This window comes from Pseudescherichia vulneris NBRC 102420, from assembly GCF_000759795.1.
In the GTDB taxonomy this organism is placed as follows: domain Bacteria; phylum Pseudomonadota; class Gammaproteobacteria; order Enterobacterales; family Enterobacteriaceae; genus Pseudescherichia; species Pseudescherichia vulneris.
This window is the reverse complement of the sequence record NZ_BBMZ01000031.1, coordinates 1-48,011: the sequence shown is the minus strand read 5'-3', so window position 1 is coordinate 48,011 and position 48,011 is coordinate 1. Positions and strand designations below refer to the sequence as shown.

Genomic DNA, 48,011 nt, shown 5'->3' with positions numbered 1-48,011 from the left:
ATTGTCGAACCGTAGGCCGGGTAAGCGTAGCGCCACCCGGCGTTTGCTCTTTACTTCGCCGGGATCGACTTCAGCAGTTCGGTCAGCAGGGTCCAGTACTGGCCCACGCTCTCGATGTGTACCTGCTCATCCGGGGAGTGCGGACCGGTGATGGTTGGCCCGATGGAGACCATATCCATATCCGGGTACGGCTTTTTGAACAGGCCGCACTCAAGACCGGCGTGGATCACCTGGATGTTCGGCGTTTTGTCGAACAGGCGCTGATAGGTTTCACGCACCAGCTGCATCACCGGCGATTTTGCATCCGGCTGCCAGCCTGGGTAGCTGCCTTTCGCCGAGGTCTGCGCGCCTGCCAGCTTGCCTAACGACTCCAGCATGCTGACCACGTACTCTTTACCGCTATCGATCAGGGAGCGGATCAGGCAGATGATCTCTGCGCTCTCGTCCTGCATGGTCACCACGCCCACGTTCAGGGAGGTTTCCACCACGCCTTTCGCCACGTCAGAGTTACGGATCACGCCGTTCGGCGTGGCGTTCAGCAGCTGAACAAACGCGTCGCGGGAAGCAGTGGTCAGCGCAGCTTTATCAGAGGCCACGCTCTCCAGCTGCACGGTCAGGTTCTTCTCTTTGATCGCCAGTTCGTTGGTCAGGATAGCCTGGTACGCTTCCGCCAGCGCCTTCAGCTGTTCAGCTTTATCTGCGGCAACGGCAACGGTGGCGAAGGCTTCACGCGGAATGGCGTTACGCAGCGTGCCGCCGTTGAAGTCCAGCAGGCGCAGATCCAGCTCGGCAGCGTGACCGGCGAGGAAGCGTGCCAGCAGCTTGTTGGCGTTGCCAAGACCGAGGTGAATATCGCCGCCGGAGTGGCCGCCTTTCAGGCCCTTCAGCGTCAGGCGGAAGGTCTCAAAGCCAGCCGGAACCGCTTCGCGGGAGAGGGCGAGGGTAGAGATAAAGTCGATGCCCCCGGCGCAGCCCATGTAGATCTCACCCTCTTCTTCAGAGTCGGTGTTGATCAGGATATCAGCCTGTAACCAGCCTGCCTGGAGACCAAACGCGCCGTCCATACCGGCTTCTTCGGTCATGGTCAGCAGCACTTCCAGCGGGCCGTGAGCCACAGCATCGTCTGCCAGCACCGCCAGCGCAGAGGCCATGCCGATACCGTTATCCGCGCCCAGGGTCGTGCCGCGGGCTTTTACCCACTCGCCATCAACGTAAGGCTGAATCGGGTCGACGGTAAAGTCGTGTACGGTGTCGTGGTTTTTCTGCGGCACCATGTCCAGGTGCGCCTGTAATACGACCGGCTTGCGGTTTTCCATGCCAGCGGTAGCAGGCTTGCGGATCAGGATGTTGCCGACCTGGTCGCGCTCGGCGTGAAAGCCTTTCTCTTTCGCCCAGCCCATAACGTGTTCAGCAAGCTGTTCTTCATGATAAGAGGGGTGCGGAATAGAGCAGATCTTGGCAAAAATATCCCACAGCGGCTGGGGGGATAGTTGAGACAGTTCAGACATAATGATTCTCCATGTCAATGGCCTGCAAAACAGAGGGGCAGGGCATAGGATTAGTGATTACAGAGCATCACGCGCGTTGCGGGTGAGAGAAATTCAGAATACCACTTTATTGCCTGTCTGAGTGTGACACGTGTAAAAAGCGCAGGGCGGGCCGCGTAACACTGGTTTTTAGTGCGTCAGATCTCTATAATCTCGCGCAACCCATTTTCCCCTGAACACATTTAAGCCGTTTTACAATAGGCTGGGACACTTCACATGAGCGAAAAATACGTCGTCACCTGGGACATGTTGCAAATTCACGCCCGCAAGCTGGCCGCGCGCCTGATGCCGTCAGAACAGTGGAAAGGCATCATTGCCGTTAGCCGTGGTGGTTTAGTTCCGGCTGCCCTGCTGGCCCGTGAGCTGGGTATTCGCCATGTTGATACCGTTTGCATCTCCAGCTACGACCACGACAACCAGCGCGAGCTGAAAGTGCTGAAGCGTGCTGAAGGCGACGGTGAAGGCTTTATCGTGATTGACGATCTGGTGGATACCGGTGGTACCGCCGTGGCTATCCGTGAGATGTACCCGAAAGCCCACTTCGTTACTATTTTCGCCAAGCCGGCCGGTCGCCCGCTGGTGAATGATTACGTGATTGATATCCCGCAGGATACCTGGATTGAGCAGCCGTGGGACATGGGCGTGGTCTTCGTACCGCCTATCTCTGGCCGCTAAGCTGCTTTTTTCCTAACTTTACGCCCGGTTATGCCGGGCGTTCTGTTATTTAGCGCCCGGCAGGTTACAATAGGTGAAGTGACGTAATCATGGAGGCTGCGCGCAATGACCCAGGCTAACCTCAGCGAAACCCTGTTTAAACCCCGATTCAAACATCCCGAAACCTCGACGCTGGTGCGCCGTTTTCAGCGGGGTAACCCTCCTGCTATGGCCTCCGCACTGGACGGGACCAACGTTCCGCACTGGTATCGGCTGATCAACCGTCTGCTGTGGGTTTGGCGCGGGGTCGATCCGCGTGAAATTCTCGACGTGCAGGCGCGGATCGTCATGAGCCAGGCCGAGCGTACCGACAGCGATCTCTATGACACGGTGGTAGGCTATCGCGGCGGCAACTGGATCTACGAGTGGGCGACCCAGGCGATGAAGTGGCAGCAGAAGGCCACTCAGACCGAGGACGATGCCCTCAGCGGCCGCCAGTGGCTTCACGCCTCTAATCTCTACAGTATTGCGGCTTACCCGCATCTGAAAGGCGATGACCTCGCCGAGCAGGCTCAGGCCCTGGCCAACCGCGCCTATGAAGAGGCTGCGCGTCGTCTGCCCGGCACGCTGCGCGAGCTAGAGTTTGCTATTCCCGGCGGCTCGCCGCTGGTGGGCTTTCTCCATATGCCAAAAGGCGACGGCCCGTTCCCCACGGTACTGGTGTGCGGCGGCCTTGATAGCCTCCAGAGCGACTACTACACCCTGTTCGAGCGCTACTTCGCGCCGAACGGCATTGCGATGCTGACGCTCGATATGCCGTCGGTCGGCTTCTCCTCAAAGTGGAAGCTGACCCAGGACTCCAGCATGCTGCATCAGCATGTGCTGAAAGCGCTGCCGGACATTCCGTGGATCGATCACACCCGCGTCGCCGCCTTTGGCTTCCGCTTTGGGGCGAACGTTGCCGTCCGGTTGGCCTACCTGGAGTCACCGCGCCTGAAAGCGGTGGCCTGCCTCGGGCCGGTGGTGCACTCGCTGCTCACCGACTCTCAGCGTCTTAGCGGGGTGCCGGAGATGTACCTCGACGTGCTGGCCAGCTGTCTCGGGATGCATGATGCCTCAGACGAGGCGCTGCGCGTAGAGCTGAACCGCTACTCGTTAAAAACGCAGGGTCTACTGGGACGCCGCTGTCCTACGCCAATGCTCTCCGGTTTCTGGAAAAACGATCCCTTCAGCCCGGAAGAGGAGTCCCGGCTTATTGCCTCTTCCTCTGCCGACGGCAAGCTGCTGGAGATCCCGTTTAAGCCGGTTTACCGCAATTTTGATAAGTCACTGCAGGAAATTACTGCTTGGGTGAAGCATAGATTGCGTTAATGCGTTACTTAATTCCATTGATTTGGTAAAACAGTTGCATCACAAAAGGAGATCGCAATGACGTTACCGAGTGGACACCCGAAAAGCAGACTGATCAAGAAGTTTATGGCGCTTGGCCCTTACATCCGCGAGGAGCAGTGCGAAGGGAACCGTTTCTTTTTTGACTGCCTTGCCGTATGCGTCAACGTGAAACCGGCCCCTGAGAAGCGTGAATTTTGGGGCTGGTGGATGATAATGGAAGCCCAGGAAAAACGCTTCACCTATACCTACCAGTTTGGCCTGTTTAATAAAGAGGGTCACTGGGAGCCGGTTGCTATTAAAGATACGGAAGTGACCGATCGTCTTGAGCATACGCTGCGCACTTTCCACGAGCGTGCCCGCGAGCTGCTGGCATCGCTGGAATTAAAGCTGGAGCCTGCCGACGACTTTAAAAATGAGCCGGTTAAACTCAGCGCCTGATTAATCAGATGCCATAAATAAAAAAGGCCCTTCACCAACATGAAGGGCCTTTTTCTTATTCAGAATTAGAACTGGTAGGTCACGCCCAGGGCAACGATATCGTCGTTGGTGGTAACCAGGCGGTTATCGTCGTCAATCTGGTTGATTTTATAATCAACGAAGGCCGACATGTTTTTGTTGAAGTAGTAGGTTGCGCCCACGTCGATATAGTTGACCAGATCTTCGTCACCAAAGCCTTCGATATCTTTGCCTTTGGTCAGGACGTAGCCCACGGACGGACGCAGACCAAAGTCGAACTGGTACTGGAGCACGGCTTCGAAGTTATCCGCCTTGTTGGCAAAGCCAGCAGAGGAGGAGATCGGGGTCATGTTGTAAGAGACACCGTAGAAGGCCGCCGCGTAGACGTTGTTGGCGTCATATTTCGCGCCAGCAGCCCAGGCTTCCGCATTCGCGCCACGACCCAGAGCCATCCGGTTCTGCGCATCGGTGCGGTCAGAGTTAGCGTATGCGCCCACAACCGAGAAGTCGCTGCCGCCGAAGTCATAGGCCAGAGAGGTACCGAAGCCGTCACCGTTCTGTTTCACGACGCTGCTGCGGCCGTTTTCGTTTTTACCCTGATACTGCAGGGTCAGATCCAGACCGTCTACCACGCCGAAGAAGTCGGTGTTGCGGTAGGTCGCCACGCCGCTGGTACGTTTGGTCATAAAGTTGTCGGTACGGGCCAGGCCGTCACCGCCGAACTCAGGGAACATATCGGTGTAGGCGGCCACGTCATACAGCACGCCCAGGTTACGACCGTAGTCCAGTGAACCGAAATCTTTGATTTTCACACCGGCAAAGGCCAGACGGGTTTTCTGTCCGGAGGTGCTTTCGTCGTTGTTACCGGCAAACTCCGCTTCCCAGCGACCGAAGCCTGTAATTTGATCGTTAATTTGTGTTTCGCCTTTAAAGCCGAAACGAACGTATGTTTTATCGCCGTCGTTGCTGTTGTCATCGCTGAAGTAGTGCATGGCTTTCACTTTGCCGTAAACGTCCAGCTTGTTGCCATTTTTATTAAAGACTTCTGCGGACTGTACAGATGCGGAAGCAGCCAGACCCATTACCACTAATGCCAGAGTACTCTTTTTCATTTTGATTCCCGATTTAAACAAAAGACGCTCTAATATTCGCCAGGCTTATACCTGCTGAAAACAGAGAGGGTTTTAACGTTCGGAAATGAAAGATTTATGACAATCCAGGAATAATTTTAAAAATCGATGTTTATTTATTTCTGCAATAAAAATGTAAAAATCTGCCGTTAGGCTTGCCGATCCACGCAGCAATCATTCACCCTTTTGACCGAGGTTATTGGCAAGCGGCCTCACTCCTGTTACAACGTCAGACTGACATCACATTTCCTTATTCGTAAAACGGCAGAGAATCATGAGTGACACCCAGACGCTGGTGGTAAAACTCGGCACCAGCGTGTTAACGGGCGGATCGCGCCGCCTCAACCGCGCCCATATCGTAGAGCTGGTACGCCAGTGCGCGCAGCTGCATGCCGCAGGGCATCGCATTGTTATCGTCACCTCCGGGGCGATTGCCGCCGGGCGCGAGCATTTGGGCTACCCGGAGCTGCCCGCCACCATCGCCTCCAAGCAGCTGCTGGCGGCGGTCGGGCAGAGCCGTCTGATCCAGCTCTGGGAGCAGCTCTTCTCCATCTACGGGATCCACGTAGGACAGATGCTGCTGACGCGTGCCGATATGGAGGACCGGGAGCGCTTCCTCAACGCCCGCGATACTCTGCGCGCGCTGCTGGATAACAGCATTGTGCCGGTGATCAACGAGAACGACGCTGTCGCTACCGCCGAGATCAAAGTCGGCGATAACGACAATCTCTCTGCGCTGGCCGCCATTCTGGGTGGGGCGGATAAGCTGCTGCTGCTCACCGATCAGCAGGGCCTCTACACCGCCGATCCGCGCAATAATCCGGATGCCGAGCTGATCGCCGATGTCCACGGCATTGACGATGCGCTACGAGCCATCGCAGGGGACAGCGTCTCCGGCCTCGGTACTGGCGGCATGGGCACTAAACTACAGGCCGCTGACGTCGCCTGCCGCGCGGGCATCGAGACCATTATCGCTGCGGGCAGCAGGCCGGGGGTTATCGGCGACGCGCTGAACGGCGTGCCGGTGGGAACGCGCTTCCATGCCCAGACCTCGCCGCTGGAGAGCCGCAAGCGCTGGATCTTCGGCGCACCGCCAGCGGGCGAGCTGACCGTAGACGAAGGGGCAACGATGGCGATCCTCGAAAAAGGCAGTTCGCTGCTGCCAAAAGGGATCAAAAGCGTGACAGGCAACTTCTCCCGTGGTGAAGTGATCCGTATCCGTAATCTGGAAGGACGGGACATCGCCCACGGCGTCTCCCGCTACAACAGCGACGCGCTGCGACGCATCGCTGGCCAGCACTCACAACAGATCGACGCCATTCTCGGCTACGAGTATGGCCCGGTTGCCGTCCATCGCGACGACATGATCACCCGTTAAGGAGCAGACGTATGCTTGAACAGATGGGCATCGCTGCGAAAGCAGCCTCGTATAAGCTGGCGCAGCTCTCCAGCCGAGAAAAAAACCGCGTTCTGGAGAAGATCGCCGACTACCTGGAGGCCCAGGCGCACGACATTATTCAGGCTAACGATCAGGACGTGCTCGAAGCCCGGCGCAACGGCCTGAGCGAAGCGATGCTTGACCGTCTGGCGCTCAACCCGCAACGCCTGAAGAGCATCGCCGACGACGTACGCCAGGTCTGCAAGCTGGCGGATCCGGTCGGCCAGATCATTGACGGTGGGCTGCTCGACAGCGGCCTGCGTATCGAACGCCGCCGGGTGCCCCTCGGCGTGATCGGTGTGATCTACGAGGCGCGGCCCAACGTCACCGTTGACGTGGCTTCCCTCTGCCTGAAGACCGGCAACGCGGCGATCCTGCGCGGCGGCAAAGAGACCTGGCGCACTAACGCCGCCACCGTGAAGGTGATCCAGCAGGCACTGGAGGAGTGCGGTCTGCCAGCAGGCGCGGTCCAGGCGATTGAGAGCCCGGATCGTGCGCTGGTAAACGAGATGCTGCGCATGGATAAGTACATCGACATGCTGATCCCACGCGGTGGGGCAGGGCTGCATAAGCTGTGCCGCGAACAGTCGACTATTCCGGTGATCACTGGCGGGATCGGCGTATGCCATATCTACGTGGATGACACCGCCGAGATCGAGCCCGCGCTGAAGATTATCGTCAACGCCAAGACCCAGCGCCCGAGCACCTGCAACACCGTAGAGACGCTGCTGGTGAACCAGCAGATTGCCGAGCGTTTCCTGCCTGCGCTGAGCACCCAGATGGCGCAGAGCGGCGTAACGCTGCACGCCGACGCGGCGGCACTGAAGACGTTGCAGTCTGGCCCGGCGCATGTTGAAGCGGTGAAGCCGGAGCAGTATGACGATGAGTTTTTATCTCTCGATCTCAACGTTAAGCTAGTGGCCTCGCTCGATGAGGCGATCGAGCATATTCGCGAGCACGGCACCCAGCACTCAGATGCGATCCTCACCCGTACCCTGAGCAATGCTAACCGCTTTGTGAACGAGGTGGATTCCTCTGCGGTCTACGTGAACGCTTCCACGCGCTTCACCGACGGCGGGCAGTTTGGACTGGGCGCAGAAGTGGCCGTCAGTACGCAAAAACTGCACGCTCGCGGCCCGATGGGCCTTGAAGCGCTGACCACCTACAAGTGGGTTGGCTTCGGCGACGATACTATTCGTGCTTGATTGTCGTGCCTGATTGTCTGCGGGCGACGCACGCCGTCGCCCGCGCTATCCCTGGCTCTGCTGGCCTGTTCGCTCCTGCGCAGCCGCGTCCAGCGCGGCCATCTGCTCCCGGAGCGCCGTCAGGCTGAGCGGCTTGCCGATCAGGTAGCCCTGGGTTTCATCGCACTCCATCATCATCAGCTTCTGAAGCTGCCCCTCGGTTTCAACCCCCTCTGCCGTAATGCTGAGCGAGAAGGCTTTACCCAGGCCGATAATATTTTTAACGATGGTATTGGCGCTGTCGCTCTCTGGCATATCGGAGATAAAGGATTTATCGAGCTTAATACCATCAAAGGGGAAGTTGCGCAGATAGCTTAGGGACGAGTAGCCTGTACCAAAGTCATCCATCAGCAGCTTCACCCCCAGCTTTTTCAGCGCCAGCATCAGCTCAAGGCTATTTTCAGGGTTCCACAGCGTGGCGTTTTCGGTAATTTCGATCTCCAGCCTGGCCGGGTCGAGCTGCGATGCCTGGAGTGCATCCCTGACGCGATCGATCAGACCCCATGACTGGAACTCCACGGCAGAGATATTCACCGAGACGGAGAGGCCGTGCAGGGATTGCTGCGCGTCGTGACAGGCCGTTTTCAGTACCCAGTCGCTGAGGGGGATAATCAGACCGGTCTCCTCTGCCAGGGAGATAAACTGATCCGGCATCAGCAGGCCGAGTTCCGGATGATCCCAGCGGATCAGCGCCTCTACGGCGATAATACGCGAGGAGTTGTGCCCGTAGCGCGGCTGATAAACCAGGCGGAACTGCTGCTTTTTAAGGGCGTCGCGCAGGCTATTTTCCATTTCGCGCCGCTGGACCACCTGCTCGGCCATCTCTGGGGTGTAAAACATCCATCTGTTGCGCCCGGCGTTTTTGGCCTTATAGAGCGCGATATCTGAGAAGCGCAGCAGCTCTCCCGCGTCTACCGCATCTTGCGGAGCCATAGCAATACCGATGCTGGCACCGATAAATATCTCATTGCCGCCGATCACAAAGGGGCGTGCCAGCTCGCCGATGATCCGATTGCAGAGAAGCTCGATATCGCTGCGATCCTGGATGTCAGAGATGATTAGGATAAATTCATCCCCACCCTGGCGCGCCACCAGGTCGTAATCACGTACGCAGCTCCGCAGCCTTGTTGACACCTCGTGCAGAACGGCATCGCCTACGCCGTGGCCAAACAGGTCATTAACCGGTTTAAACTTATCCAGATCGAGGCTCATCATCGCTAGCGGATGCTCCGGCGTAGGCAGTGCCCGCAGCTTGCCCTCAAGGAACTCGCGCATGCGGACCCGGTTTGGCAGCCCGGTCAGCTCATCGTGCCGGGAGAGATACTCTACCCGCGCCTGTGCCTCTACCTCGAGAGTGACATCCGTCGCGGTGCCCCGGTAGCCAACGATCCCTTCCGGCGTAACGACGGGTTTAATGGCGATATGGCAGTAGCGCTGGTGGCCCATCGCCGACAGGTAGCGGCAGTGCAGCAGCCGACGATGGCCTGTCTGGCCGGGCAGCGTGATCCACTCCGCCAGCGGCTGGTTATCCGCCTCCATAAATGCCGTTACGGGACGTCCCAGCCAGGCCGAGATACTGTGCCCGGTAATGCCCGGAAAACGATCGGAGAGCCAGGTAAAATGCAGGTCAGTATCCGTCTCCCAGATCCAGTCCGTGGTGGCTTCAGCCACGTCGCGAAAGCGGCGCTCGCTGGCGGTAAGGGCATGGCGACTCTGGGCCAGCAGGAAGGTGTTTTCATCATACATACGCGCTTTTTTGAGCACGTTGCGACTCAGAACCACGCTAAGAGCGCCGGTAGACAGCGCCAGCAGGATCAGCAGCGGCAGGATGTAGCGCATGAGCTCCCGCCCCGGATCTTCACTTTTCCACTCGAAGGTTATCTGATGGCCATCAATGGGCAGCGTCGCTATCCCGCGCCGTCCTGCCAGCTTTGGGGCATCCTTTCGCTGCACGCGCGCCTGCGTAATGCCATACTCTTCACCCAGCGCGACCAGCTTTTTGTCATCCAATACGTCGACAAACACCAGGGTAGAGGCCGGGCCGGGGAGGGAGACGATCCGTGAGTCATCGCCGGTAGTGATGCGTGCGGCTGCCACCAGCGCCGGATGTCCGGCCTGCATCACTACCGTATTGGCTACCGGCATCGCGTCCGGTTTATTGATCGCCTGAAGTAGTTTGGGGATCGGGTTCTCTCCCAGCCATTCATTGAGCGATTGGGTAACCAGTTGGCCATTGATGACGCTATACCGGGTCTGGCCGCTACCATCCAGCACAAACACCCCTTCGTAGGTAAAATCACGCCAGAGCGTCGCGCCCATATTCTGGCGGGTATAGGCCCAGTCGGTATCTACGTTAGGGTGCAGATGGCTGTAGGCCTCACCCCACCAGGCGTAGTCTTTGATGTGCGTGGTAAGCGTATCTACCCGGTTATGGATCGCTTTCTCTAGCAGCATCGCGCTCTGTCTATCGGCATCCTGATTAATATTGCGCACGATGATCAGCAACGCGACAATGGCGATAACAAATAGCCCCGTCAGGAGCGAGACCATCAGCAGCAGAGCGCGTTTGATAAAGGTTGTGGTACTTCTATGCTCCAGATCAGGGCTGGACAGGTCATCGGTAACTGCGAATTTTTGCATTAGTTTATCCACTCTATCCAGCCCATCTGGTATCTGGTCTATCTTATCATCGGCCTGTTTTGGCGGGGCTTGATCGCGGTCGGTTAAAAATCAAGATAGCTGATTTTGAAAGAAAAAGAAGACATGACGACCTAATGTTAAAAAAATGTTGCTTGGTGTGATGGCAGACACAACTCAAAGGGGAAGGGATGTGCTGATGACCATGCTTTTTGTGCTGAATTAGCGAGGTTGTGCTGTAAAAAACAACAACTAAACGCGAGGGGAGTTGACGAGGCGTACGCTTTTTCTTAACCTTGCATACCTTAGTCACGCTCGTGACGCGCCCGGATAAGCCGATATAGCTCAGTTGGTAGAGCAGCGCATTCGTAATGCGAAGGTCGTAGGTTCGACTCCTATTATCGGCACCATAAAAATCAATAAGTTACACTTTTCTATCTTCATATAATTCTACTTTTTTCCTTCCGCGTACTTATTTAGCATTACATAGCTGAGTGCCATGTGCCTACTCTCAAACAGATACAAGCCTTACAGACGTTCTTTTCATTCTAGGACTGGGTGAGGTTCAATCGCGGTAAAGATAAATGTGTTACGTCTGATCCAATGATCTATGCCACCTCTTTACGTAGAGGACTATACTGTTTACAGTGTCAAAATGAAGTTGCAAAGGCCGTATTGCGTTTAGGTGCGGTGAATCAAGGAAGATTTGTAACCTTGAATTTAAGTCGAAGCTCTGCTTCAGTTAGAAGTTGATTTTATGCAAGATGTCTGTTCTCCAAAGGAAAGGGGGCCAATGAAGCAAGCTGAAACACTCGTACATACAGGTGACGTTTACTCTTCCCTTTGTAGTGCAACTTTTTGTATGCGCAAAAAGCAACGGGATTTATATATAATAATTCTCCATTTTTTACGTTTGTTTCGGATGAGTTATGTAGTTGTAAAGAATAAGCGTGGCGGATGGTTTCTTAAATATTATTTCGATATGGAAAGTTTAAATGAGATACACGTATCATAATGATTTAGGTCACGGCGGTTTCGCTAAAGTAGGAAGATATTTTGATAATATTAATAATTGCTTTGTTGCTTTGAAAATTTATGATCCTGTTCAAGCAGTTCTTGATCATGTTGATGATCTTTCTCTAAAGAGAAGATTCGTCCGTGAGGTTAACTATCAGAGTGCGATGAATAACCCAAATGTAGTTAGTATAATTGATTCATTTCTTGAATCTGATCCACCTTTTTTTTCTATGCCTCTCGCCAATTGCTCTCTTGAAGATGAGCTTGATGTAGATCCCACACTAGGTGAAAATCTAAATACAGTTCTCTTTGATATATTGAATGGTTTAGAGGGTTTACATAATGCTGGCTACACTCATAGAGATTTGAAACCAGCTAATGTGCTTAAATTTTCTTCAGATAATGCGGTTAGTTATGCTATATCAGATTTTGGGCTGATGAATGCTATTAATAGTGCTTCAACGAGTTTAACCGGGACCAATGCTACAGGTGGCACTGCGTTATATGCTGCACCTGAACTAATGGGAGATTTCAGAAGGGCAACCTTTGCAGCTGATATCTATTCTTTTGGTGCTATATTACATGATGTTTTTAGTGGTCGAGCTTCCAGAGTCCCATATTCAGAAATAACATACCCGGGACCAATCGGTGCAATAATTAGCAAATGTACAAAAACGTTACCAATTCGTAGATATGGCTCAATTGCAATTTTAAGGGAAGAACTTTATAGAGTACTAACGTCATCTCCGATAGAGTTTAGTTCTCGTGCTGAAGAAAGAATTGTTGGATTGCTAAATTCTGGACGAGTCCTTGATGATCAAGAATGGGATTCTGTTTTTATTTTTTTAGAACGAGCCAACTCAAATAGTGAACGCCACAAGGTATTGTCGGCAATTACAATCGAACATATAAATTTTCATCTTAATAGTGCTCCTGAGCTATTTACTGCCTTAGGTGATTATTTTTCTGATGTTATGTTTACCGAATCTTTCGATTTTGATTACTGCGATATTTTAGCTAGTAAAGCAGAGGTTTTTTTTAATAGTGTAGATCTTGGCTTAAAGGCAAAAATTATACTGGCACTTTTAGAATTAGGAACTTCTCATAATCGCTGGTACGTTGAAAGGAAGGTTGCTCTAATGATGTCTAATATGACAGATGAGTTAAACAATAGGCTTGTCACAGAAATAAATACTACTAATTTTGATTTTTCAGGAAAAATTATCCATATGGAGAGATCGATCAACTATAATAGAGCGGTATTGCCAATTGAATTGCAGCAACTAGTTAGGTGAAAAAATGATTTATAACACTTCAGCCTTTTCTTTTCCTGGCCCTAAAAAGGAAAACCAAGATTCTTACATCTCTTTGGCTTTAGATGGAGACCATCACGTGATCTGCATTGCTGATGGTGTTGGGGGGCGTAAAGGTGGGGCTGAAGCGTCAATGGCAGCAATTACTGAGGTTAAACATATTTTCTCAGAAAAATTATTCACAACTATGGCTGATTTGTTTGACCGTGTACATCATACAGTTCTTAAACATAGTAAGGATATAAAGTTTCCAGAAATGTCTACAACATTAACTGTAGTATATATTAACAAGGATGATGTTACTATTGGTCATGTTGGTGATTGCCGGCTGTATCATCTTAGAGGTCGAGGTATTGTAACTAAAACATATGATCAAAGTGAAAAGCAAAAACTCATAGATGATGGTGTACTTTCCCGCGAAAGAGCTCTTTATTACCACCGTAAAAATATTTTGCTATCAGTAATTTCTCCTGATAAGAAATATGAATTATATGAATCGAAATTTAAGGTGGCTATAAAGGATCGACTCCTTCTGGTTAGTGATGGAGTTTATAACATATGCACCAAGAAAGAATTAGCTATGCTTAGCGAAAGGGCATTAAATGTAAGTCAATGGATGAATGATATATCATCCCTTATTCAGACTAAAGAAGTTAAGGATGATTACACTGCCATAGCACTTGAGTTCATGTAATAAATTAAATTGCTTAGATGCCTCTTTTACCATTTGTAATTTGGGGCATATTTACAATGCTATTAGATACCTAATACATTTATATAGAATTTGCGTTTACCCTCGTCAGTTTTCTGAATCCGGTAAGTGATTGGCAGAGAATTTTGCAGATTTGGTTTTGTAAACGTTAAATCAGCCGCACATTGGTAAACATCAAGACTTGATTCATGGCTAATTGTTCTGACATTTTCAACTGAAATCTGGACATCCTTATCCAGTGTCATTACTTTCTCGATTGTCTTTATGGCAATATCCACGGCCAGATTTTTAGCGTCATCACTTCTGCATTTCGGTGTTTTCTCGCCGCAGTCAGCCAGTAAACTGGCCGCTATTAATACCAGAAGCATTTTTCGTTTCATCTAAGATTCTTTGTTAATTAAGGCTAACTTTTTTTACCTGCACAAAAATCCGCTGAAGATGCCACTTGGAGTATCCTGCCCGCGCAGCAACATCCTCTATCTTCAGCGGTTTGTTAAATTTGAATCAATCCATTTTGTTATCTCATCGATGATGTCTTTTGTTCTGAACATAGATCGACGCTCACTATAAGAGGACTGTGACACATCCTGTTCGGAATAGTTATGATTTACTTATAGATTTCAGCAACTCCATGTAGCCTGTTTTCCCCCGTTGTCGACAGGATTTTGAATGACGTTGCCCCTTGTTCATCAGCCTTACGAGAAAGAACATCCGATAATTCATCAAGCGTATAGGCATTGCTGGCTGAGACTACACCTATCTTTTCTTTCCCAACTGCATGGTTAATTTCCTGAGCGGCAGATGCGGCATTCACTGAAATAAATCCCATGACCAATGTAGTAATAAGTAGTGCTTTCATATCTAGTACCTCTTTAACAATATGCTTGAAACTGGACTTGTATCAGGAGTAACTTTCTCCATCTGTGTATTCAAATATACAGACCTAAGCTGTCATGAGGCTGACCGCTATATGACAAAATTGTCAGGGTTGTAGATTGGTTAATTTTTTTGAATACAGGTTCAGCTCGTTAATAATGCAGTCAGGTTCTTCACGCAGAGGCATATTGTCTATGTCCAGAATCCCATCATTTTTTTGTGGATCATCAGCCTGCAGATCTGCAAAGAGTGGGGTAAGATCTTGCTGTGCTTCACCTCGTTCAGCCACCAGCTCGAATGTTTTATTTTTTGCCTCGTCGTGGGTAAGGGCACTGACCAGAACCTGGGCGATTTGCTCCCGGGATATCACACCATCATCTGGTGTTCCCGTATGGCGACGGTCCCCCTGAAGCATAACGATTCGGTGTTCATCATCATTGTTGTAATCAAACCAGCCGGGCCTGACGATGGTATAGGAGTGACCACTTGCCCTGACCAGACGCTCGGCACGTCTTTTCCAGTCATGAACCTCAGTGCGTTGATTCCAGGTGCTGAGTCGTTCAGTCACGCCAACCGTGGTCATCAGGCCGATACGAACAGGTGTATCCCTGAATATTCGTAAAATATTGCGCACTCCGCCGTAATCTATCGCCCTGGCACCAATACGCCCCTGGCCATCGGAACCGAGCGTGAAGATGATGGCATCAATATCTTTCGGCAAATCGGTGAGTGTTTCAGGCAATGAAACATCGCCGTAAAAAACATCTGTTCCCCGAGGAAGCGATTTCACTTTGCGCTTATTTCTGACCAGCGCTACAGGCTGATGGCCCATTTTGATAGCGATATTGACGACATGAAGGCCAATACTTCCTGTCGCCCCTGCAACGAGTATTCTCATGATAAACCTACTGATAATTCAGACTTATTTTCGATAGGGTCAGAATATCAATTATCATTATTGTCAGTAATAGGGCTAAAATGATTGTGTCTATGAACACCCTTCATGAGTGTGCGATGAAGGGAATGCCTCCATAAGGAAATCGCCGATGCTCAAAGAAAACTTCAATGAACTGCAAATCTTTCTTGTGGTGGCGAGGGAGCGAAGTTTTACCAAAGCTGCGGGCAAACTGGGCGTTTCTCAGTCTGCACTCAGCCACGCGATGAAGGCCCTGGAGGAAAGGCTGAATATCCGTCTTCTGACCCGTACGACCCGAAGCGTTGCCCCTACGGAAGCCGGTGAGAGAATTATTGCCTGTCTTGAACCTCGTATTGCCGATCTGGAGCAGGAGCTTGAATCGCTTGTTCAACTAAACGGCAATGCCTCCGGCAATATTCGTTTATCTGCCGGGGAGCATGCCGCGCGAAGTCTGGTATGGCCGAAGTTAAAACCCTTTCTCAGGGAATACCCGGAAATTAATCTCGAACTGGTGGTGGATAACGGCTTTGTCGATATTGTTGAGGGGCGTTTTGATGCCGGGATCCGCCTGGGCGAAAGCGTGGATAAGGACATGATTGCGGTAAGAATTGGCCCGGACATGAGAATGGCTGTGGTGGGAGCACCTTCTTATTTCTCTACAAAACCTGCACCAGAAACGCCGCACGAGCTACAAAATCATCGGTGTATCAATATGCGCCTGCCGACAGCCGGTGGGCTTTACCACTGGGAGTTTGAGAAGGAAGGGAAACCGTTACGGGTCAGAGTGGAAGGGCAGCTAACGTTTAATCTGCAGGCGGAAAGGATTGATGCGGCGTTATCCGGTTTTGGTATCGCCTGCATACCTGAAGACAGGGTGCAGGATTATATAAAGTCAGGAGAGCTTATTCAGATTTTGCAGGACTGGTGCCCATCTTTCCCCGGATATTACCTCTACTACCCGAGCCGTAAGCAGCATCCACCCGCTTTTGCACTGATGATCGATGCACTTCGCTACCAGGAATAACGGGTCCGCCAATCTCAGCGGACCCGTACGGATATTAACGGCCTACGCGGGCCTGGTGTTCAGGAGAGTAACGTTCGCCGACGATTTTAATCGTTTCAAGCGCCTGGGTTATCTTTCGCGAGTCATCCTGAGAAAAGATGATGTCGGCGGCCCCCAGGTTTTCTTCCAGCCGGTGCAGTTTCGTGGTACCAGGGATAGGAACAATCCACGGCTTTTGTGCCAGCAGCCATGCCAGCGCGATTTGTGCAGACGTCACGCCTTTCTCTGCCGCCAGTTCACCCAGCAATGAGACCAGCTTTTCATTGGCTTCAATCGCCTGCTCGGCGAAACGGGGCACCGTGCTGCGGTAATCATCCTTCCCAAAAGTGGTTCCTGGCTTAATCGATCCCGTCAGGAAGCCTTTGCCTAATGGGCTGAAGGGCACAAAACCAATACCCAGTTCCTCCAGCAACGGCAGGATCTCCCGCTCAGGCTCGCGCCACCACATGGAGTATTCGCTTTGCAGGGCAGTGACAGGTTGTACGGCATGCGCACGACGAATGGTTTGCGCACCCGCCTCGGACAGACCAAAATGTTTGACTTTGCCTTCAGCAATCAGGTCTTTCACGGTTCCCGCAACATCTTCAATCGGGACATCCGGATCGACACGGTGTTGATATAGCAGGTCAATGACATCAGTCTTAAGACGGCGTAATGATCCTTCCACCGCTTCACGGATATGCTCCGGACGGCTGTTTAAAATCTGCTGCTTGTTGTCGTCGCCAAAAGTAAAACCAAACTTAGTGGCGATGACCACGCGGTCACGAAATGGTTTTAAGGCTTCGCCGACAACCTCTTCATTAAGAAAGGGGCCATACACTTCAGCGGTATCGAAGAAGGTGACGCCACGTTCAACCGCTGCGCGAATGAGCTCGATAGCCTGTCGGGTATCGGTCGCCGGGCCATAGCCGTGGCTTAATCCCATGCAACCGAGCCCAAGCGCGGAGACTTCGAGTCGGGAATTACCCAGATAACGTTTTTGCATTGAATGAATAACTCTTTTATCGCGACTTAAACATCAAGTTTGCGGCCAGTCAGCCATTCCACCATTGCCGGGTCACGGTGAGAGAAGAAGGCGCTGGTAGCGGTGTCGAGGGCAGCAATTTGCTGTATATCTTCAGCGCTGAGTTCAAAATCGAGAATGTTGATGTTCTCTTCCATACGTTCTTTTCGCACCGACTTCGCCAGTGAAACGATGCCTCGTTGGAAGATCCAACGCAGCACAACCTGACCCACGCTTTTGCCGTACTTCTGACCAATTGCCGTTAACACGGGATGCTGGAACAAGCCATTTTTACCCTCAGCAAACGGTGCCCAGGCTTCCGGCTGAATGCCATGGCTTTGATTCCATGGAACGGCATGTAGCTGCTGGTTGAAGGGGTTAACTTCAATCTGGTTCACCGCAGGGGCAACCTTGTTGAAGGCGATAAGGTCGGCCATTCGGTCAGGATGGAAATTGCTGACGCCAATGGCGCGAATTTTTCCTGCCTGCTGCAGTTCTTCCATGGCGCGCCAGGCCCCATGGACATCGCCGTAAGGCTGGTGAATCAGGTACAGGTCAACGTAATCAAGTTGCAGTCGATTCAGGGATCGTTCGAACTGTGCTTTAGCGCCTTCGTAATTGGTATCTTGTAGCCAAAGTTTGGTCGTTACAAAGAGTTCGTTACGGGCAATACCGGTTTGTTTCAGTGCGTTCCCGACCTGGGTTTCATTCTGGTAAGACGCTGCGGTATCGATCAGGCGGTATCCCGTATCGATTGCATCAATAACGGCTCTTTCGCATTCAGCGGCATCAGACATCTGAAACACACCAAAGCCCAGCAGGGGCATTTCAATCCCGTTGTTCAGTTTTACAGTTTGCATGACGTTATCCTTCAGCTGTTGTGTTGGAAAAGCATAACGCAAACTGATTTATTCGATTAGATGGGGTAATTAGCTAGGGTTTATTAGATGTGTTCATTAATTTAGAGGAGAAGGCAAGGACTGCCCATCCGGTATACTCGATTAACTACATGACGCAGGTCACCATTTGAAAGCTTAAGCCCTCCTCGAGAGGGCTTTTTCATGTGTAGAGTGTGGCTATTTCCTGTCTTTTATGAAAAGAAAAGCTGGTAAAAAATTGATGCAGCATCTTTTCTTTAAGAAGGTTCAGGCTTTATATCATTATGTTTAATTTAGGCCTTGTACGCTGCAATGTTATGCAGGATTCACAGCTGGATACTACCCAGCAGCGTCTCCAACTGGTGTCTGACGCACGTATTCAGGAAGCAGCCAGAGGCGAAGTGCTTTATTCCGGTGATGCAAATCTAAGTGATTAAAACATTCATAAATTTTCAATAAAAACAATTTGTTAGACTAGAGTAGCACCCCAACCCTACAGGATTGGAGATGTCCACCATCTCCGCGTTGCTGACTCAGGTGATGCACTCAGATTAACCAAATTGCTGTTAAGGATAATTACGCTGCTTAAATAAGTGCTATAAATGAAGTTCATAGATCTGATAGGGGCAGGGGATGATCACGCGTTCGATAGGATACGAAAATGGTAGAAATCACAGATACAACTAATGAATTACATTCATTTATCTATTCTGATAACCGCTATTTTTTCATGAACTATATCACTTCAGGGTCACATAGCAAAATAAAATTATCATGGTTATCTGATTGTTCTATTGAACAATAGACTTATTTATGTAAGTAATTAATGGCTAACAAACGGAAAACACAGTTTATGGAGAGTTAGATGGTAATAGAAAAGTTTCAGTTTCCTTCACGAGGCTTTCATATAGTGGCTGCAAAAGTTGGTGAAAGCGATTATTTTCTCGAAAAGCTTAAAGAGGTTCAGGGGCATTATGATGAATTTGCTTATGTTTTAAGCGCGTTCGCTTCAGCAACACGGAGCATTACTTTTGCACTACAAGCGGTTATGACTAAGTACCCTGGTTTTGATAGCTGGTATGTGTCTCATCAGGAAAAACTTAAATCAAACGGGCTTGCAAAGTATTTTGTCAATCTTCGCAATTACATACAAAAAGTCGGTGATATACCCGTTGGCCACACTGGCACAATCCGAGAAGGAAAGATAAAGCATGTTTCTTATTTTGTAGATATCGACGACTTGAAAGGCGCTCCAGTTGGTGAAGTTACTAAACTGGCAGAAGAATATTTTGTCGAAGTACTGAAAGTCGTCGAAAACTGCTATAGAGATTTTTGGGTGTATGCAGATCCAAGAGCAATCTTCACGGAAGAAGGTCTTGAGTTGCTTGGCTGGGTGATTGAAGACATTGAAGAGGCTGCTGGTTTTCCTAGAGGATATACAGATATACCCTACCATGAGGAAGATAAAAATTTTCAACGATTGCGCCTGTTAGCTCGTGAGTTTCAAGGTGATGAGATGATGGAGCAGTATTTCACCAAATATGGATTGCAATCAACTGTTAACGAAGTATTACAGCGGACAAGTCGCTGAATGCTGCACTAAATTTTCGGAGTTAATTTGAGCAAAGTAATTTTAAGTTTTCCATATTCTGGAGCGGTTCAAGAGTTTTTCGCTAAAGAATTAGCGGGAAATGGGTTTGGTCAAAATCATGGTTACTATAAAACTTTATGGGGAAATAAAAGCGATGAGATATCTAGACTATCTTTAACTTTGTTTACTTTGTATGACGAGGTGATTTTTTCTCCTGTCGACAATCCCTTACCAGATTCTAACAGTTATTGGTCAGACGAAGAGTACTATCATCCTGATTTTGGATTAAGAATGCCTTCTAGGCCTTCCTCCATTGGAATAAACTATATAGAACATCAGTGCTACATTGATTGGGCACTGACAGATCCAGTGATTTCCAGAGTCCTGACAAAAGTTCCTAATCATGCTAAGAGCCAAATATTATTCCAAGTAATTTGTGATATTGAGCTCTCTCTTAGGTATGGAGCGGAGATTATTTCATCAACTGGACGAAGGTTGATTATGAAAAGACTTTCTGAAATTGATCCCCAGTATAACAATGTGAATAAAAATATTGTCAGTTTTTCAGATCCGGTAATGCACAGTGCTGCATTGATCGTTCCTGATTTTGAAATAAACAGCATCGATTTATTGCACTATATTAAACAGGATAAAGACACTAGAAAATATAGTGCTAAAGTTACATCTATTCTTAAGGCTAATGCGAATCAATCAAAAAAACAACTTTACGAATTAGCGCTGGAGAGCAATCTTAAAAACTCCAAGCATCAAACTATTAATAGGTTTTCCACCTTGGCGGGGAAAGTATGTTCAGTTCTTGGTTTTACACCAATAGTTGGTCCATTATTCAGCGCAGTTTCCCTTGGTTTAGGTGAATCAGAACGATTAACAAATCTATCAAATAGTAGTTGGATTGAGTTTAAACCTCATTTATCTATTTTGAAGACACGGTTTGAAATTGAGGATGAATTGAATCAAAATTTTGAAAAAAAACTGTTGAATATATAAATTCCCCACTGTTTCATAGTGATCATATGAATCAAGCACTGATAATGCAGATAGCATGTTTAGGCGTGCTGTAAGCATACCAGTTTTAGCTCCACGCACTTTTTGAGGCAAGCGGTGATGTGGGTGAAGTAAGCGATGGCGATGATGAAGACAACTTTACTTTGTAAAGTTTGAAAGTCCAAGTTCCGCACCTCGCTCTAAGCAGACTGTCACGTTCCCATTTTATTTTTTTTTGATAAAACTGATGCTTGTATTGAGCCTTCATTAATGAAGGCTCAATACAATCTCGATCTACTGCAGATTTTTTTCTTCCAAAAATTTACTGACCAAATCAGCAACCTGCACATTATTCAAATCAGAGAACGGGAAGTGGGTATTCCCTTTAATTCCCACTTCAGGTAGATGCGTCACAGTCACATCCCCGCCATGCTTGTTCACCACGTCGCGCCACTCCCGAGCTATCGCCAGACGTACGCGCCAACTGTCCTGCGCGGGCATGGCGACAGGTTTATCCGGTATGTTATCGCCGTAAATAATCAGAATCGGGATTTTGGTCAGTGCCATAAACTGCTCCATTGGCACAGGCTCACCCTTCAGCGTGTCGAACGCGCTTGGCATAGGGGCTGGGAGTTCTTTTTCCGGGAAGACAAAGCTGCTTCCTGGCTCGAAGGCGACAATGGCTTTGACCTTGTTGTTTTTCATCGCCGTGTACCAGCCTGGTCCGCCACCCTGAGAGTGGGTGAAGAGGATAGCCGGGCCGGATTTGTCTACTACAGCGGACATCGCATCAGAGATAACATTGATATCAAACGGCCCGGTGTTCGGGGTCATCTGACGGAAATACTGATTCAGTGCTTCTTTGTCGTGAGAGAACTGAACGCCCTTAAAATACTCTGGCCACACGCCAACGCGGAACTGGTTGAACCACATCTGTTCATCCGGTTTAGGCGTAACAGTACCTTCTACAGTCGTACGTCCGGCGCTGCCCCGACGCGGTTGATCGACAAGATAGGTTGAGAACCCGCGACGCAGGAATATGTTCTGGAACCCTTCGCGACCATCCGGGGTGCTTTCCCAGGTACGGGAGAACTGACCTGCGCCGTGCAGCATGACGATAGGGTATTTATGCGGATTTTCCGGGATTTGGTAGAACACAGACGCATGATCGCCATGGTAGGTTTGGCCAGCAGAGTCCAGCGGCTTTTTCGCATCAAATGTTCCTGGGGCGGTGATGATGGTACCACCAGCAGAAAAGCTTCCCTGTTCCTGAATGACCAGCGACTCGGCATAGACCGACTGAGCCACCAGGCCACCCGCCATTACGCAGATGGCCAGCGTTTTTAAGATTGTCTTCAAGATTACATCCTCTGTTATGTTTGCCGTTCAATCATATCTGAGTTGTCAGCGTTAATTATTTAGCACCCCTGATTGCCCTTATTTGGCAGACTCATGAATGCGGACGATTAACTGCGTATTGTCTCTAACCAACTGTTGACCCTTTCAGTTGTTCTTCGCTCCTGGTCGCATTCAATAACCAGCGGTTTTTCCCGACGCGCAGTTGGGGCGAGGCGGGTAAGAATATCGTCACTGTCTCCTTTGCCGTAGCCGCCATGAGTAATGAAGGGAATGAGTAATTTGCCCGCAAGGTTATGGTTGCTGAGAAATGCTTGCACTACAGGCGGCACGCTGGTCCCCCAGATCGGAAAACCTAAATACACGATCTCGTAACGTGAGATATCTGCAACACTATTTTTTAATGCGGGTTTGACTCCCCGCTCACGCTCATTTTTCGCCTGTTCAACGGTCTGAAAATAGTCTTCCGGATAAGGCGTAGCCGGTTCGATTTCAAACAGATCGGTATTCAGCCCGCGGTGAATGACACCCGCAATAACTCGTGTATTTCCGCTACGGGAAAAGTACGCCACCAGAACACTGCTTTTAACCTGCACGTTTGCGGTTCCGGTCGCCGCTGATGCCAGAGAAATGTTCGCCAGTGTGAGTCCGGCAAGTGCGGTGATTAACATTCTGCGGTTGGGATCATGCTCCATAACCCACTCCTAATTGTTTGCAAGCGCCTGCTGCAGCGCCTTTTCAGCTCGCGTTGCTGCATCACTTTCGCCATGTTCACGCAGAACCTGTGCCAGCTGGCGCAGCTGCGACGCCGTCAGGCCGACCCGCATGCTTGCTCGCGTATGCGACAGCAGTTGTGATTCGACGCCTGGCGTGGCCGCTAATGCGCCAACCGTTGCCAGCTCGCGGCTTTGCCAGTCGAGGTTATCACGGGCGAAAATGTCGCCGAAAAGGTGCGTTTGCAGGAACTGGTTAATCACCGGGGCAAAATCAAACAGCGGGCCCTGGACGGGAGCGCCTGAGATTTTTGTCTGGTTTGCGGTACCGACACGGCGAAGCTCATCCCCGACAGGGATCGGGGCAACCGGTTCTTTACCCTCAACATCTTTGATACCACGTTGTTTACGTGCTTCGACGACCTTCATCAGTTCGCTAAGTGCATTCAGGCTACGGGGAAAGCCTGTGTAGGCATAAAGCTGGACGAGAATCTCTTTGGTTTCGTTTATCGTGAGCCCGGCATCCAGTCCCTGATTCAGGGCTGCATTCAGCTTATCCATCTGACTGCTGGCCATCGATGCTGCAATCAACGGGATGGCCTGTTGGCGAGCTGACAGCGTATCTGAAACCTTTTGTTCGTGGTTCATTTCTGAGGCTCCTTTATTGACGGGCGCAGCATGTGCCGCGAGACCAAAACCAAAGGTCAGCAGTACCGCTGCCGCTAATGTTTTAATGGGCGTGGTATTGTTCATCTGTCACTTTCTCCATCCAGTTAACGCTTTTGCCATCCACAATCCCAGTTATCGCCAGATGCGTCATCGCGCTGCCGGGGGCCGCCCCGTGCCAGTGTTTGACGCCCGCCGGGCAAGAGACAACGTCACCGGCGCGGATAACCTGCACCGGCTGGCCTTCTTGTTGGGTGAGCCCAACACCCGAGGTCACAATCAGCCGCTGACCTGCCGGATGCGTATGCCAGGCGGAACGAGCGCCGGGTTCAAACGTGACATAAGCCCCGGAAACAGGGATGTCGTTATCCGGTTTGAAGAGAGGATCAACCCTGACACGACCGGTAAAGTTCTCGGCTGGCCCGAACACCGCGTTCTGACTTCCTGCTGGAGCGATATGGACAGCGGGATTTTGTTCCGCTGCCCAGGATGAAAATGTAATAGGCAGTAACAGCCCGAGGTAACGTAAATGTCCGATCATGCAAAGCGTCCTTATCAATGAAGAGGGGATTGCCTGCGATGATTTTATCGAGAGGGTGATGACGTCAGGCTGACGCCCCCCTGACAATTCTGTCAGTTAACCCGGGCCCCGGCTCAGTGCCGGATTGAGCATTGCCCGCCGCTTTATCCGCATGTAGCGCAAAGGTGAGGCCAAAAGTATTGATGCCTCCTTCACTACGGGCAAAGACATCTCCCCGGTGCATAATGGCGACGGCACGCACGATCGACAGGCCCAGTCCATGATGGGTATCACTCCTGGCCCGGGAGGTGTCAACGCGATAGAACCGCTCGAAAAGCCGGTGTAAGTGCTCTGGTGCTATTGGATCGCCCGGGTTTGACACTTCAACACAGGCTTGATGACCGGTTTCGCTTAACCGCACCGTAACCGTACTGTTGGAGGGGGAGTGTCTTGCGCTGTTTTCCAGTAAATTGGCCAGTGAACGGTGGAAAAGTCGTCGGTCGATGTCCGCGGTGACGTCGCCCTGAACATCGAGAGAGAGCTGTTTTTCAGCAAAAGAGGGTTCCACATACTCCGCTGTTTTTAGGGTTTCTTCCCGCAGGGACACCTGCGTAAGCTGGGAAGCATGCTCACCCGTATGAGCATGGGACAGGAACAGCATGTCGTTAACTATCGACGTCATGCGTTCAAGTTCTTCCAGATTGGAACCCAATAACTCTTCCAGTTCATCCTGTGAACGTCGGCGTGAGAGACCCAGCTGCGTCTGGCCGATCAGATTAGTCAGTGGGGTTCGAAGTTCATGCGCAACATCGGCGTTAAAGCTTTCGAGCTGTCGCCAGGCGACCTCTTGCCGTTCCAGAACGCCATTAAAAGATGATGCTAACTGCTGTAATTCGTCAGGTAATGCTTCGGTATTCAGGCGCTGACCATGGTCCCCGGGAGCGAGTTGCCTCGCCTCTTTACTGAGCGCCCCAACGGGACGAAGACCGATCCTTGAAACGACGTATCCCAGTAAGGCGACAATCACGACGCCCAGTGCGGTAATGATCAGCAGTGTACGCGTGAACGCATCGAGTGTGCCCATGTACGGCGTGGAGTCGATGGCAACCACATAGCGCAGCTCAGGCCTTTCACCGTTGGCGGGGATAGTTTTCACTAACAGAAACAGCGAGCAGGCACCTTCTGATGCACCTGGCACTTTATTAAATCCTTCCTGTAAAGAAGACCACTGAACACCCACCGGTGGCGTTCCCCCCATGCTAAAGCGTGGGTTATCGCTCACAATCCAGTAGCGAACGCGTTCACCTTCAGAATTGGTTAACACGGTGAATTTATTGGCCAGCGTCGACCAGCCGTCAGCCGAGGTTCGGGCGGTGATCCACGGACTCATTAATGACTCACGAAACAGCAACTCGTTGTGCATCTGCTTTTGCAAAGAGTCATGCAAGGAGCTTCTGAGCAGGATGCCGATAACGGAAACAATCAGTAGCGCGGATAAGGCAAACATCAGCGCCAGGTGAACGGAGATGGAACGCTTAAGCATGCTTATCCCCTTCATTTATTCGGACCGGACTTCGAGGACATACCCCATGCCACGAACGGTATGTAACAGCTTGATATCGAACGGCGCATCCACTTTGGCCCGAAGTCGTTTAATGGCCACTTCAACCACGTTGGCATCGCTGTCGAAATTCATGTCCCATATCTGCTCCGCAATCATCATTTTTGACAGAATCTCTCCCTGATGCCGAGCCAAAAGGCTCAACAGGGAAAATTCTTTCGCGGTCAGCTCCAGCCGTGTTCCGGCGCGAAATACGCGACGAGCCAGCAGGTCGAGATGCATATCGTGAATTTGCAGCTGAGTGATGTCTGCGCCATCCGTAGCGCGGCGGCGCACCAGTGCCTGAATACGCGCCACCAGCTCAATCAGCGAGAAGGGCTTGGGCAGATAATCATCCGCGCCAAGGCGAAGCCCTTTAACGCGTTCATCGACCGAACCCCGAGCCGAGAGCATCAGCACCGGCGTCTGTTTGGCTGCTCGCACACCCTCAAGTACCCGGTAACCATCCATCCCCGGCAGCATTACATCCAGTATTATCGCGTCGTAGTCGAACTCCAGCGCGTAATGAAGTCCTTCCGCGCCATCTGCAGAGACATCTACCGTAAACCCGGACTCACCCAGCGCACGGGAGAGATAGGTTGACGTTTTTTCTTCATCTTCGACTAACAACAGGCGCATAACGGGACTTCCTCTTAACTTTTCATTGGTGCTTCAACATCGGAATAAACCTGCACGGCATCCGGCAGACGTTGCCCCTGGATAGTGATCGCATCCAGTGAGCGGGTGAGCTCGGTCATCTCAGCGGAAGTCAGCGATACGCCGGTAGCCGCTGTGTTTTGCAGCATATGGTCTTTATTGGTGGTGCCAGGGATGGGGACAATCCAGGGTTTACGCGCAAGGAGCCATGCCAGAGCAATCTGTCCCGGTGCCGCATTTTTTCGTATTGCCCAGGATTTCAGTAGTTCAACCAGCTGTAAGTTGTGTGGCAAGTTTTCAGGCGAGAAACGCGTTTCTGTCGCGCGGAAATCACCGGCAGCGAACCGGGTATTCTCATCAATCCAGCCCGTTAAAAATTGCACGCCGAGTGGGCTCCATGGCACGAACCCAATGCCCAGCTCTTCACATACCGGAAGCACCTGCTTTTCTGGGCCACGCCAGAGCATGGAGTACTCACTTTGTACGGCGGTCACGGGTAATACCGCATGGGCGCGCTTCAGCGTATTGATACCCATTTCTGACAGACCCCAGTGCAGGACTTTCCCTTGATCCATTAAATCTTTAACCACACCGGCGACATCTTCGATCGGAATCTTGGGATCAACACGGTGTTGATACAGTAAATCGATGCGATCGGTACGCAGGCGTTTGAGCATATTGTCCACGACCAGTCTGATATGCTCCGGTCTGCTGTTGAGACCAGGCAGGCGCTTGCCTGTCTGCTGATCAATATTCCAGCCAAATTTAGTGGCGATAACGATTTTGTCTCTGAAAGGAGCGACCGCTTCCCCGAGTATTTTTTCGACTTCAAGGGGACCGTAGGCTTCAGCAGCGTCGAAGAACGTTACCCCTTCATCAAATGCCCGACGGATAACATTGATCATCTCAGGACGCCAGGGAACGGACGTGTCGTATTTGCGACTCATGTTCTGCACGCCCAGACCGACGGCAGAAACTTCCAGCTTCCCGATTTTACGCTTGCCCGGAGCAGCATTGCGTTGACTGGGTTGTCTGGATGAATCGACCTGAGAGGATTGGCTCGCCGCTGATACGTGGGGAATCAGCGAGGCGGCGGCAATACCGGCCCCGGCGACTAATAGCTTGCGCCGCTCTGGCATTGTTGGGGCATTCTGGCTTTCCATTGATCGCTCCGTTTCTCAGAAAATTAAACATGACTCTCATTTAAGCGGGACCATTCTGCGTTGTGATTGCCAACATAAAGCTGACGGCTACCTGACAGCGTTGTCAGAAACACCTACCTATCCATTCTGTTTCCTGACAAAAATGTTATTTCCCTGTCACGATGCTGACAGTCCTCTCCGCCTAATCTGAACCTGCAAATTTGATTCTGCGAGCCTGTATAACCAGGCCGACACTCATCGGGAGAGACCATGAAATTCACGCTTATCAGTGCAATGCTACTCACGGCTATGGCCGGAGTGACCTCAGTCAATGCGGCTGATTACAAAAAAAATCCATTCACTCTCGTCTATGACGGAGCCATCACCGAGAACGTCAAAGGTAAGGTCAACATTCACCCAGTGAAATACGATCTGCATGGCATCCAGATTGCTGCGAATGTCTATACCCCTGCTAACTACGATCCCGCCAAAAAATATCCTGCCGTGGTGGTTGCACATCCTAACGGTGGCGTAAAAGAACAGGTCGCCGGGTTATATGCTCAGCGTCTCGCCGAGCAGGGCTACATCACCATTACTGCCGACGCGGCTTATCAGGGTGCCAGCGGTGGGATGCCTCGCAGCGTGGATAAACCCGCTAATCGCATTGAGGATATCCACGGCATGGCTGACTACATCAGTCAGTATCCTGGTGTAGATACCGCCCGCCTTGGTCTGCTGGGTATTTGCGGAGGCGGCGGGTATTCACTTGTTGCGGCCGAAACTGACAAGCGGTTCAAATCGATAGCAACCATCAGCATGTTTAATTCAGGCCTTGTGCGCCGCAACGGTATGCAGGATTCACAGCTGGATACTATCCAGCAGCGTCTTCAGCAGGCTTCTGACGCACGTGCTCAGGAAGCAGCCGGAGGAGAAGTGCTTTACTCCGGCGATGCCAACCTGACTGATGAACAGATTGCTAAATTACCTTTTGCCTTGTATCGCCAGGGCTACGAGTACTACTGGAAAACCCACGCGCACCCGAACTCCACGTTTAAATACACCACCAGCAGTCTTCTGGATTTGATGAGCTTTGACGTAACGGACCATATCAATCTCATCAATAAACCGCTGCTGATGATTGCCGGTACAAAAGCGGATACGCTCTATATGACTGAAGATGCGTTCGCGAAAGCCACCGGTACGAAGGACAAAGAACTCTTCCTGATCGATGGCGCTACCCATATCGAGACGTATTGGGTGCCCAAATACGTTGACCAGGCAATGCAAAAGTTAGACGTCTTCTTCGATAAAAATATTTAGTTAGCCTCCGATGACGCCCCAGCCGTGCAGGCTGGGGTATGTCCATCAGCTGTAGCCATTTTCCGCTTGCGTGTTCACGCGATAGACCCAGATTAACGAAGTTGCGGTTAAAGATAATTACGCTGCTTAAATAGACGCTATGAATGGAATTCATAGACCTAATCTGGAACCGGGAATGAAAACGATGAACCTGATGTGACAGGATTGTTCGGGAGAGAGTGAATCATTCACTTCAAATTACTTTCAGGCGGAGAAGCAAATGAGTACGCAAGAACCAACGTTTGGTGAGGTAGTAAAAAACAGATACTCGGCCAGAGCCTTTCTTCCATCTCCCATCCCCAGCGATATCCTCAAAGACATTTTGCTCGAAGCGCAATGCGCACCATCCAACTGCAATACTCAACCCTGGTCCCTGCATATCGTTGCAGGAGATAAACTTCGTGAATTAAGCCACGCACTGACGGAAGATCTGAGGGCTGGGAACTACAGTCTTGATTTTACGTTTGATAAAGAAGCTTATCCCGAGCCATTCAGGCAACGGGCTTCGGAGCAGGGGCGCTCGTACTATCAGGCACTGGGCGTTGCGCGGGGGGATAACTTAAGTCGCTCAGAAGTGGTCGAGCGTAATGTGAGATTTTTCGGCGCGCCTCATGTTGCCCTGCTGTTCATTCCTGCTGTAGGGGACAATGTTCGCGTAGCCTCGGATGCCGGTATGTATGCCCAGACATTCCTGCTTTCCCTGGCAGCTCGCGGTTACGCAGGCGTTCCACAGGCAGTGCTGAGTTATTTTGCCCAAACGGTGCGTCGAATATTAAATGTTCCTGAGGGTTTCAGGCTGCTTTACGGTATTTCTTTTGGGATCCCAGATAAAACGCATCCCTCCCTGAGCTACAGGGAAGGGCGGGTATCTCTGGACGAAAGTGTCGTCTGGCATCAATAACGACGTTTTATTTTTTTAGCTGAACGGTCAGTGCCATCAGGGCGCTGGCTGCTGTAAACAACGCAATTATCCAGCCCATCGTCCATGGTGTGCCATCACTGAACAGGGCGAGAAGCAGTGAGGAGATGATGCCGCTGCCGTATTGTAACGCGCCCATTAGCGCCGACGCGGAGCCAGCCACATTAGGCACTGCGTCCAGAGTGCAAGCCGTGGATGTCGCCGCGATGATGCCATTCATAGAGAAGAACACGAACACAGCGCCGACAATGACGGTAATTCCACCTACTCCCAGGCCGGTGGTGACCGCCAGCACTATCGCCGCAATAGCGGCGATGAATACGGCATTCCTGAGCAACGCTTCCAGTGGGTAGCGGTGAACCAGACGTCTGTTGACCATGCTCACCGCCATCAGTCCAACAATGTTTACTGCAAACAGCCAACCGTAATGCTGCGGGTCAACACCGAAGTACGTGATGTACACAAACGGGGAACCTGTGATAAAGGCGTAGGCTGCAACGTAGTAGAACGTCAGGCACAAAGTAAACCGCATGTATCTGGCGTTGGTGAGCAAGGCATAGTAGTTGTGAAAAGCTCTGGTTACGGAGGCTTGCGAGCGTTTTTCGGCAGGTAATGTTTCGGGTAACCAGAATAAAGACATCAGCATTAATGCTCCGATAATCGCCAGCAGCCAGAAGATGGCATGCCACGAGGTGACTTTAATCATCTGCCCGCCGATCAGGGGCCCGGCAATCGGCGCGATGGCCATGATTATCATCAGTGTCGAAAGCATTTGTGCTGCACGAGTGCGGCTAAACAGGTCACGGATCATTGCTCGTGCCAACATCGGCCCAGTACAGGCACCTAACGCCTGAAAAACACGCCAGAAGACTATTTGCTCGATATCTGTTGATAATGCACAGCCCACCGAGCCGATGATGAATAGACCCAAACCGATAAACAGCGGCAGTCGACGCCCATAACGATCGCTAATAGGTCCCCAAATAAGTTGTGCAATGCAAAAGCCGATAAGGAACCCTGTGATTGTCAGCTCTGCATCACCCTGTAAGTCTTTTGCCATGACCGGCATAGCCGGAAGATAGATGTCGGTTGATAAAGAGGTTACAGCCATCAGGGCGCTGAGAATGAGTAGAAACGAGAGACCGGTTTTTTTAGCTGCAGCCGACTGTGTTTGTGCCTGTTGATTAAGCATGGTGATCCGTTGGACATGAAGAGATAAGGGTATGTTAACGAGTTTGTGCTTGTTGATAATCACAGGGGGGAGGATAGGGACTATGAATGGTATTCATTAATACTGAGAACTTGTAGATTTATGCAACTCTGACTCTCCAGGAATACTTATTATGTTCCTATTATCAAACAAAATTCACTACTTAAGTGATTTCCTTCGTCAATTTTGACCCTGCTTTAACACTTACAAATGCCTATGTAATGTATGGGTGGTTATCAGTATATATCGCATAGGCAGGTGTACGAAGCGCACTACTTGTATAGCAGTGTAGCCTAAAGCGCTACGGCAAAGCTCAACCGCCGCCAAACCTATGCCCGGAATTTCTGACAACTCCAGAGGTTAAGGCATGGTTAGAGCGGAAGAGAGCATAGGAGGCAAAGATGAGGTCAGCCTGGGACGCCAATGTGATGTACTGATCCAGCTTATTGTATTCATTCCGTTACATAAAAGCAGAAGGTTCCCGAAAAAATTCTTTGTTCTACCTGATCACGTCTGTATATGATTAGCGATCAATTCCATTGCGGATTAGAGGAACTTTGATGCCTGTAAATGAAAATTTTTCCAATATGAAGAGATTAATTATAGTGCCTGTAATTTTCCTTCTTTCCGGTTGCCCTGGCGGGAATCCAGCGCCGCATCCACGAGCCACATTTATCAATGGTAATCACCTTTGTTTTAGCGTAGACAATAAAGATCTACTGAATTATTACACGGTTGATGAAAGTGAGGATGGTAAGATACAAACGGTGGTTAGCTCGGGTTATAGTAAATTGAACACTTCTTACCCTGATAACTGTATAGATGTCAAATGGAAGAGTAATCATACCTATGTGGTTAATTATGGGTTAAATGATAAAAAATATGTTCACGAGTTTTTTGTTGATAGCAATGGGAAGTTAGATAGCGAGACCAACGGAGTTGATGATGCCAATAAAAAAGACAATTAGCCTAGGCTTGTTAGTCATCATAGCGCTACTTGGTTACTGGCTTTGGCTGTCTTTGCGCCCTGTAGAGATCGTTGCTGTTCATCAAGAAGGTAGTCACAGTTCGGTTCTGGTCAAAAGCTTTCCATTGACCGATAAAGGCAAAATAAACTGGTGGTTGAAAAATAAGGAGATGCTTAAGGATAAGTACCATATCCCTGTACCTGATGCTGATGGTTCCTTTACCGTTATCTTTTGGTATTTTGGTGACGGTTATAAAGAGGAGGGAAAGTATGAAAGACGATGCTTTGAGGATATGAAAACTCAAGCGAACTGCATTGATAAAGACAAAGCGTTTACCGTATGGAATAATCCTTCTAACGTTATATCATTTGGCGTTAACGATGGCGAGTATCGTATAAATGATAAAGGTGAAATGATAAAAACTGAATACCACTAAATGCCATTCATTCCCCTAGGTCTGTAACTCTTAATGATAATCAAGGCCGGCGCGAATCCTGCCGCAGCGGGAAGATCCTTGTATTAATCATCGCGATATTGACCTCGCAGGGCGTCCCGTCGTCTAAAAACACCGTCTCCGTAAGCTCAATAACCGCATCGTTTTCCTTTAGTTGCAGCAACGCCAGTATATCCGCATCGGTCAAATTGATCGCCGCCAGATTCTGATCCCGGCGCTGGATTTTTTTACCAGTAATCTGCTCGATATAGGAGAATTTCGAGATCTCCAGCTTGTTGAACTCCATGCTGCTAAACATGCTCACCGGCAGATGGCTATGCTCCAGCGCAACGGGAATATCATCGAAGCACATCAGGCGTAAGATTTTATACACCTTGTCGCTGTTCTTGATGCGTAACGCCTGGGCCATATCATGCGAGGGAACGCGGATAATGCTGACGGCGATAACCTTTCGCACACCTTTATAGCCGTGCTTCTGGGCCTGGTAGTCGAAAGGAGAAAGCGCATGAAACCTGCCCGCATGGTTGCTTATGCCAATTGAGCCCACGTACAGGCCCGAGCCTTTAACCCGGTAGATTCTCTGCTGCTCGATTAAAATGCGCGTGGCTTCGCGAACGGTGGCGCGGGTAATACCAATGTTTTTGGCAATAGCAATTTCAGTATCCAGCTTGTCGCCGGGCAGCAGGCCGTCATCCTTAATTTTTCTCAGGATGTAATCAACGACCTCTCTCTGCTTCTCTGTTATGCCATCGACCATTGATTTTATTCCCACCTGGTATGAAAGCGTGACTCTTCTGAGCCTGTCTATACATGTATGCCTGATATTCTTCTCTCAGCACTACTTGAGTGATATAGAGATGTGATCGGCTTAACGAATTTGCATCCAAAATCAGCGTGTTCAGCGCAATTTGACTCTCGCATGTTGTATCTGCCCAGATCCCGGTCCACTATCTAGATGACTATACATCTTAAAGATGTCTATACGTAGACAGTAGCCTGAAACAAAAAAGCGCGTTTTTTAGATCGGGGGAGAAAAACATGTCGCAGCTGGCAAAGTGGTTAAATAACGAAAAAGTTCAGTACGTTGAGAAAGTCGCGGACTGGAAAGAAGCCATTCAAATTGCCGGGCTTCCGCTCCTCAATGAGGGAGCAATATCACAACGCTATGTCGAGGCCATTATCCGGCAGAAAGAGGAGATTGGGCCTTACTTCGTTATCGCGCCGCGAATTGCTATGCCGCATGCCCGTCCGGAAGAGGGCGCTCAGGCGCTGGGCTTATCGGTGGTCAAGCTGGCTGAGCCGGTGGTTTTTGATGCAGATGAGAATGATCCGGTAGATACCCTATTTATGTTTGCTGCCCCAGACAGTAATAGCCATATAGAGATGATCTCGCAATTGGCTGAACTGCTCTCCGATGAAGATGAAATGGAAAAGGTCTTCAACGTGCGTAGCAAAGAAGAGCTGAATGCAATTTTACTGGGCGATAGCGCTCAGTAGACGAACAGTAATCAACGATTAATGAGGTGAGTTATGAAAATGATGGCGGTGTGTGGTTCAGGTCTGGGCAGCAGCTTCATGATGGAAATGAACATCAAAAAAGTGCTGAAAAATCTTAATGTTGTGGCGGATGTAGAGCACTCAGACTTGGGTTCTGTCACGCCCGACGTGGCTGATGTGTTTGTCATGGCGAAAGACATCGCCTATAGCGCCAACCTGCCTGAGAACAAGATTATCATCATCAATAACATTATCGACTTGAAAGAGATCGAGCAAAAAATACGTGAGTATTTTGAAAAAAATAACGCGTAAAGCGAGATGAACATCTTCCCGTAGAGGTTAATATGTTTATTCAAAACCTGTTGCAGTTTGTCGTCGACGTGCTGAAAGTGCCCTCCATCCTTGTGGGGCTGGTAGCACTCTTCGGGCTTGTGGCACAAAAAAAGCCGTTCCCGGATGTCATTAAGGGAACCGTAAAAACCATTCTCGGCTTTTTAGTTCTGGCTGGCGGTGCCTCTGTTCTGGTCAGCTCCCTCACGCCGTTAGGCGATATTTTTAAAGAAGCATTCGACGTTCAGGGGATTATCCCCAACAACGAAGCGATGGTTTCCATCGCCCTCGCCAAGTACGGCGCGCCGACCACGCTGATTATGGCCTTCGGCATGGTGGCGAATATTGTCGTCGCCAGGTTTACCCGCCTAAAGTATATCTACCTGTCAGGGCACGTGACGTTTTACATGGCCTGCATGGTGGCGATTATTCTCTCGGTAGCCGGTTTTGAAGGTGTTCAGCTTATCTATACCGGCTCGCTAGCACTGGGTATACTGATGGCGGCGTTCCCGGCGCTGGCTCAGCCCTATATGCGTAAAATCGTCGGCGGTGACCAGGTGGCTTTGGCGCATACGGGCACTATCGGCTACGTTCTCTCGGGCTGGATTGGTACCCTGGTGGGTAAAGGATCCAAATCCACCGAAGAGATGAACATGCCGAAAAACCTCAGTTTTTTGCGTGACAGCACCATCTCTATCTCACTCACCATGATGGTTATCTACCTCATCCTGTCGGTATCGGCGGGGAAAGAGTATGTTGAGGCTAACTTCAGCGGCGGGCAAAACTATCTGGTCTACTCCTTTATCCAGGCGATTACCTTTGCGGCGGGCGTATTCATTATCCTGCAGGGCGTGCGCTTAATTCTGGCGGAGATCGTTCCGGCCTTTACCGGCTTCTCCGAGAAGCTGGTGCCGAACGCTGTTCCTGCACTCGACTGCCCGATTGTGTTCCCTTACGCGCCAAACGCGGTGCTGGTTGGGTTTATCTCCAGCTTCGTCGGCGGCCTGGTAGGGTTGTTTATTCTCGGTCAGCTTCACTGGGTGTTGATCCTGCCAGGCGTGGTTCCGCACTTCTTCTGCGGTGCTACCGCGGGCGTGTTCGGTAATGCTACCGGCGGTAAACGGGGTGCTATCTGTGGGGCGTTTGCTCATGGGATCTTAATTACCTTCCTGCCTGTTGCACTGCTGCCGGTTCTGGGGGCGATTGGGCTCACCAACACCACTTTCTCCGATACCGATTTCGGCGTGGTGGGGATTATCCTCGGTAATATGGCTCAATTTATGGATAAGGGGATGATTACTCTGACCATCACCGGCATCTTTGCGCTACTGGTTATCTATAACTTTATGGCTAAGAAGAAAATGCCTGTGGAAGAGGGTACGGAACAGTAAAATAGCGGAGGGGTTACGGCCCCTCTACTAATGCCAATAGACTCGTATCATCGCAACAAATAACAAAGTAGTTTTCCCAGGGCGGTATCGGAATCGACAATCTCTTCTATCGAACTGTTTTTAAACGACCATGGCGTCCATGAGTTGTGCAGGGAAATCATGTTATATTGCGCCTTGGTTATTATCTCTTCCGGCATCGCACCACCGTGAAGAAACCAAAAGTTCAGATATGCGCCTCGGGTATCGTTGCTGTTATCATAAACCGACTCCATAATATTACCGCTGTTCGTTCGATCTATGATTTTATAAGCGTTGATATACTTCTCTTTTTGCAATAGCGCGCCAATAATTGAGTTACCTACGTAGTCCCAGCCTCTCACCGCGGGCAGCACTTTCATCTTCTCGCAGATCGTTTTATACCACGCCTTTAGCACCGGGTTGTTACTGTTCCGGCACCACATAACGGCGAGATGGATCGCTTTCCGCTCTGGGAAGCCATAAGCATGAAACACGTCTGGGCGGCTCGTTTCAATTATCGGCGTTATATCTCTCGTCACGATAGTATCAGCATCGATAAAGAGCCCACCCAGCTTTGACAGTACGGCCACGGAGACGACATCCGACTGCTGCGGTAGCGATAGCATCCGGAATGAGTCCATATCTATATCATCGCCAATATAGTTAGCGACATTCTTATCATTTATGACAATAATATCAGCGGACGGAATTAGTTTCTCCCAGGTTTTAACGCACATTCGAATATAAACAGGCGCTTGTCTGTTTTCAGGGTTAACCCAGTAGGTGTAAATTTTCATGGCTGCGCTTCCTTTGCGAACAAGAGGCGTAATGTATAGCAAAAATCCACTCATTTTTCGCGATAAAAAGTGCTACGGCTAATTCTATTTGAACAGACATAATCTGCAGGCTTGGAAGATCATGCGATTATATCAAGTTTTAATAAGGCTATTTTTAATATGCTCAGTATTATAAATATTGAATAAATAAATAAAGCGATAAGGCATGCTAGGTAATATTTTTTTAGCCATGCTGTATAGGTTGGGTTGATTTTATTTAAAAAGACTACAATAGACTCTTTGTTCTCAGGAGGGAATATCACTTTTTTGTTTTTTTTGAGGCGGCAGAAGTAATAGGCCATACCAAAAGAACCTAAAAATCCCATTGAGGCATAAAATTGGTAAAGCGGAGTTAGGGTAAAACCTTGCGCATAGTACATAGATAATAGATTTTTGTATTTTTTATTGTTAATAATGAAATAGAAAAATAGAAAAACAATAATTGCAAAAGGGAGGCTGGCAGAGGTTATTGCCATATAATGGGTTATGCTATTCATCTGTTTTATTTTAACCAAAGATTCATTAGGTAATCACTGGCACTAGCCCCAAGGGTTCCTCCTGCAATGGGACCTGGTGCAACACAAGCTACACCGCTTATACCTGCTGGAGTGGTGCCAATAGCTGAACACATCATATAATGAAAATCATGTGAATTATATCATTGATATGTAAGTTAATTTTTTTAAGTGTTATTGTAACAACGATCTTTATATTAACAGCTGCTGCCAAAAGTTATGGCGGCACCACAGGGTGAACCGCCATGACCACTCTTTTAAAGCAATTGCTACAACTCCAGCATCCGTAGCCAGCCTCGCGTCCGCGTCGCTGGCTGTGCTAATGCCCTTGCAATCGCCGCACCGATCTCCGCGCAGGCGGTGATGCCCTGGATGAAAGGGTGGTCGTGCATCAGGTAGGGAATTGCGCCAAAAGCAATGCGTCCGCGAACGCTGGCGGGTTCCTGGAGCGTGTAGTCATCCCCAACCGTGGGGATCTCCTCCCCGGTGGCGGCAAGCTGCTTGCGCAGCGTCGGGAAAGGCAGATCTTCCGTCTTCAACGGCTTTTGCCCGCGCGCATCGATAAACACATCGTATTGATACCGCTCGCCCTCAGCGAAGATCGTTGTTTGCTGCTCGCCAATCTCCATCTCATAGTTCGAGCCAAGCGCGAGCACGTTGAGGATCCCCGCCTCGCGCAGGGCCAGCAGTCGGCGAATCGACTGGGACGGCACGGCGGCATAGTTATCAATAAATATGCGGGCGAGACCCTCTTCGAAGCGCGCGCTATCCTGCTCATTAAGCCAGGGAACGATAGGTTGAATAGCCTCATGCAGACGCAAAATCGTGTAGCGCCACGGCACCGTCCGCCTGTCACGTTTGTTGCGCTCCACCTCATTTAGATTGTCCTCCGCCCAGCGGAAGGGATCCTGCTTTTTACGATCGGCAAACCAGGCCGCGAAAAAGCTGTCGGCATCCAGCGTGCTGAGGGCAACCTGCTCACTCCAGAGCGGATCCGCCAGCGTCAGCTCGTTGACCATCAGGGCAAAGACGCGATCGAGCAGCCCTTCCGGCCCGGCGACAATCTCTTTTTCAATCGCGCTCTCCGTTACCACGGTTAGGGGCTCGTAGGGGATAGGGCAGTAGAAATCCGCTTCCGGAAGGATGCCCGAGCGGGACATGAGTACCATCTGCAATGCCTTGCTATCAGCATCGAGGTTGAAGTGCAGACGTTTATCCTCGGTCTCAAAGAAAGTGCCGTGCTGGATAGCCACGGCCATCGCGGCGTCGATGCCGCTTAGGGAGGTTCCCATGATGCCGACGCTGCATGCCGGGATGCTGGCCTCCATCAGACCGGACCAGGGGCTGGGGAAATAGTTGCGGGTCGTGGTGCTCTCTTCCGGCCAGACGTGCCCGGTCGCAACGACGGCAAGATCAAACTGCTCCGCAGCCAGCGTATCCTCTGTCCAGAGTCGAACGCCCTCTGGCGTGGCCTCAATGTCCGTCACCTGACAGGACTCGTGCACTTCTATCTCAAAGCCCAGCTGTTTCGCCCGCACCACCAGTTCCAGAAACTGAGCACGAAAGTACTCCCCGAGCAGAATACGCGGCAAAAACTGGCGGACATGCAGCGACGACGCCTGCACGCCGTAACGGGCCAGATGCTCTTCGCTCAGACTGCGTAGCCAGTCGATATAGGTCATAAAGATAGGGGGGATCTCAATGCTGGCGATATTGGCCAGCATCATTCTCGAATTCTCTTCGCTGCTATAGGGCATCCCAACGCCTGCTTCATGGGACTGCTCATAGATAGAAATGGAAAGCGGCGTGCTGTTTTTGAGCAGGGAGAAAAAGGTATAGATACCTGTCGGCCCTGCGCCGATGATTGCAATTTTTTTCATTTTGTTCACCCATTATTATTTTTATACCGCCTGTCCGTTTGCCGGTCGGGGGCAATAAAATGAGTGTAGACCACGGGTTATGAACATGAGGCCGGGTAAGCGAAACAGCTTCCCGGCGCTATACGATATTAGAAGCGGTAGCCCACGCCAACGTTAAAGCCGTTGATGGAGCGGCTGCCGGCGATATCGACGTTTGTACCTTCGTAACCGACATTGATCGCCAGCTCTTCGGTCGGGTTAAACTGCACGCCCGCGCCCCAGGCGAAATCGGTCGATTTCTCAGAAAGGCTGTCGCGCCCGACGTAGTAATCGCCCGCATTCACCCAGGTGGTATCAACGTCAGCTTTAGTGTGGGCGATGCCGCCCAGTGCATAGAGAGAAACATACTCGTTAAGGCGGTAAGCCGGGCCAACCATCAGCGAGTAATATTTAACGTCGATGCTGTTATGCACCGCATCGGAGGCCACGTAGTAATCCTGATCGTCATCACCGCTTATATAGGTAAAAGAGCCGAGCACGCTGAGCGGCGAATCCAGCTCATAACGGTATTGCAGGTTTACGCCACGGATATCCTTGAAGCCTTCTACGTCACTCTGCGCGTAACCGAGGGAGAGGGTGTTGCTCTCAGCCATTGCCCCGCTGCTCATCAGGGTAGCCGCCACTAACATCCCCAGAGATACTTTTTTCATTCTGCCGTTCCATTTGCCAATCAATTAAGGTGCAAAATTGTTGGTTTTTTTGGGGAGGGATAAAAGAGGGAATAGTCTTAAAGGTCTGATAAATAGGCCAAATAGCACCCCCTAATCTGGTAGGTGCGGGCACATTTTCTTTGCAGGGTGCCTTCATCTTTTGCAGGAGGGAACTTAACTAAAATCGCTCAAAAAAACTACTGGATATTTGAACAGGTATTAGTATAATAATTACACAACCCAATCGGGTGCTACAGTAAGTGAGTGGTGAAGCCTATGATGATTCCATTTGAAAGCCTTAATTCTCTGGATCAATCGGCAACGATGAGTAGCCGTGAAATCGCTGCGTTGACAGGCATAACCCACGGTGAAGTAAAACGTATTGTGAAAAGCCTCGAAACGGCGCAGCGTTTATCTGAGCCGGTACGGGTGGCAATGTTTGAGCGGGATGGTGAGAGCTATCAGGAGTTTCTGCTGAACAAGCGTGACTCCCTGTTGGCCGTGGCGCGTCTGTCGCCTGGCTTTACCGCTGCCGTACTCGATCGCTGGCAGGAGCGCGAAAACAAAACAGCGCTGCCTGATTTTACCAACCCGGCAGCGGCGGCCCGCGCATGGGCTGAACAGTATGAGCAGCGCCAGAGAGCCGAGCAGCAGCTGGCCCTCTCTGTCCCAAAGGCGGAGTTTTTTGACCGCTTCGTTGAGGTGCAGGACTCGCTGGGTTTTCGCCAGCTCTGCAAGATGCTGAAGGTGAAAGAGCCGGAGTTCCGTCAGTTCCTGCTGGAGCGCAACATCATGTACCGCGTTAACGGCACGCTGACACCGCAGCTGCATCACCAGCAGGCGGGCTACTTCACCCTGCGCTCTGGCGTGGGTGAAAACCAGCATACCTTCTCCCAGGCGCGCTTTACCGCTAAAGGGGTGAAGTGGGTGGCGGGCCTTTGGGCCGGACATATCGCCACGCAGCCAAAGGGTGCGGCAGCGGCGTAAAGCGGCCAGTCCTGACAGCAAACCGATCCATCACGATACACTCAGCAAATAAGTCGCCAGCGTAATGCTGGCGATGTTGTTTCTACCCGCTCGCTTTTTTCCCCTCTGTTTCCCTCTTGCTGGCTGGCTCAGGTCACATCCGGCAGCGCTTCTTTTGTCGCAATGTATTTGTCACGTGAATATATAATGGCGAGTGGCTTATAATAACGCGCAGAAATTGAGTATTTCATTCATTAGCATTATTGTCATTGCAGAAAATGATCGTCCTCGGCTAAAGGCAGGCCCTATGTTAAGTAACACCATCCCTTTTAGCGGGGGCAACGCTAGTACTAATCATGAATGATGATAAAAAGCCATCTGATTCCAGTAGTGTCGACACACAACATCTGATTGATCTTCTTGATAATAATTCTGACTGGGTATGGGAAGTGGATGCCCAAGGACGCTATACCTGGTCCTCTAAGGTTGTCACCAGCCTGCTGGGTGTTTCACCGGAAGAGGTGATCGGTTGTACCCCCTTTGACTTTATGCCGCCCGGCGAAGCCGAGCGCGTTGGCCGCGCATTTTCTGAAATCGTGACTAAACGCATTCCGTTCTCTGGATTAGTTAACCGTAACCGCCGCGCTGATGGGCGAATTGTGGTGCTCGAAACCAGCGGCGTTCCGCTATTCGATGAGCAGGGCGAGCTGCGGGGCTACCGGGGCATCGATCGCAACATCTCGACCCTGGACGAGCGCGTAATGCAGTTGGAGACCATCTACGACAAGACCCCCGTCGCACTCTGCATGATTGACCGGCAGGGGCATTTAGTGATGTCCAACAAGGCGATGGCGCAGCTGATGGATCTGGACAATACGCCTTCCGATGCTTCAGAAAGCCACATTGCCGATCTGATGCCCGGCTGCTGGCAACAGTTTGAGGCTGCCTTTGCCCTTGCGGATACCGGAGCAGAGATCCCCAGCCGGGAGATTGTCTGGCACTCTCGCTGCTACGATACCCACTCGGTGCCGGTGCACGACGCCTCCGGTAACGTCGTAGGGCTGTCGGTAACCTGGGTTGATATTACCGATCGCCGCCGTGCCGAGCAGAAGCTCGCCAGCGCCAATACGATCCTGCAACAGCATGCCCAGCATGACCATCTCACCGGCCTGTTTAACCGCCGCTATATGGATGAATGCCTCTCTAACGCCATTACTAACGCGCTGGAGGAGCAGTTTCCGCTTTCGGTGTGCCTGGCCGACATCGACTACTTCAAGCGCTACAACGATACCTACGGTCATCAGGCCGGCGATCGTTGCTTGCGTAGGGTTGCCGAGGCGCTGGTGGCGGCCCGCCGTCAGTCTGAAGACAACGTCAGCCGCTATGGAGGTGAGGAGTTTTTAGTGATCCTGCCGCGCACCGATAGTGCAGGGGCCCTGGCCATGGCGGAGAGAATGCGTCAGAGCATCAACGCGCTGCGCATCCCGCTTCCTGCCAGCCCAACCGGCTACCTGACTATCAGCATTGGGATAGCAACGCTTGGCGAGCGCAGCATGGTCAGCGAAGATCGACCGCTGCATATTATCGCCAGCGGTGTGATCAACCAGGCCGATACCGCGCTCTATGCTGCAAAACGGCGAGGCCGTAACGGCGTCGTGGCGGCAGGGGCGGTGCAGCGGGCGTAAAAACGTTTCGATGTTTACTGGCTATCGGACGAATAGCCTAGCTTGAAGAGCAACATCACGATAGCGTATTTTACCGCCTGCGCCAGAACCTCGGTGCAGTCACCCTCGAAATGCTGTAGCGAGGTATGGACGGTATTGCCCGGCAGCGCCCAGCCAAACCAGACGGAGCCGGCAGGCGTACCGTCTTCGCCGCCGTCCGGGCCGCCATAGCCGCTAACGGCAATGCCAATATCCTCACCGGATACGTTGACCGCGCCCATCGCCATCTCCTCTACCGTGGCTTTACTGACCGCAGTATGTTTGGCAAGTGTCTCCGGGTTCACATTTAACAGCGTCATTTTCGCTTCATCCGTAAAGGTTATAAATCCGCTGCCGAAAAAAGAAGGAGTGTCTTTCGCTGCGCATAGCGTGGAGCCGAGCAGGCCCCCGGTGCAGGACTCCGCCGTGGTGAGGCGTAATTTTTTGCTCGTTAAAAGATCACCCAGTTCATTTGCCAGAAAATCCAACGGTTTTTCCATGAATTGCTGGCAAAATTGTTGCTCTGTTGTCATTGTTGGCTATTCCTTCTGTGCATCATGAATGGAACAAATCTTCTTAAGTATTGCAGCAAAATGTCAGGCTGGACGCCTGACGTGAAGAATGCTGATTTTTCCAGGGGAAGAGGGTTGTCAGCGGGCACAGAGAAAGGCGTAAAGCCTTCACCGCAAGGTATACTGATTACGTCACCTGTCGCAAAGGATCTGAACATTATGATTTCTACTCTGATTTACCGGAGCCGCCTAAGCCCTGACTTTGATCCGTCAAAGTTAGTCGAGCTGGTGTGCGTCGCGCAGAGCCGCAATGCGGAGCTGCAAATTTCCGGTATTTTACTTTTCGACGGGACCCATTTTCTTCAGGTGCTTGAAGGTCCGTTGGTGCATGTGAATACCCTGTATGCCAAAATCAATCACGATGCGCGGCACGATAGCGTCGTCGAGCTGATGCGCGACTATGCCCCAAAGCGGCATTTTGAAAACCTTGGCATGTCGCTGTTCGATCTCCGTTATGACAGTCCACGATCGGTGCTGCGTTCGGTTATTAGTGCTGGCGCGCTTAAGTTCAATCTTGCCTGCGACGGGCGAGTGTACAAATTTATCAAATCATTCCTGCGCGGCAGCTGGCGGGAGCAGTATCCTGGGCGAAGCGAGCCCGATCGCTGGGCGTTTGTGCCGATCGACCTCCCGCTGGCGCAAACCCTGCCGTTTCTGTTCCCCGATCAGCCCTGCCAGTTCGCTATTCAGCCTATCGTCGAGCCGCAGCGCGGGCAGATCAGCTCCTTTGAAGCCCTGATCCGCAGCCCAAACGGTGGCTCACCTCAGGACTACTTTGCGTCTATTCCGCCAGACAAAATTCACGAGGCCGATCTTCTGTCAAAGGAGTGGGCGTTTGCCCTGGCAAAACAGATCGGCATTGGCAGCCATAAGCTCTCAATTAACCTGCTGCCGATGTCGCTGGTGAATATTCCTGGCGCGGTAGATATTCTGCTGGCGCAGATCACCCGTCACGGGCTGGTTCCCGAGCAGGTTATTGTCGAGGTGACTGAAGACGAAGTGATCTCCGGCTATGACGAATTTACCATCGCCATTATGCAGCTGCGCTCGGCGGGCATTGGACTGGCGATCGATGACTTTGGCGCGGGCTTTGCCGGACTGTCGCTGCTTACCAAGTTCCAGCCGGGTGAGCTAAAGATCGACCGCAGCATCGTGACCGATATTCACCTGCACGGCCCTAAGCAGGCGATCGTTAACGCCATCGTCAAATGCTGCGCCGAGCTGGAGATCAGCGTCGTGGCGGAAGGAGTGGAGAAGGTAGAGGAGTGGTGCTGGCTGGAGGCTGCCGGCATCAAGCACTTCCAGGGTTATCTGTTCGCTAAACCGGCCCTCAACGGCGTCGCGCCGGTCTGCTGGCCGGTCAAGCAGGTGAAGGCCTAACATGAGAGCCTTTATCCGGCAAGACGGGGTTTTACTCGCTCATGCAGCGCCGGATTATCGCTCTCATCTTTCAGTTTGACGCCGGTCAGGCGGCGTAAAAAAGCCTGCTCCAGCAGCCAGGCGAGCTTAAACGCAGCGGCCTCATGGCTCAGCCCCTCCGGGCGGATGTTGGAGATACAGTTGCGCTCCGAGTCCAGCCGGGTGCGTGTCGGTTGCCACGTCAGGTAGACGCCGAGGCTGTCCGGTGACGACAGTCCAGGACGTTCGCCAATCAGCATTGCCACCGCTTTACTCTTCAGCGTCTCGCCAATCTCATCTCCCAGCGCCACCCGCGACTGATGCGCCAGCACCACCGGGCCGGTGGTCAGCCCCAGCGTATGCAGATAGGGCAGCAGGGCGGTAATCAGCGCCACCGCCTGACGATGCACCGCATGGGAAGAGAGCCCGTCACCAATGACCAGCAGCAGATCGTGGGCGGGCACCCGGCTAGCCTGTAGTGCGGCGCGGCTCTCGTCGCTCAGCCTGCGCCCGAGATCCGGCCGGTTAAGATAGATATGGCGGTCTGCCGCAGCGCTGTGGGCGTCCAGGGTAGTCAGACCGAGGGCCGTGAGCTGCTGCGCCAGCGGCTCGCTATCAAAAGGCTGGTGGACCGCATCGCGAGCCTGGGCATGGGCCAGACCGAAGCTGAGCACCTCCTGGGTCGGCAGGCTTGCACCGCTGCGACCAAGGGCAATACGGGCGTCGGTAAACGTGCGCAGCAAAGACCAGGCGTCAGGATGATTCATAGGTTTACCCCCTCAGGCGGCAGCACGCTCAGCAGCGGGTGGTTAGCGCCGGTGAGCCGCAGCTGGCCCGCGCTATCGATAATCTGCATTTTCGTCAGCCACTCGCCAAACTCTGGAGCATGCTTTAGCCCCAGCAGACGTCGGGCATAGAGCGCATCGTGGAACGAGGTGCTCTGATAGTTGAGCATGATGTCATCCGCCCCCGGGACGCCAATCAAAAAGGTCAGCCCGGCGTTGCACAATAGCGTCAGCAGCGTGTCCATATCATCCTGATCCGCCTCCGCATGGTTGGTGTAGCAGACGTCACAGCCAATCGGCAGGCCCATCAGCTTGCCGCAGAAGTGATCCTCCAGCCCGGCGCGGATAATCTGCTTGCCGTCATAGAGGTACTCCGGGCCGATAAACCCCACCACCGTATTGACCAGCAGCGGATCGAAGTGGCGCGCGACGGCGTAGGCCCGCGCCTCGCAGGTCTGCTGATCAACGCCGTGATGGGCGTTGGCAGAGAGACAGCTGCCCTGGCCGGTCTCAAAGTACATCACGTTATTGCCCAGCGTGCCGCGGCCAAGGCTCAACGCCGCCTCCCGAGCCTCTGCCAGCAGGGCCAAATTGATACCGAAGCCGCTGTTTGCCGCCTCGGTGCCCGCCACCGACTGGAACACCAGGTCGACGGGCGCGCCGCGCTCTATCAGCGCCAGCGTGTTAGTGACATGCGTCAGCACGCAGGACTGTGTAGGAATAGCAAAGCGGCTAATGATGTCATCCATCATATAATTGAGCCGCTCCAGCACCGGCAGGCTGTCGCTGGCTGGGTTAATGCCCACGACCGCGTCCCCCGCGCCGTAGAGCAGTCCATCGAGCATGCTGGCGGCAATGCCTTTCAGATCGTCAGTAGGATGATTGGGTTGCAGGCGTACGCTCAAATGGCCCGGCAGGCCGATGGTATTGCGAAAGCGGGTGGTCACCCGGCATCGGCTGGCGGCGAGGATCAGATCCTGGTTGCGCATCAGCTTGCTGACGGCGGCGGCCATCTCCGGGGTAATGGCGCGGGCAACGCGGCTGAGCGTGAGGGGATCGGTGGCATCATCCAGCAGCCAGTCGCGAAAGTCCCCCACCGTCAGGTGGCTGATGAGGGAGAACGCGTCGCGATCGTGGGTATCGATAATCAGCCGGGTGACTTCATCCGCTTCGTAGGGGATAAGCGGATCCGCCAGAATATTGCGCAGCGGCACCTCGGCCAGCGCCATTTTCGCCGCCATGCGCTCTTCGGCAGAGTCGGCGCTGATACCCGCCAGCACATCCCCGGAGCGAGCCGGGGAGGACTTTGCCAGCAGGGTTTTCAGACTGGCGAACCGGTAGGTGCGGTGCGCCAGAGTCGTTTTATACATGTCGCCTCCTCAGGAGAGGGCGCGCAGCTGCGGATCCAGCCCGGCACGCTCGCGAGCGGTAGCCGTACTGCGAAACCACAGGTAGCCGCCGAGCATCATGGCCGCGAAGATCAGCGCCAGCAGCGGGTTGAACCAGACCATGGCCACCAGGCAGAGTACCGCCATGCCCAGCGCAAAGGCCGGAGCATAGGGAAACAGCGGCGCTTTAAAGGGCCGAATAAGGTTCGGCTCGCTGCGGCGCAGCTTGAACAGCGCGGCCATAGAGGTGATATACATAACAATAGCGCCGAACACCGACATCGTCACGATACAGGCAGTGAGCGGCATACCGCTGATGGTGATCACCGAGTCCGAGAAGATAGCCGCAATGCCCACCACGCCGCCCGCCAGAATCGCCAGGTGCGGCGTCCGGGTCTTACGGTTCAGCGTCGCCAGGCGTGCAGGCAGGTAACCCGCCCGTGCCAGAGAGTAGATCTGCCGCGAGTAGCCCATGATGATGCCGTGGAACGACGCGACCAGGCCAAACAGCCCCAGCCAGACCAGCATATGCAGCCAGCCGCTGTTGTTGCCGACGATCACCTTCATTGCCTGCGGCAACGGATCGTTGATGTTGGCGAGGTTACGCCAGTCGCCAACGCCGCCGGCAAAGATCATCACCCCAACCGCCAGCACGGTAAGAGTCACAATACCGCCGCCCAGCGCGCGCGGAATGGTGCGCTGGGGATCCTTCGCCTCCTCTGCCGCCATAGAGGCCCCTTCAATGGCGAGGAAGAACCAGATAGCGAAGGGAATAGCCGCAAACATGCCGGAGAGGGCGAGGCCGCTAAAGCTCTCTGCACCTGCCCAGCCGTGGGCGGTGAAGTTGCTCCACGAGAAGCCCGGCGCGACAACGCCCATAAACACCAGCAGTTCGAAGATCGCCAGCAGGGTAACGATCAGCTCGAAGGTGGCTGCAATACCGACGCCGAGAATGTTCAGGGTCATGAAGATGACGTACGCCGCGCAGGCGATCCATTTGGCATCCAGCGCCGGAAACTGCACGTTCAGGTAAGCCCCGATAGCCATCGCAATTGCCGGTGGGGCAAAGACGAACTCAATCAGGGTAGCGAACCCGGCAATAAACCCGCCGGTCGGCCCAAAGGCCCGATAGGCGTAGGCAAAGGGGCCGCCCGCGTGGGGAATGGCGGTTGTCAGTTCGGTAAAGCTAAAGATAAAGGCGCAGTACATTGCCGCAATGGCCAGCGCAACGACGAGAAAACCCATCGTGCCCGCCTGCGACCAGCCGTAGCTCCAGCCAAAGTATTCGCCGGAGATCACCAGCCCAACGGCAATCCCCCAGAGACGGAAGCTGCCGAGCGTTCTTTTCAGTGTGGTTGTAGGTGTCGTCATCATTTGCTGCCTCGCCGTTACACAGTTAAACGGGAGCCTGCAAAGGCAATGCCAGAAAATTAACCCCAGCTATTTCAACGAGATGAGCAAAGTGGGTTAAAAACCGTGCACCGCCACGCGCGAGGCAGTGGTGCAGCCTGCCCCGGCGTGGTGAAAAAAACGCTACGGTTGGCGTAGTGTGGGTATGTAGGCCCGCGTAAGCGAAGCGCCACCGGGCATTATTATATTGATGCTGT

At 51.7% G+C, this 48,011-nt stretch carries 45 protein-coding genes, 1 tRNA gene and 1 pseudogene; 21 read left to right on the top strand and 26 right to left on the bottom strand.

Annotated elements, in window-relative coordinates; all coding sequences use genetic code 11:
* Positions 1 to 50: 50 nt before the first annotated feature.
* Positions 51 to 1,508 carry a cytosol nonspecific dipeptidase gene (gene pepD / locus EV102420_RS19145; RefSeq protein WP_042395313.1) on the bottom strand — a complete coding sequence of 486 codons (1,458 nt, stop codon included), beginning with the start codon at positions 1,506 to 1,508 and terminating at the stop codon, positions 51 to 53.
* A gap of 255 nt (positions 1,509 to 1,763) precedes the next feature.
* Here pepD and gpt point away from each other — a divergent pair, with 255 nt between their 5' ends.
* The 3 genes from gpt to crl all read left to right on the top strand — a co-directional run bounded on the left by gpt (position 1,764) and on the right by crl (position 4,031).
* On the top strand, positions 1,764 to 2,222 hold the full coding sequence (gene gpt / locus EV102420_RS19140; protein ID WP_042395309.1) for a xanthine phosphoribosyltransferase: 459 nt from the start codon (positions 1,764 to 1,766) through the stop codon (positions 2,220 to 2,222).
* A 105-nt stretch (positions 2,223 to 2,327) separates the two neighbouring features.
* Entirely contained in the window at positions 2,328 to 3,572 is a 1,245-nt protein-coding gene (gene frsA / locus EV102420_RS19135) for an esterase FrsA (RefSeq protein ID WP_042395308.1), read from the top strand.
* Positions 3,573 to 3,629: 57 nt separating this feature from the next.
* Entirely contained in the window at positions 3,630 to 4,031 is a 402-nt protein-coding gene (gene crl, locus EV102420_RS19130) for a sigma factor-binding protein Crl (protein WP_042395303.1), read from the top strand.
* Positions 4,032 to 4,096: 65 nt separating this feature from the next.
* On the opposite strand, the gene phoE is transcribed toward crl, so the two are convergent.
* Positions 4,097 to 5,161, bottom strand: coding sequence for a phosphoporin PhoE (gene phoE, locus EV102420_RS19125; RefSeq protein ID WP_042395301.1), 1,065 nt, complete (start codon positions 5,159 to 5,161; stop codon positions 4,097 to 4,099).
* A 292-nt stretch (positions 5,162 to 5,453) separates the two neighbouring features.
* Between phoE and proB the strand changes: the two genes are divergently transcribed.
* Positions 5,454 to 6,557 (top strand): glutamate 5-kinase, encoded by a 1,104-nt coding sequence (proB, locus tag EV102420_RS19120; protein WP_042395298.1) that lies wholly within the window; start codon positions 5,454 to 5,456, stop codon positions 6,555 to 6,557.
* Between the two features lie 11 nt (positions 6,558 to 6,568).
* A complete protein-coding gene (gene proA / locus EV102420_RS19115) occupies positions 6,569 to 7,822 on the top strand; it encodes a glutamate-5-semialdehyde dehydrogenase (RefSeq protein ID WP_042395295.1) in 1,254 nt (417 codons plus the stop codon).
* Between the two features lie 45 nt (positions 7,823 to 7,867).
* Here proA and EV102420_RS19110 read toward each other — a convergent pair whose 3' ends face one another.
* Positions 7,868 to 10,501, bottom strand: a complete 2,634-nt coding sequence (locus EV102420_RS19110; RefSeq protein ID WP_042395292.1) for a bifunctional diguanylate cyclase/phosphodiesterase — start codon at positions 10,499 to 10,501, stop codon at positions 7,868 to 7,870.
* A 331-nt stretch (positions 10,502 to 10,832) separates the two neighbouring features.
* Here EV102420_RS19110 and EV102420_RS19105 point away from each other — a divergent pair.
* The 3 genes from EV102420_RS19105 (at position 10,833) to EV102420_RS19095 (ending at position 13,522) form a co-directional block, all read left to right on the top strand.
* Positions 10,833 to 10,908 (top strand) — tRNA-Thr (locus EV102420_RS19105).
* A 585-nt stretch (positions 10,909 to 11,493) separates the two neighbouring features.
* The gene (locus EV102420_RS21680) at positions 11,494 to 12,810 is read left to right on the top strand and encodes a serine/threonine-protein kinase (protein ID WP_072015316.1); all 1,317 of its coding nucleotides are present in this window, start codon (positions 11,494 to 11,496) and stop codon (positions 12,808 to 12,810) included.
* A gap of 4 nt (positions 12,811 to 12,814) precedes the next feature.
* Positions 12,815 to 13,522: a PP2C family protein-serine/threonine phosphatase gene (locus tag EV102420_RS19095; RefSeq protein ID WP_042395288.1), complete on the top strand. Its 708-nt coding sequence runs from the start codon at positions 12,815 to 12,817 to the stop codon at positions 13,520 to 13,522.
* A 62-nt stretch (positions 13,523 to 13,584) separates the two neighbouring features.
* Here EV102420_RS19095 and EV102420_RS19090 read toward each other — a convergent pair whose 3' ends face one another.
* From EV102420_RS19090 to EV102420_RS19080, 4 genes and pseudogenes are all read right to left on the bottom strand, one after another.
* Positions 13,585 to 13,920: a hypothetical protein gene (locus tag EV102420_RS19090; protein WP_042395286.1), complete on the bottom strand. Its 336-nt coding sequence runs from the start codon at positions 13,918 to 13,920 to the stop codon at positions 13,585 to 13,587.
* Between the two features lie 19 nt (positions 13,921 to 13,939).
* Positions 13,940 to 14,091: pseudogene (locus EV102420_RS22930) on the bottom strand (DNA-binding transcriptional regulator RamA); the annotation flags it as partial.
* 56 nt (positions 14,092 to 14,147) lie between these two features.
* On the bottom strand, positions 14,148 to 14,399 hold the full coding sequence (locus tag EV102420_RS19085) for a YdgH/BhsA/McbA family protein (protein ID WP_042395284.1): 252 nt from the start codon (positions 14,397 to 14,399) through the stop codon (positions 14,148 to 14,150).
* A 123-nt stretch (positions 14,400 to 14,522) separates the two neighbouring features.
* Positions 14,523 to 15,314 carry an SDR family oxidoreductase gene (locus tag EV102420_RS19080; protein WP_042395281.1) on the bottom strand — a complete coding sequence of 264 codons (792 nt, stop codon included), beginning with the start codon at positions 15,312 to 15,314 and terminating at the stop codon, positions 14,523 to 14,525.
* A gap of 148 nt (positions 15,315 to 15,462) precedes the next feature.
* Between EV102420_RS19080 and EV102420_RS19075 the strand changes: the two genes are divergently transcribed.
* On the top strand, positions 15,463 to 16,356 hold the full coding sequence (locus EV102420_RS19075; protein WP_042395278.1) for a LysR family transcriptional regulator: 894 nt from the start codon (positions 15,463 to 15,465) through the stop codon (positions 16,354 to 16,356).
* Positions 16,357 to 16,390: 34 nt separating this feature from the next.
* Here the strand turns inward: EV102420_RS19075 and EV102420_RS19070 are convergent, their stop codons facing one another.
* Positions 16,391 to 17,380 carry an aldo/keto reductase gene (locus EV102420_RS19070; protein WP_042395274.1) on the bottom strand — a complete coding sequence of 330 codons (990 nt, stop codon included), beginning with the start codon at positions 17,378 to 17,380 and terminating at the stop codon, positions 16,391 to 16,393.
* Positions 17,381 to 17,406: 26 nt separating this feature from the next.
* Complete coding sequence (locus EV102420_RS19065; protein ID WP_042395272.1) at positions 17,407 to 18,258, bottom strand: aldo/keto reductase; 852 nt, start codon at positions 18,256 to 18,258, stop codon at positions 17,407 to 17,409.
* 883 nt (positions 18,259 to 19,141) lie between these two features.
* Between EV102420_RS19065 and EV102420_RS20945 the strand changes: the two genes are divergently transcribed.
* Both EV102420_RS20945 and EV102420_RS22405 read left to right on the top strand, forming a co-directional pair.
* The gene (locus tag EV102420_RS20945) at positions 19,142 to 19,867 is read left to right on the top strand and encodes an Ea47 family protein (protein WP_052512388.1); all 726 of its coding nucleotides are present in this window, start codon (positions 19,142 to 19,144) and stop codon (positions 19,865 to 19,867) included.
* Positions 19,868 to 19,894: 27 nt separating this feature from the next.
* Positions 19,895 to 20,875 (top strand): hypothetical protein, encoded by a 981-nt coding sequence (locus EV102420_RS22405; RefSeq protein WP_131406031.1) that lies wholly within the window; start codon positions 19,895 to 19,897, stop codon positions 20,873 to 20,875.
* A gap of 291 nt (positions 20,876 to 21,166) precedes the next feature.
* Here the strand turns inward: EV102420_RS22405 and EV102420_RS19050 are convergent, their stop codons facing one another.
* The 7 genes from EV102420_RS19050 to EV102420_RS19020 all read right to left on the bottom strand — a co-directional run bounded on the left by EV102420_RS19050 (position 21,167) and on the right by EV102420_RS19020 (position 27,547).
* Positions 21,167 to 22,231, bottom strand: coding sequence for an alpha/beta hydrolase (locus EV102420_RS19050; protein ID WP_042395267.1), 1,065 nt, complete (start codon positions 22,229 to 22,231; stop codon positions 21,167 to 21,169).
* A gap of 107 nt (positions 22,232 to 22,338) precedes the next feature.
* Positions 22,339 to 22,923 (bottom strand): flavodoxin, encoded by a 585-nt coding sequence (locus EV102420_RS19045; RefSeq protein WP_042395265.1) that lies wholly within the window; start codon positions 22,921 to 22,923, stop codon positions 22,339 to 22,341.
* A 9-nt stretch (positions 22,924 to 22,932) separates the two neighbouring features.
* The gene (locus tag EV102420_RS19040) at positions 22,933 to 23,694 is read right to left on the bottom strand and encodes a carboxymuconolactone decarboxylase family protein (RefSeq protein ID WP_042395264.1); all 762 of its coding nucleotides are present in this window, start codon (positions 23,692 to 23,694) and stop codon (positions 22,933 to 22,935) included.
* Positions 23,672 to 24,148 (bottom strand): (R)-mandelonitrile lyase, encoded by a 477-nt coding sequence (locus tag EV102420_RS19035; RefSeq protein WP_042395262.1) that lies wholly within the window; start codon positions 24,146 to 24,148, stop codon positions 23,672 to 23,674. Before EV102420_RS19035 ends, EV102420_RS19040 begins: the two co-directional genes overlap by 23 nt.
* A gap of 64 nt (positions 24,149 to 24,212) precedes the next feature.
* Positions 24,213 to 25,670 (bottom strand): heavy metal sensor histidine kinase, encoded by a 1,458-nt coding sequence (locus EV102420_RS19030; protein WP_042395321.1) that lies wholly within the window; start codon positions 25,668 to 25,670, stop codon positions 24,213 to 24,215.
* A gap of 15 nt (positions 25,671 to 25,685) precedes the next feature.
* Positions 25,686 to 26,366 carry a heavy metal response regulator transcription factor gene (locus EV102420_RS19025; protein ID WP_042395260.1) on the bottom strand — a complete coding sequence of 227 codons (681 nt, stop codon included), beginning with the start codon at positions 26,364 to 26,366 and terminating at the stop codon, positions 25,686 to 25,688.
* Between the two features lie 14 nt (positions 26,367 to 26,380).
* Entirely contained in the window at positions 26,381 to 27,547 is a 1,167-nt protein-coding gene (locus EV102420_RS19020; protein ID WP_172462253.1) for an aldo/keto reductase, read from the bottom strand.
* 273 nt (positions 27,548 to 27,820) lie between these two features.
* Between EV102420_RS19020 and EV102420_RS19015 the strand changes: the two genes are divergently transcribed.
* Both EV102420_RS19015 and EV102420_RS19010 read left to right on the top strand, forming a co-directional pair.
* Positions 27,821 to 28,846 carry an alpha/beta hydrolase gene (locus tag EV102420_RS19015; protein WP_223163989.1) on the top strand — a complete coding sequence of 342 codons (1,026 nt, stop codon included), beginning with the start codon at positions 27,821 to 27,823 and terminating at the stop codon, positions 28,844 to 28,846.
* 259 nt (positions 28,847 to 29,105) lie between these two features.
* The gene (locus EV102420_RS19010) at positions 29,106 to 29,786 is read left to right on the top strand and encodes a nitroreductase (RefSeq protein ID WP_042395256.1); all 681 of its coding nucleotides are present in this window, start codon (positions 29,106 to 29,108) and stop codon (positions 29,784 to 29,786) included.
* A gap of 7 nt (positions 29,787 to 29,793) precedes the next feature.
* Here the strand turns inward: EV102420_RS19010 and EV102420_RS19005 are convergent, their stop codons facing one another.
* Complete coding sequence (locus EV102420_RS19005) at positions 29,794 to 30,996, bottom strand: multidrug effflux MFS transporter (protein ID WP_042395253.1); 1,203 nt, start codon at positions 30,994 to 30,996, stop codon at positions 29,794 to 29,796.
* 578 nt (positions 30,997 to 31,574) lie between these two features.
* On the opposite strand from EV102420_RS19005, the gene EV102420_RS21670 reads away from it, so the two are divergent.
* Positions 31,575 to 31,982 carry a putative T6SS immunity periplasmic lipoprotein gene (locus EV102420_RS21670; protein ID WP_255211699.1) on the top strand — a complete coding sequence of 136 codons (408 nt, stop codon included), beginning with the start codon at positions 31,575 to 31,577 and terminating at the stop codon, positions 31,980 to 31,982.
* On the top strand, positions 31,957 to 32,418 hold the full coding sequence (locus EV102420_RS19000) for a DUF943 family protein (RefSeq protein ID WP_042395250.1): 462 nt from the start codon (positions 31,957 to 31,959) through the stop codon (positions 32,416 to 32,418). Before EV102420_RS21670 ends, EV102420_RS19000 begins: the two co-directional genes overlap by 26 nt.
* A gap of 40 nt (positions 32,419 to 32,458) precedes the next feature.
* On the opposite strand, the gene EV102420_RS18995 is transcribed toward EV102420_RS19000, so the two are convergent.
* Positions 32,459 to 33,193: a GntR family transcriptional regulator gene (locus EV102420_RS18995; protein WP_042395247.1), complete on the bottom strand. Its 735-nt coding sequence runs from the start codon at positions 33,191 to 33,193 to the stop codon at positions 32,459 to 32,461.
* Between the two features lie 281 nt (positions 33,194 to 33,474).
* Between EV102420_RS18995 and EV102420_RS18990 the strand changes: the two genes are divergently transcribed.
* Genes EV102420_RS18990 through ulaA form a run of 3 tightly spaced genes read left to right on the top strand, consistent with a single transcriptional unit; the run spans position 33,475 to position 35,654 of the window.
* Positions 33,475 to 33,933: a PTS sugar transporter subunit IIA gene (locus EV102420_RS18990; RefSeq protein WP_042395243.1), complete on the top strand. Its 459-nt coding sequence runs from the start codon at positions 33,475 to 33,477 to the stop codon at positions 33,931 to 33,933.
* 33 nt (positions 33,934 to 33,966) lie between these two features.
* On the top strand, positions 33,967 to 34,245 hold the full coding sequence (locus EV102420_RS18985) for a PTS sugar transporter subunit IIB (RefSeq protein ID WP_042395240.1): 279 nt from the start codon (positions 33,967 to 33,969) through the stop codon (positions 34,243 to 34,245).
* A gap of 32 nt (positions 34,246 to 34,277) precedes the next feature.
* Positions 34,278 to 35,654, top strand: a complete 1,377-nt coding sequence (gene ulaA, locus EV102420_RS18980) for a PTS ascorbate transporter subunit IIC (RefSeq protein WP_042395238.1) — start codon at positions 34,278 to 34,280, stop codon at positions 35,652 to 35,654.
* 47 nt (positions 35,655 to 35,701) lie between these two features.
* On the opposite strand, the gene EV102420_RS18975 is transcribed toward ulaA, so the two are convergent.
* From EV102420_RS18975 to EV102420_RS18960, 4 genes are all read right to left on the bottom strand, one after another.
* The gene (locus EV102420_RS18975) at positions 35,702 to 36,523 is read right to left on the bottom strand and encodes a capsular polysaccharide synthesis protein (RefSeq protein ID WP_077776562.1); all 822 of its coding nucleotides are present in this window, start codon (positions 36,521 to 36,523) and stop codon (positions 35,702 to 35,704) included.
* A 65-nt stretch (positions 36,524 to 36,588) separates the two neighbouring features.
* The gene (locus EV102420_RS18970; protein ID WP_042395236.1) at positions 36,589 to 37,005 is read right to left on the bottom strand and encodes a hypothetical protein; all 417 of its coding nucleotides are present in this window, start codon (positions 37,003 to 37,005) and stop codon (positions 36,589 to 36,591) included.
* 287 nt (positions 37,006 to 37,292) lie between these two features.
* Complete coding sequence (locus tag EV102420_RS18965) at positions 37,293 to 38,903, bottom strand: FAD-NAD(P)-binding protein (RefSeq protein ID WP_042395235.1); 1,611 nt, start codon at positions 38,901 to 38,903, stop codon at positions 37,293 to 37,295.
* A gap of 128 nt (positions 38,904 to 39,031) precedes the next feature.
* The gene (locus EV102420_RS18960) at positions 39,032 to 39,592 is read right to left on the bottom strand and encodes an Ail/Lom family outer membrane beta-barrel protein (RefSeq protein ID WP_042395234.1); all 561 of its coding nucleotides are present in this window, start codon (positions 39,590 to 39,592) and stop codon (positions 39,032 to 39,034) included.
* Positions 39,593 to 39,868: 276 nt separating this feature from the next.
* Here EV102420_RS18960 and EV102420_RS18955 point away from each other — a divergent pair, with 276 nt between their 5' ends.
* Together EV102420_RS18955 and EV102420_RS18950 are read left to right on the top strand one after the other, a co-directional pair.
* The gene (locus EV102420_RS18955) at positions 39,869 to 40,579 is read left to right on the top strand and encodes a phage antirepressor KilAC domain-containing protein (RefSeq protein WP_042395233.1); all 711 of its coding nucleotides are present in this window, start codon (positions 39,869 to 39,871) and stop codon (positions 40,577 to 40,579) included.
* Between the two features lie 335 nt (positions 40,580 to 40,914).
* Complete coding sequence (locus EV102420_RS18950) at positions 40,915 to 42,243, top strand: sensor domain-containing diguanylate cyclase (protein ID WP_042395232.1); 1,329 nt, start codon at positions 40,915 to 40,917, stop codon at positions 42,241 to 42,243.
* A gap of 14 nt (positions 42,244 to 42,257) precedes the next feature.
* Here the strand turns inward: EV102420_RS18950 and EV102420_RS18945 are convergent, their stop codons facing one another.
* Positions 42,258 to 42,794, bottom strand: coding sequence for a 2-oxo-tetronate isomerase (locus EV102420_RS18945; RefSeq protein ID WP_042395229.1), 537 nt, complete (start codon positions 42,792 to 42,794; stop codon positions 42,258 to 42,260).
* Between the two features lie 198 nt (positions 42,795 to 42,992).
* On the opposite strand from EV102420_RS18945, the gene EV102420_RS18940 reads away from it, so the two are divergent.
* Positions 42,993 to 44,213, top strand: a complete 1,221-nt coding sequence (locus tag EV102420_RS18940; protein WP_042395226.1) for a diguanylate phosphodiesterase — start codon at positions 42,993 to 42,995, stop codon at positions 44,211 to 44,213.
* Between the two features lie 11 nt (positions 44,214 to 44,224).
* Here EV102420_RS18940 and eutC read toward each other — a convergent pair whose 3' ends face one another.
* Genes eutC through eat form a run of 3 tightly spaced genes read right to left on the bottom strand, consistent with a single transcriptional unit; the run spans position 44,225 to position 47,775 of the window.
* Entirely contained in the window at positions 44,225 to 44,998 is a 774-nt protein-coding gene (eutC, locus tag EV102420_RS18935) for an ethanolamine ammonia-lyase subunit EutC (RefSeq protein WP_042395221.1), read from the bottom strand.
* The gene (locus tag EV102420_RS18930; RefSeq protein WP_042395219.1) at positions 44,995 to 46,386 is read right to left on the bottom strand and encodes an ethanolamine ammonia-lyase subunit EutB; all 1,392 of its coding nucleotides are present in this window, start codon (positions 46,384 to 46,386) and stop codon (positions 44,995 to 44,997) included. Before EV102420_RS18930 ends, eutC begins: the two co-directional genes overlap by 4 nt.
* 9 nt (positions 46,387 to 46,395) lie before the next feature.
* On the bottom strand, positions 46,396 to 47,775 hold the full coding sequence (gene eat / locus EV102420_RS18925) for an ethanolamine permease (protein WP_042395315.1): 1,380 nt from the start codon (positions 47,773 to 47,775) through the stop codon (positions 46,396 to 46,398).
* Between the last annotated feature and the right edge of the window lie 236 nt (positions 47,776 to 48,011).

Bases quoted from the DNA above. Each gene is read 5' to 3' on its own strand.
- EV102420_RS19030 (WP_042395321.1), bottom strand. From the start codon at position 25,670: ATGCTTAAGCGTTCCATCTCCGTTCACCTGGCGCTGATGTTTGCCTTA.
- EV102420_RS18940 (WP_042395226.1), top strand. From the start codon at position 42,993: ATGATTTCTACTCTGATTTACCGGAGCCGCCTAAGCCCTGACTTTGAT.
- EV102420_RS18975 (WP_077776562.1), bottom strand. From the start codon at position 36,523: ATGAGTGGATTTTTGCTATACATTACGCCTCTTGTTCGCAAAGGAAGC.
- pepD (WP_042395313.1), bottom strand. From the start codon at position 1,508: ATGTCTGAACTGTCTCAACTATCCCCCCAGCCGCTGTGGGATATTTTT.
- EV102420_RS19070 (WP_042395274.1), bottom strand. From the start codon at position 17,380: ATGCAAAAACGTTATCTGGGTAATTCCCGACTCGAAGTCTCCGCGCTT.
- eutC (WP_042395221.1), bottom strand. From the start codon at position 44,998: ATGAATCATCCTGACGCCTGGTCTTTGCTGCGCACGTTTACCGACGCC.
- ulaA (WP_042395238.1), top strand. From the start codon at position 34,278: ATGTTTATTCAAAACCTGTTGCAGTTTGTCGTCGACGTGCTGAAAGTG.
- crl (WP_042395303.1), top strand. From the start codon at position 3,630: ATGACGTTACCGAGTGGACACCCGAAAAGCAGACTGATCAAGAAGTTT.
- EV102420_RS18950 (WP_042395232.1), top strand. From the start codon at position 40,915: ATGAATGATGATAAAAAGCCATCTGATTCCAGTAGTGTCGACACACAA.
- eat (WP_042395315.1), bottom strand. From the start codon at position 47,775: ATGACGACACCTACAACCACACTGAAAAGAACGCTCGGCAGCTTCCGT.
- EV102420_RS18990 (WP_042395243.1), top strand. From the start codon at position 33,475: ATGTCGCAGCTGGCAAAGTGGTTAAATAACGAAAAAGTTCAGTACGTT.
- EV102420_RS18945 (WP_042395229.1), bottom strand. From the start codon at position 42,794: ATGACAACAGAGCAACAATTTTGCCAGCAATTCATGGAAAAACCGTTG.
- EV102420_RS19000 (WP_042395250.1), top strand. From the start codon at position 31,957: ATGATGCCAATAAAAAAGACAATTAGCCTAGGCTTGTTAGTCATCATA.
- EV102420_RS19085 (WP_042395284.1), bottom strand. From the start codon at position 14,399: ATGAAAGCACTACTTATTACTACATTGGTCATGGGATTTATTTCAGTG.
- EV102420_RS19015 (WP_223163989.1), top strand. From the start codon at position 27,821: ATGCTACTCACGGCTATGGCCGGAGTGACCTCAGTCAATGCGGCTGAT.
- EV102420_RS18970 (WP_042395236.1), bottom strand. From the start codon at position 37,005: ATGAATAGCATAACCCATTATATGGCAATAACCTCTGCCAGCCTCCCT.
- EV102420_RS19090 (WP_042395286.1), bottom strand. From the start codon at position 13,920: ATGAAACGAAAAATGCTTCTGGTATTAATAGCGGCCAGTTTACTGGCT.
- proA (WP_042395295.1), top strand. From the start codon at position 6,569: ATGCTTGAACAGATGGGCATCGCTGCGAAAGCAGCCTCGTATAAGCTG.
- EV102420_RS19020 (WP_172462253.1), bottom strand. From the start codon at position 27,547: ATGGAAAGCCAGAATGCCCCAACAATGCCAGAGCGGCGCAAGCTATTA.
- EV102420_RS19075 (WP_042395278.1), top strand. From the start codon at position 15,463: ATGCTCAAAGAAAACTTCAATGAACTGCAAATCTTTCTTGTGGTGGCG.
- EV102420_RS19080 (WP_042395281.1), bottom strand. From the start codon at position 15,314: ATGAGAATACTCGTTGCAGGGGCGACAGGAAGTATTGGCCTTCATGTC.
- EV102420_RS19010 (WP_042395256.1), top strand. From the start codon at position 29,106: ATGAGTACGCAAGAACCAACGTTTGGTGAGGTAGTAAAAAACAGATAC.
- proB (WP_042395298.1), top strand. From the start codon at position 5,454: ATGAGTGACACCCAGACGCTGGTGGTAAAACTCGGCACCAGCGTGTTA.
- EV102420_RS19040 (WP_042395264.1), bottom strand. From the start codon at position 23,694: ATGAACAATACCACGCCCATTAAAACATTAGCGGCAGCGGTACTGCTG.
- EV102420_RS19045 (WP_042395265.1), bottom strand. From the start codon at position 22,923: ATGGAGCATGATCCCAACCGCAGAATGTTAATCACCGCACTTGCCGGA.
- EV102420_RS18955 (WP_042395233.1), top strand. From the start codon at position 39,869: ATGATGATTCCATTTGAAAGCCTTAATTCTCTGGATCAATCGGCAACG.
- gpt (WP_042395309.1), top strand. From the start codon at position 1,764: ATGAGCGAAAAATACGTCGTCACCTGGGACATGTTGCAAATTCACGCC.
- EV102420_RS18965 (WP_042395235.1), bottom strand. From the start codon at position 38,903: ATGAAAAAAATTGCAATCATCGGCGCAGGGCCGACAGGTATCTATACC.
- phoE (WP_042395301.1), bottom strand. From the start codon at position 5,161: ATGAAAAAGAGTACTCTGGCATTAGTGGTAATGGGTCTGGCTGCTTCC.
- EV102420_RS21680 (WP_072015316.1), top strand. From the start codon at position 11,494: ATGAGATACACGTATCATAATGATTTAGGTCACGGCGGTTTCGCTAAA.
- EV102420_RS18930 (WP_042395219.1), bottom strand. From the start codon at position 46,386: ATGTATAAAACGACTCTGGCGCACCGCACCTACCGGTTCGCCAGTCTG.
- EV102420_RS18985 (WP_042395240.1), top strand. From the start codon at position 33,967: ATGAAAATGATGGCGGTGTGTGGTTCAGGTCTGGGCAGCAGCTTCATG.
- EV102420_RS19025 (WP_042395260.1), bottom strand. From the start codon at position 26,366: ATGCGCCTGTTGTTAGTCGAAGATGAAGAAAAAACGTCAACCTATCTC.
- EV102420_RS18960 (WP_042395234.1), bottom strand. From the start codon at position 39,592: ATGAAAAAAGTATCTCTGGGGATGTTAGTGGCGGCTACCCTGATGAGC.
- EV102420_RS21670 (WP_255211699.1), top strand. From the start codon at position 31,575: ATGCCTGTAAATGAAAATTTTTCCAATATGAAGAGATTAATTATAGTG.
- EV102420_RS19095 (WP_042395288.1), top strand. From the start codon at position 12,815: ATGATTTATAACACTTCAGCCTTTTCTTTTCCTGGCCCTAAAAAGGAA.
- EV102420_RS19005 (WP_042395253.1), bottom strand. From the start codon at position 30,996: ATGCTTAATCAACAGGCACAAACACAGTCGGCTGCAGCTAAAAAAACC.
- EV102420_RS19035 (WP_042395262.1), bottom strand. From the start codon at position 24,148: ATGATCGGACATTTACGTTACCTCGGGCTGTTACTGCCTATTACATTT.
- EV102420_RS19110 (WP_042395292.1), bottom strand. From the start codon at position 10,501: ATGCAAAAATTCGCAGTTACCGATGACCTGTCCAGCCCTGATCTGGAG.
- EV102420_RS18995 (WP_042395247.1), bottom strand. From the start codon at position 33,193: ATGGTCGATGGCATAACAGAGAAGCAGAGAGAGGTCGTTGATTACATC.
- frsA (WP_042395308.1), top strand. From the start codon at position 2,328: ATGACCCAGGCTAACCTCAGCGAAACCCTGTTTAAACCCCGATTCAAA.
- EV102420_RS19065 (WP_042395272.1), bottom strand. From the start codon at position 18,258: ATGCAAACTGTAAAACTGAACAACGGGATTGAAATGCCCCTGCTGGGC.
- EV102420_RS20945 (WP_052512388.1), top strand. From the start codon at position 19,142: ATGGTAATAGAAAAGTTTCAGTTTCCTTCACGAGGCTTTCATATAGTG.